This is a genomic window from Streptomyces sp. NPDC048018, from assembly GCF_043202995.1.
Lineage (GTDB): Bacteria > Actinomycetota > Actinomycetes > Streptomycetales > Streptomycetaceae > Streptomyces.
In genome coordinates this window covers 783950-839198 of the sequence record NZ_JBIDBK010000002.1, presented here as the reverse complement: position 1 = coordinate 839198, position 55249 = coordinate 783950, and the positions used below count along the sequence as shown (strand labels likewise).

The 55249-nt window shown below is 73.1% G+C and carries 54 protein-coding genes (2 of these 54 cut by a window edge); 39 read left to right on the top strand and 15 right to left on the bottom strand.

What is annotated here, in order from left to right:
- From leuS to ACGF1Z_RS09685, 8 genes are all read left to right on the top strand, one after another.
- Nucleotides 1-659, top strand: the end of a protein-coding gene (leuS, locus tag ACGF1Z_RS09720) for a leucine--tRNA ligase (RefSeq protein WP_393001789.1). It extends 2212 nt beyond the left edge of the window; only the last 659 of its 2871 coding nucleotides appear in the window; its start codon lies beyond the left edge, outside the window; its stop codon occupies nucleotides 657-659.
- Nucleotides 660-791: 132 nt separating this feature from the next.
- Complete coding sequence (locus ACGF1Z_RS09715; protein ID WP_393001787.1) at nucleotides 792-1517, top strand: hypothetical protein; 726 nt, start codon at nucleotides 792-794, stop codon at nucleotides 1515-1517.
- Between the two features lie 205 nt (nucleotides 1518-1722).
- Nucleotides 1723-2568: a DegV family protein gene (locus tag ACGF1Z_RS09710; RefSeq protein ID WP_393001785.1), complete on the top strand. Its 846-nt coding sequence runs from the start codon at nucleotides 1723-1725 to the stop codon at nucleotides 2566-2568.
- Nucleotides 2569-3013: 445 nt separating this feature from the next.
- Nucleotides 3014-3745 (top strand): helix-hairpin-helix domain-containing protein, encoded by a 732-nt coding sequence (locus ACGF1Z_RS09705; protein WP_393001783.1) that lies wholly within the window; start codon nucleotides 3014-3016, stop codon nucleotides 3743-3745.
- Nucleotides 3742-6201, top strand: a complete 2460-nt coding sequence (locus ACGF1Z_RS09700; RefSeq protein WP_393001781.1) for a ComEC/Rec2 family competence protein — start codon at nucleotides 3742-3744, stop codon at nucleotides 6199-6201. Before ACGF1Z_RS09705 ends, ACGF1Z_RS09700 begins: the two co-directional genes overlap by 4 nt.
- 83 nt (nucleotides 6202-6284) lie before the next feature.
- Nucleotides 6285-6956, top strand: coding sequence for a winged helix-turn-helix domain-containing protein (locus tag ACGF1Z_RS09695; RefSeq protein WP_393001779.1), 672 nt, complete (start codon nucleotides 6285-6287; stop codon nucleotides 6954-6956).
- Between the two features lie 3 nt (nucleotides 6957-6959).
- Nucleotides 6960-8219, top strand: coding sequence for an MFS transporter (locus tag ACGF1Z_RS09690; RefSeq protein WP_393001777.1), 1260 nt, complete (start codon nucleotides 6960-6962; stop codon nucleotides 8217-8219).
- Between the two features lie 121 nt (nucleotides 8220-8340).
- Nucleotides 8341-9225 carry a YceI family protein gene (locus tag ACGF1Z_RS09685; RefSeq protein WP_393001775.1) on the top strand — a complete coding sequence of 295 codons (885 nt, stop codon included), beginning with the start codon at nucleotides 8341-8343 and terminating at the stop codon, nucleotides 9223-9225.
- Nucleotides 9226-9277: 52 nt separating this feature from the next.
- Here the strand turns inward: ACGF1Z_RS09685 and ACGF1Z_RS09680 are convergent, their stop codons facing one another.
- Nucleotides 9278-9523: a hypothetical protein gene (locus ACGF1Z_RS09680; protein ID WP_393001773.1), complete on the bottom strand. Its 246-nt coding sequence runs from the start codon at nucleotides 9521-9523 to the stop codon at nucleotides 9278-9280.
- Nucleotides 9524-9594: 71 nt separating this feature from the next.
- Between ACGF1Z_RS09680 and holA the strand changes: the two genes are divergently transcribed.
- Entirely contained in the window at nucleotides 9595-10584 is a 990-nt protein-coding gene (holA, locus tag ACGF1Z_RS09675; protein ID WP_393001771.1) for a DNA polymerase III subunit delta, read from the top strand.
- 211 nt (nucleotides 10585-10795) lie between these two features.
- Here the strand turns inward: holA and ACGF1Z_RS09670 are convergent, their stop codons facing one another.
- Nucleotides 10796-11143: a hypothetical protein gene (locus ACGF1Z_RS09670; protein WP_393001769.1), complete on the bottom strand. Its 348-nt coding sequence runs from the start codon at nucleotides 11141-11143 to the stop codon at nucleotides 10796-10798.
- A gap of 195 nt (nucleotides 11144-11338) precedes the next feature.
- A complete protein-coding gene (rpsT, locus tag ACGF1Z_RS09665) occupies nucleotides 11339-11605 on the bottom strand; it encodes a 30S ribosomal protein S20 (protein ID WP_188270270.1) in 267 nt (88 codons plus the stop codon).
- Between the two features lie 184 nt (nucleotides 11606-11789).
- On the opposite strand from rpsT, the gene lepA reads away from it, so the two are divergent.
- From lepA to hemW, 3 genes are all read left to right on the top strand, one after another.
- Nucleotides 11790-13661: a translation elongation factor 4 gene (lepA, locus tag ACGF1Z_RS09660; RefSeq protein WP_393001766.1), complete on the top strand. Its 1872-nt coding sequence runs from the start codon at nucleotides 11790-11792 to the stop codon at nucleotides 13659-13661.
- A 214-nt stretch (nucleotides 13662-13875) separates the two neighbouring features.
- Nucleotides 13876-15753 (top strand): AMP-dependent synthetase/ligase, encoded by a 1878-nt coding sequence (locus ACGF1Z_RS09655; protein ID WP_393001764.1) that lies wholly within the window; start codon nucleotides 13876-13878, stop codon nucleotides 15751-15753.
- Nucleotides 15754-15916: 163 nt separating this feature from the next.
- On the top strand, nucleotides 15917-17149 hold the full coding sequence (gene hemW / locus ACGF1Z_RS09650) for a radical SAM family heme chaperone HemW (protein WP_393001762.1): 1233 nt from the start codon (nucleotides 15917-15919) through the stop codon (nucleotides 17147-17149).
- 924 nt (nucleotides 17150-18073) lie between these two features.
- On the opposite strand, the gene ACGF1Z_RS09645 is transcribed toward hemW, so the two are convergent.
- Together ACGF1Z_RS09645 and ACGF1Z_RS09640 are read right to left on the bottom strand one after the other, a co-directional pair.
- Nucleotides 18074-18877, bottom strand: coding sequence for a DUF3097 domain-containing protein (locus ACGF1Z_RS09645; protein WP_393001760.1), 804 nt, complete (start codon nucleotides 18875-18877; stop codon nucleotides 18074-18076).
- Between the two features lie 10 nt (nucleotides 18878-18887).
- Nucleotides 18888-19613, bottom strand: a complete 726-nt coding sequence (locus ACGF1Z_RS09640) for an MBL fold metallo-hydrolase (RefSeq protein ID WP_393001758.1) — start codon at nucleotides 19611-19613, stop codon at nucleotides 18888-18890.
- Between the two features lie 176 nt (nucleotides 19614-19789).
- Here ACGF1Z_RS09640 and hrcA point away from each other — a divergent pair, with 176 nt between their 5' ends.
- The 7 genes from hrcA to ACGF1Z_RS09605 all read left to right on the top strand — a co-directional run bounded on the left by hrcA (nucleotide 19790) and on the right by ACGF1Z_RS09605 (nucleotide 26892).
- Nucleotides 19790-20809, top strand: coding sequence for a heat-inducible transcriptional repressor HrcA (hrcA, locus tag ACGF1Z_RS09635; RefSeq protein ID WP_393001756.1), 1020 nt, complete (start codon nucleotides 19790-19792; stop codon nucleotides 20807-20809).
- A complete protein-coding gene (gene dnaJ / locus ACGF1Z_RS09630) occupies nucleotides 20810-21946 on the top strand; it encodes a molecular chaperone DnaJ (RefSeq protein ID WP_393001754.1) in 1137 nt (378 codons plus the stop codon).
- A 565-nt stretch (nucleotides 21947-22511) separates the two neighbouring features.
- Nucleotides 22512-23663: a nitronate monooxygenase gene (locus ACGF1Z_RS09625; RefSeq protein WP_393001752.1), complete on the top strand. Its 1152-nt coding sequence runs from the start codon at nucleotides 22512-22514 to the stop codon at nucleotides 23661-23663.
- Nucleotides 23660-24403 carry a 16S rRNA (uracil(1498)-N(3))-methyltransferase gene (locus tag ACGF1Z_RS09620; RefSeq protein ID WP_393001750.1) on the top strand — a complete coding sequence of 248 codons (744 nt, stop codon included), beginning with the start codon at nucleotides 23660-23662 and terminating at the stop codon, nucleotides 24401-24403. The genes ACGF1Z_RS09625 and ACGF1Z_RS09620 overlap by 4 nt, the downstream gene beginning before the upstream one ends.
- A 202-nt stretch (nucleotides 24404-24605) precedes the next feature.
- Nucleotides 24606-24965: a histidine triad nucleotide-binding protein gene (locus tag ACGF1Z_RS09615; protein ID WP_393001748.1), complete on the top strand. Its 360-nt coding sequence runs from the start codon at nucleotides 24606-24608 to the stop codon at nucleotides 24963-24965.
- A gap of 14 nt (nucleotides 24966-24979) precedes the next feature.
- On the top strand, nucleotides 24980-25894 hold the full coding sequence (locus tag ACGF1Z_RS09610) for a ribonuclease Z (protein ID WP_393001746.1): 915 nt from the start codon (nucleotides 24980-24982) through the stop codon (nucleotides 25892-25894).
- Nucleotides 25894-26892 carry an adenosine deaminase gene (locus ACGF1Z_RS09605; RefSeq protein WP_393001744.1) on the top strand — a complete coding sequence of 333 codons (999 nt, stop codon included), beginning with the start codon at nucleotides 25894-25896 and terminating at the stop codon, nucleotides 26890-26892. The genes ACGF1Z_RS09610 and ACGF1Z_RS09605 overlap by 1 nt, the downstream gene beginning before the upstream one ends.
- A 72-nt stretch (nucleotides 26893-26964) precedes the next feature.
- On the opposite strand, the gene ACGF1Z_RS09600 is transcribed toward ACGF1Z_RS09605, so the two are convergent.
- On the bottom strand, nucleotides 26965-28308 hold the full coding sequence (locus ACGF1Z_RS09600) for an MFS transporter (protein ID WP_393001742.1): 1344 nt from the start codon (nucleotides 28306-28308) through the stop codon (nucleotides 26965-26967).
- Between the two features lie 121 nt (nucleotides 28309-28429).
- Here ACGF1Z_RS09600 and ACGF1Z_RS09595 point away from each other — a divergent pair, with 121 nt between their 5' ends.
- The 5 genes from ACGF1Z_RS09595 to ACGF1Z_RS09575 all read left to right on the top strand — a co-directional run bounded on the left by ACGF1Z_RS09595 (nucleotide 28430) and on the right by ACGF1Z_RS09575 (nucleotide 33119).
- Nucleotides 28430-29680, top strand: a complete 1251-nt coding sequence (locus ACGF1Z_RS09595) for a carbohydrate kinase family protein (protein ID WP_393001740.1) — start codon at nucleotides 28430-28432, stop codon at nucleotides 29678-29680.
- Nucleotides 29681-29878: 198 nt separating this feature from the next.
- A complete protein-coding gene (locus ACGF1Z_RS09590; RefSeq protein ID WP_393001738.1) occupies nucleotides 29879-30940 on the top strand; it encodes a PhoH family protein in 1062 nt (353 codons plus the stop codon).
- Between the two features lie 12 nt (nucleotides 30941-30952).
- Nucleotides 30953-31450: an rRNA maturation RNase YbeY gene (gene ybeY / locus ACGF1Z_RS09585; RefSeq protein ID WP_382479829.1), complete on the top strand. Its 498-nt coding sequence runs from the start codon at nucleotides 30953-30955 to the stop codon at nucleotides 31448-31450.
- 11 nt (nucleotides 31451-31461) lie between these two features.
- Entirely contained in the window at nucleotides 31462-32769 is a 1308-nt protein-coding gene (locus tag ACGF1Z_RS09580) for a hemolysin family protein (protein WP_393001736.1), read from the top strand.
- A complete protein-coding gene (locus ACGF1Z_RS09575) occupies nucleotides 32766-33119 on the top strand; it encodes an MmcQ/YjbR family DNA-binding protein (RefSeq protein WP_393001734.1) in 354 nt (117 codons plus the stop codon). Before ACGF1Z_RS09580 ends, ACGF1Z_RS09575 begins: the two co-directional genes overlap by 4 nt.
- A 3-nt stretch (nucleotides 33120-33122) precedes the next feature.
- Here the strand turns inward: ACGF1Z_RS09575 and ACGF1Z_RS09570 are convergent, their stop codons facing one another.
- Entirely contained in the window at nucleotides 33123-34556 is a 1434-nt protein-coding gene (locus ACGF1Z_RS09570) for an MFS transporter (protein ID WP_393001732.1), read from the bottom strand.
- 178 nt (nucleotides 34557-34734) lie between these two features.
- On the opposite strand from ACGF1Z_RS09570, the gene ACGF1Z_RS09565 reads away from it, so the two are divergent.
- The 7 genes from ACGF1Z_RS09565 to era all read left to right on the top strand — a co-directional run bounded on the left by ACGF1Z_RS09565 (nucleotide 34735) and on the right by era (nucleotide 41070).
- Nucleotides 34735-35556, top strand: a complete 822-nt coding sequence (locus ACGF1Z_RS09565; protein WP_393002457.1) for a helix-turn-helix transcriptional regulator — start codon at nucleotides 34735-34737, stop codon at nucleotides 35554-35556.
- Nucleotides 35557-35719: 163 nt separating this feature from the next.
- Nucleotides 35720-36451: a hypothetical protein gene (locus tag ACGF1Z_RS09560; protein WP_393001730.1), complete on the top strand. Its 732-nt coding sequence runs from the start codon at nucleotides 35720-35722 to the stop codon at nucleotides 36449-36451.
- Nucleotides 36452-36477: 26 nt separating this feature from the next.
- Nucleotides 36478-36840 carry a cytidine deaminase gene (locus tag ACGF1Z_RS09555; RefSeq protein WP_393001728.1) on the top strand — a complete coding sequence of 121 codons (363 nt, stop codon included), beginning with the start codon at nucleotides 36478-36480 and terminating at the stop codon, nucleotides 36838-36840.
- A gap of 237 nt (nucleotides 36841-37077) precedes the next feature.
- Nucleotides 37078-37557 (top strand): hypothetical protein, encoded by a 480-nt coding sequence (locus ACGF1Z_RS09550; protein WP_393001726.1) that lies wholly within the window; start codon nucleotides 37078-37080, stop codon nucleotides 37555-37557.
- A 190-nt stretch (nucleotides 37558-37747) separates the two neighbouring features.
- Complete coding sequence (locus tag ACGF1Z_RS09545) at nucleotides 37748-39097, top strand: beta-xylosidase (protein ID WP_393001724.1); 1350 nt, start codon at nucleotides 37748-37750, stop codon at nucleotides 39095-39097.
- A gap of 38 nt (nucleotides 39098-39135) precedes the next feature.
- Nucleotides 39136-40098 carry a WxL protein peptidoglycan domain-containing protein gene (locus tag ACGF1Z_RS09540; protein WP_393001722.1) on the top strand — a complete coding sequence of 321 codons (963 nt, stop codon included), beginning with the start codon at nucleotides 39136-39138 and terminating at the stop codon, nucleotides 40096-40098.
- A gap of 21 nt (nucleotides 40099-40119) precedes the next feature.
- Nucleotides 40120-41070: a GTPase Era gene (gene era / locus ACGF1Z_RS09535; protein ID WP_393001720.1), complete on the top strand. Its 951-nt coding sequence runs from the start codon at nucleotides 40120-40122 to the stop codon at nucleotides 41068-41070.
- A gap of 93 nt (nucleotides 41071-41163) precedes the next feature.
- On the opposite strand, the gene ACGF1Z_RS09530 is transcribed toward era, so the two are convergent.
- Both ACGF1Z_RS09530 and ACGF1Z_RS09525 read right to left on the bottom strand, forming a co-directional pair.
- The gene (locus ACGF1Z_RS09530) at nucleotides 41164-41430 is read right to left on the bottom strand and encodes a protealysin inhibitor emfourin (protein WP_393001718.1); all 267 of its coding nucleotides are present in this window, start codon (nucleotides 41428-41430) and stop codon (nucleotides 41164-41166) included.
- Between the two features lie 20 nt (nucleotides 41431-41450).
- Nucleotides 41451-42518: a M4 family metallopeptidase gene (locus tag ACGF1Z_RS09525; protein WP_393001716.1), complete on the bottom strand. Its 1068-nt coding sequence runs from the start codon at nucleotides 42516-42518 to the stop codon at nucleotides 41451-41453.
- 295 nt (nucleotides 42519-42813) lie between these two features.
- On the opposite strand from ACGF1Z_RS09525, the gene leuA reads away from it, so the two are divergent.
- Together leuA and ACGF1Z_RS09515 are read left to right on the top strand one after the other, a co-directional pair.
- The gene (gene leuA / locus ACGF1Z_RS09520; protein WP_393001714.1) at nucleotides 42814-44577 is read left to right on the top strand and encodes a 2-isopropylmalate synthase; all 1764 of its coding nucleotides are present in this window, start codon (nucleotides 42814-42816) and stop codon (nucleotides 44575-44577) included.
- Nucleotides 44578-45215: 638 nt separating this feature from the next.
- Nucleotides 45216-45938, top strand: a complete 723-nt coding sequence (locus ACGF1Z_RS09515) for a TerB family tellurite resistance protein (RefSeq protein WP_393002455.1) — start codon at nucleotides 45216-45218, stop codon at nucleotides 45936-45938.
- Between the two features lie 234 nt (nucleotides 45939-46172).
- Here ACGF1Z_RS09515 and ACGF1Z_RS09510 read toward each other — a convergent pair whose 3' ends face one another.
- Nucleotides 46173-47693 (bottom strand): LuxR family transcriptional regulator, encoded by a 1521-nt coding sequence (locus ACGF1Z_RS09510; RefSeq protein WP_393001712.1) that lies wholly within the window; start codon nucleotides 47691-47693, stop codon nucleotides 46173-46175.
- A gap of 61 nt (nucleotides 47694-47754) precedes the next feature.
- Entirely contained in the window at nucleotides 47755-49128 is a 1374-nt protein-coding gene (locus ACGF1Z_RS09505; RefSeq protein ID WP_393001710.1) for an FAD-dependent oxidoreductase, read from the bottom strand.
- A 197-nt stretch (nucleotides 49129-49325) separates the two neighbouring features.
- On the opposite strand from ACGF1Z_RS09505, the gene ACGF1Z_RS09500 reads away from it, so the two are divergent.
- On the top strand, nucleotides 49326-49796 hold the full coding sequence (locus tag ACGF1Z_RS09500) for a hypothetical protein (RefSeq protein ID WP_393001708.1): 471 nt from the start codon (nucleotides 49326-49328) through the stop codon (nucleotides 49794-49796).
- Between the two features lie 46 nt (nucleotides 49797-49842).
- Here ACGF1Z_RS09500 and ACGF1Z_RS09495 read toward each other — a convergent pair whose 3' ends face one another.
- The gene (locus tag ACGF1Z_RS09495; RefSeq protein WP_393002453.1) at nucleotides 49843-50577 is read right to left on the bottom strand and encodes a helix-turn-helix domain-containing protein; all 735 of its coding nucleotides are present in this window, start codon (nucleotides 50575-50577) and stop codon (nucleotides 49843-49845) included.
- 248 nt (nucleotides 50578-50825) lie between these two features.
- On the opposite strand from ACGF1Z_RS09495, the gene ACGF1Z_RS09490 reads away from it, so the two are divergent.
- From ACGF1Z_RS09490 to ACGF1Z_RS09480, 3 genes are all read left to right on the top strand, one after another.
- A complete protein-coding gene (locus ACGF1Z_RS09490) occupies nucleotides 50826-51497 on the top strand; it encodes a DUF4097 family beta strand repeat-containing protein (RefSeq protein ID WP_393001706.1) in 672 nt (223 codons plus the stop codon).
- A 114-nt stretch (nucleotides 51498-51611) separates the two neighbouring features.
- Complete coding sequence (locus ACGF1Z_RS09485) at nucleotides 51612-52319, top strand: TOPRIM nucleotidyl transferase/hydrolase domain-containing protein (RefSeq protein ID WP_393001704.1); 708 nt, start codon at nucleotides 51612-51614, stop codon at nucleotides 52317-52319.
- 56 nt (nucleotides 52320-52375) lie between these two features.
- A complete protein-coding gene (locus ACGF1Z_RS09480; protein ID WP_393001702.1) occupies nucleotides 52376-52972 on the top strand; it encodes a ClpP family protease in 597 nt (198 codons plus the stop codon).
- Here the strand turns inward: ACGF1Z_RS09480 and ACGF1Z_RS09475 are convergent.
- Genes ACGF1Z_RS09475 through ACGF1Z_RS09465 form a run of 3 tightly spaced genes read right to left on the bottom strand, consistent with a single transcriptional unit; the run spans nucleotide 52953 to nucleotide 54867 of the window.
- Complete coding sequence (locus tag ACGF1Z_RS09475; protein WP_393001700.1) at nucleotides 52953-53786, bottom strand: hypothetical protein; 834 nt, start codon at nucleotides 53784-53786, stop codon at nucleotides 52953-52955. The genes ACGF1Z_RS09480 and ACGF1Z_RS09475 overlap by 20 nt on opposite strands.
- The gene (locus ACGF1Z_RS09470) at nucleotides 53783-54052 is read right to left on the bottom strand and encodes a DUF397 domain-containing protein (RefSeq protein ID WP_393001698.1); all 270 of its coding nucleotides are present in this window, start codon (nucleotides 54050-54052) and stop codon (nucleotides 53783-53785) included. Before ACGF1Z_RS09470 ends, ACGF1Z_RS09475 begins: the two co-directional genes overlap by 4 nt.
- Nucleotides 54034-54867: a Scr1 family TA system antitoxin-like transcriptional regulator gene (locus ACGF1Z_RS09465; RefSeq protein ID WP_393001696.1), complete on the bottom strand. Its 834-nt coding sequence runs from the start codon at nucleotides 54865-54867 to the stop codon at nucleotides 54034-54036. Before ACGF1Z_RS09465 ends, ACGF1Z_RS09470 begins: the two co-directional genes overlap by 19 nt.
- A 93-nt stretch (nucleotides 54868-54960) precedes the next feature.
- Between ACGF1Z_RS09465 and ACGF1Z_RS09460 the strand changes: the two genes are divergently transcribed.
- Entirely contained in the window at nucleotides 54961-55209 is a 249-nt protein-coding gene (locus ACGF1Z_RS09460; protein WP_393002451.1) for a hypothetical protein, read from the top strand.
- A protein-coding gene (locus ACGF1Z_RS09455; RefSeq protein WP_393001694.1) for a hypothetical protein crosses the window boundary here: on the top strand, nucleotides 55206-55249 show its 5' end (the start). It continues 172 nt past the right edge of the window; 44 of the gene's 216 nt are visible here — the first part of the coding sequence; its start codon is at nucleotides 55206-55208; the stop codon falls past the right edge of the window. The genes ACGF1Z_RS09460 and ACGF1Z_RS09455 overlap by 4 nt, the downstream gene beginning before the upstream one ends.

Below are 55249 nucleotides of genomic sequence, written 5' to 3'. Positions count from 1 at the left end.
CGGACGAGATCTGCTCGGAGTACGGCGCCGACACCCTGCGCCTGTACGAGATGGCCATGGGCCCGCTGGACGTCTCCCGCCCGTGGGACACCCGCGCGGTCGTCGGCCAGTACCGCCTGCTGCAGCGCCTGTGGCGCAACATCGTCGACGAGGCCACCGGTGAGGTCACCGTCGTCGACGAGCCGGCCGACGAGGACACCCTGCGGGCCCTGCACAAGGCCATCGACGGGGTCGGCCAGGACATGGTCGCGATGCGCTTCAACACCGCCATCGCCAAGATCACCGAGCTGAACAACCACCTGACCAAGTCGGGTGCCGCCCTCTCCCGCCCGGTCGCCGAGCAGCTGGTGCTGCTGATCGCCCCGCTGGCCCCGCACATCGCCGAGGAGCTGTGGCACCGCCTGGGCCACGCCGACTCGGTCGTCCACCAGGACTTCCCGGTCGCCGACCCGGCCTACGTCGTGGACGAGACCGTCACCTGCGTCGTGCAGATCAAGGGCAAGGTCAAGGCACGCCTGGAGGTCTCCCCGTCGATCACCGACGCCGACCTGGAGGCGCTGGCGCTGGGCGACGCGAACGTGGTCGCGGCGCTGGGCGGCGCGGAGATCCGCAAGGTGATCGTCCGTGCGCCGAAGCTGGTCAACATCGTCGCCGGCTGACGCCGTCGCCCGGTGATCCGGGCCGTCCCCTAGGGGAGCGGTGGGGGCAGGTTGGGGGTTCTCCTGGAACCGTCGGCCTGCCCTTTCCGTTTACGGTGGAAGAACCACAACCGAAGCCGGAGGGGCGAGCACATGGAAGCCGCGATCCTGATCATGGCCTTGCTCTTCGTCGCCTTCGTGGCACTCGGTGTCTACGCCACGGTGAAGGTGGCGAAGGCGGCCAAGCGCGGTGTGGACCGCACCATCGACCACGCCCGGCGCACGGTCGAGGACACCACCCTGAAGGCCAAGAGCTTCGGACAGGTCGGCGTCGGGGGTGAGCTGGCCCAGCTGCGCCTCTCGCTGCGCACCTCGATGCGCGCCACCCAGGACGCGCTGCACGCGGGCGTCGCCGAGGACGCCTCCCTGAAGGAGTCCGTGGACCTCTTCCACCGGCTGAGCACCCATGCGCGCGAGCTGGACGAGGACCTCAAGCGGCTGGAGCGCGAGCCGGACAAGGCACACGTCGCGGCGCAGCTGCCGGATCTGCGCCACCGCACCGAGCAGATCACCCACTCCGCCGACGCGCTGCGCTTCGCGGCCCGGGACCGGGCCCGCAAGTTCGCCGAGGACGAGCTCTCCTCGCTGAGCGCCCAGATCGACATGGAGGCGGGCGCGCTGCGGCACTGGACCGCTGCCGGGGCGGACGGCGCCGACGGCGCCGGCGCGGGTGCGGCGGGTGCCGCTGCGGGGCAGCCGCAGGGCCGGTCGGACGCGGGCGCCGGGACGGCCGGGCAGCCGCAGGCGATCACCGCGCCCGATCCTCGCGCGACGGCGTATCCGTGGGAGAAGACGAACCGGCCCGAGACGACGACCTGAGGGCATCCGGGTCGCGCCACCGTGCCCGGGCACGGCAAGGCCGGCTGCCGTCCGCCGTGGCGCGGGCGACGGGTGTTCGCGAGCCGAACGAGCGATGGACGCCCGCCGCCGACGAGGCCGGAGTCGGCCGCCGGAGGCGGTGGTCCGCGGCGCCTACCCGGGCCCGGGCTGCCGCCCGGCGGCCCCGGCGGGTAACCTCCCGCTCATGTCCCGGCATGTCGCGATCGTCACCGATTCCACGGCCTACCTGCCACCCCAGACGATGGAGCGGCACCGCATCACCGCCGTGCCGCTCACCGTCGTCATCGGCGACCGCGCACTGGAGGAGGGGACCGAGATCTCGGCGCGCTCGCTCGCCGAGGCGTTGCAGAAGCGGCGCTCGGTGACCACCTCACGGCCCGCGCCCGAGGTCTTCGCGGCGGCCTACCGCGCCGCCGCCGAAGCGGGCGCGGAAGGCATCGTCTCGGTCCACCTCTCCGGGGAGTTCTCCGGTACCTACGACGCCGCCGTGCTCGCAGCCAAGACCGCCCCCGTGCCCGTCCGGGTCGTCGACACCCGCATGGTGGGCATGGCCCTGGGCTTCTGCGCCCTCGCGGCGGCGGAGGTCGTCGAGGCGGGCGGCTCGCTCGACGAGGCCGTCGCGGCGGCCGAGAAGCGGGCGGCCGGCACCTCCGCCTTCTTCTACGTGGACACCCTCGACTATCTGCGCCGCGGCGGGCGCATCGGCGCGGCGCAGGCGCTCCTGGGATCCGCGCTGGCCGTGAAGCCGCTGCTCGAACTCGACGGCGGGCGGATCGAGCTGCGCGAGAAGGTCCGCACCGCCTCGAAGGCGATCGCCCGACTCGAGGAGATCGCGGTCGAGCGGGCCGGCGGCGGCCCCGTGGAGATCGCGGTGCACCACCTGTCCGCGCCGGAGCGGGCCGCGGCCCTGGCCGAGCGGCTGCGCGAGAGGCTGCCTGCCGTCGAGGACCTCCAGGTCACCGAGGTCGGCGCGGTCATCGGCGCGCACACCGGACCCGGGCTGCTCGCGGTCGTCGTCTCCCCGCGCTGACGGGCCGTCGAGGCTCGCGCGATCCCCCGCAGGGGTGACGGAGTTATCCACAACTGGGTAGTTGTCCACCGGATTTGCGTGGTCCCGGCAGGGTCGGGCGGAGGCGCCTACCGTCGGGTCCATGACTCTTCGTACACACATCGGAACGCGCCGCGGCGCACCCACCAGCGGACCCGGCCGGCCGCCGGGATCGGACGGCCGAGCCCCTGGCCGCCGTCCGCCGACGGCTCGCACGTCCCGCGCCGGCCGGTCCGGGCGCCATGCGGCGGGGCCGGCTTCGCATGCGGCCCGACGCCGGGGTGAGGCGCTGTTCCCGTCGGCGGCGCCACCGGAGCCGCGCGCTCCCGAGGCTCCTGAACCGCTCGAAGCCGCGGTGGGAGAGCGCGCGGGACCGGAACCACCCCTGCCCCGCGGGGAGCGCTTACGGCTGGCGCTGCGGGAGCGGATGCCATTGTGGGTCCAGGAGCGCTGCGGGCTCGAACGGCGATCGCTGGCGGCCCTCGCCGTCGTCCTGGCCGTGGCCGCGGGCGTCGCGGGCGCCTTCTTCTGGGTGGGACGCCCCCAGCAGGTCGGAGCGCCCGAGGTGGTGGCGGCGACCCGGCCGCTGCCGGAGAGCGCCCCACCGTTCCCCGAGGCCGCCGGCCCGCCGCCGACCGGACGGGCACCGGCGACCGGGGCGGGGGCGGCCGGGACCGGGGCGGGTGTGGGTGACGCGGGCGCGGCCGCGGTGATCGTCGTGGACGTCGGGGGCAAGGTGCTCCGTCCCGGGGTGTTCACGCTGCCCGCCGGATCCCGAGTGACCGACGCCCTGCGGGCGGCCGGCGGTGTGCGTCCCGGCACGGATCTGACGGGCCTCAACCGGGCCAGGGTCCTCCTGGACGGTGAACAGGTCGTGGTCGGGCCGGGCGCCCTCGCGAGCGGTGCCGGAGCGGGAGGAGCGCCGGGCGGAGGCGGCGGTGCCGCCCCGGGCGCGCCGGTGCCGGTCGCGCCGTTGAGCCTCAACACGGCGACCGTGGAGCAGCTCGACGGGCTGCCCGGGGTCGGACCGGTGCTCGCCCGGCACATCGTGGAACACCGCGTCGAGCACGGAGGGTTCCGGTCGGTCGCCGAGCTGCGGGACGTCAACGGTATCGGAGCACGCCGCTTCGCGGACCTCGCTCCGCTGGTCCGGCCGTGAGCGAGGACGCCGCCCGCCCGCTCGCGTGGGACGAGGGCCCGGCCGATCTGCGGCTCGTCCCGCCGGCTCTCGCCGCCTGGGGTGGTGCGGCACTCGCGGTGGGCGCCACAGGCTGGTGGACGGTCGCGGGAGTGTTGCTCTGCCTGGCCGGTGCGGCGCTGCTGCTGGTGCCGGCCGGCCGGCGCGGACTCCGGTCGACCGCCTGCGCCGGCGTGCTGCTCTGCGCCGGGGCGGGGGCCGCGTCGGGCGGCCTGCACGCGGCCGACCTGCGGCGCGGACCGGTGCCCGAGCTCGCACGCCTGGAAGCTCGGGTGGTCGTGGAGGTGACGGTCACCGCCGATCCCCGGCTCACCCGGCCCCGGGTGAGCGGCAGCCGGGCGGCCCCGGTGTTCGTGGTCGTCACGGGCCAGGCGATCAGGGTCGAGGGGCGGGACGGTGCCGTGCACCGGACCCGCGCACCGCTCCTGGTGCTCGTCCCCGCGCGGGAAGGGCGGGAGGAATGGCTGCGGTTGCTTCCCTCGACCCGGATCGAGGTGGCGGGTCGGCTCGCGCCGGCGCGGCCCGGCGACACGGTGGCCGCGGTGCTGCCGGCCGACGCCGACGGGCCGCCCCGGGTCGTGGGGCCGGCCGACGCGCTCCAGCGGGCGGCCGGGGACCTGCGGGCCGGACTGCGGCGGGCCACCGACGGGCTGGCCCCGGACGCACGGGCGCTGCTTCCCGGCCTCGTGGTGGGCGACACCTCACGCATCGAACCCGAGCTGAAGGAGGCCTTCGAGGCCACCGACCTGACCCACCTCCTCGCCGTCTCGGGGTCGAATCTCACCGTCGTGCTGCTGCTGCTCATCGGCAGACCCGGTGCGGCACAGCACGTCGAACGGGGTGGGCTGGCCCCCGCGCTCGGCATCCCGCTGCGAGCCACGGCCTTCGCCGGGGGCGGGCTGACCCTCGCCTTCGTGGTCGTGTGCCGCCCCGATCCGAGCGTGCTGCGGGCCGCCGCGTGCGGACTCGTCACCCTGCTCGCGATCGCGACCGGCCGACGGCGTTCGCTGATCCCGGCGCTCGCGGCGGTGGTGCTCGTCCTCGTGCTCTACGACCCCTGGCTGGCCCGGAGTTACGGGTTCCTGCTGTCCGTCCTGGCCACGGGGGCGCTGCTGACGGTGGCTCCGCGCTGGAGCGACGCGCTGCGGCGGCGCCGGGTGCCCGGCCGGATCGCCGAGGCGCTGGGCGCCACCCTCGCGGCCCAGGTGATCTGCGCGCCCGTCGTGGCGGTGTTCGCGGCCCGGGTGAGTCTGGTCGCCGTCCCGGCCAATCTGCTCGCGGAGCCCGCCGTGGCCCCGGCCACCGTGCTCGGATTCGCCACCCTGGCGCTCGCGGCCGTGTGGCCGGGAGCGGCGGAGACGGTGGCGGGGATCGCGGGCCTGCCCGCGGGATGGATCGCGAAGGTGGCCCGCACCGGGGCGGAACTGCCCGGCGCCGAGACGGCCTGGCCGGACGGGTGGTGGGGCGGCCTGCTGCTCGCGCTGCTGTCCGGGCTGCTGCTCCTCGCCGTGTGGCGCGCGCCGTACCGGCGGTGGATCGGGGCGGGCTGCGCCGGGCTGCTGTTCCTGGCCGTGGTGCGGCCGCCGCCGGTGGTCCGGCTGGTCACGGGGTGGCCGCCGCCGGGCTGGGTCTTCGCGATGTGCCAGGTCGGTCAGGGGGACGCGACCGTGCTCGCGGCGGGCGGGGACACCGCCGTGGTGGTGGACGCCGGGCCGGACCCGGAGCCGGTCGACCGGTGCCTGCGCGACCTCGGGGTGCGCCGGATCCCGCTCCTGGTGCTCACCCACTTCCACGCGGACCACGTGGCCGGCCTGCCGGGGGTGCTGCGCGGGCGGGCGGTGGGGGCGATCCAGGTGACCGGATCGGAGGAGCCGGCGGAGCAGGCGGAGTTCGTACGGCGGACGGCGCTGGCGGCCGGAGTGCCTTTGGTGCGGGCGGGGGCGGGGGAGCGGCGCAGGCTCGGGCCGCTGGAGTGGCGGGTGCTGTGGCCGAGGGCCGGACCCGGCGTCGCGGTAGGGGAGGGGGAGCCGCTGGAGTCGGGGGCGAACGACGCCAGTGTCACGTTGTTCGTCCGGGCCGCGGGCGGGGTGACGCTGCTGCTGCTCGGCGACCTCGAACCTCCGGCGCAGCAGGCCCTGCTGCGGGCGTATCCGGCGCTGCCCCCCGTCGACGTGCTGAAGGTCGCCCACCATGGCTCGGCCCATCAGGATCCCGGTCTCATACGGGCGGCGCGCCCGAGGCTCGCGCTGGTGTCGGCGGGCCGGGACAACCCGTACGGCCACCCCTCGCCGCGCACGGTGGGTGCGCTGAGGGCCGGCGGGGCCCGGGTGCTGAGCACCGACCGGGAGGGCGCGATCGCGGTGACGGGCGGGGGGCCGGGGCTCGCGGCCCACACCTCGGGCAGCGAGGCGGGCTGAGGCGGTCCGGGCGGATCTGCCGACGGCAGGCCTCGTATAAAGGAATGCTTGTAAAGGAGTCTTTCTAAAGATATGTTTTCATCATGAGCCAGCAACAGCCACGCAGCATCCGGCTGACCGACCCCCGGGCCCTGCGGGCCTACGCCCATCCCACGCGGATGACCCTCGTGGGGCTCCTGCGGCGCAGTGGGCCGTTCACCGCCACCAGGGCGGCCGAGCTGACCGGAGAGTCCGTCGCCAGCTGCTCGTACCACCTCCGGATACTCGCCAAGTACGGGCTGGTCGAGCAGGCCCCGGGCGGCAGGGGACGGGAGAAGCCCTGGCGGGCGACGGCCCAGTACACGGAGTGGCCCGACCACAGCGAGGACGCGGCCGTCGCCGAGGCGGCGGACGCGCTGAGCGGGGCCGCGATCGAGCTGTACTTCCAGCGGGTCCTGCGGGCGGTGGAGAACCGGCACACGCTGTCACCGGAGTGGCGGGAGGCCGAGCGGTACAGCGATGCGCTGTTCCATCTGACCCCCGAGGAGCTCGCCGGTCTCGGGGAGCGGATCGAGGAGCTGCTGCGGCCCTACGAGGAGCGCGAGCGGGACCCGGCGCTGCGGCCCGAGGGGGCCGAGCCGGTCGCCGTCGTGCAGCTCGCCTTCCGGGACCGCGACCTCCCCGGCGGCGCGGAGACGGACCCGACGAACGGCACCGAGGGTGCACACGGCACGGGTGGCGCGGCCGGCGCGGCCGACGGCGACGAGGGGGAATGAGTGATGGGGACCGGAGCGCGGATACCCGCGCTGCTGCGCGAGCGGTCGTTCCGGCGGTACTGGACCGGCCAGACGGTGTCCCTCGTCGGGGACCAGATCTCCCTCATGGCGCTCCCGCTGGCCGCGGTGCTCGTCCTGGGGGCCGACGCCGCCGAGATGGGCTGGCTGAAGACGGCTGAGCTGCTGCCCGCGCTGCTGCTCAACCTGCCCTTCGGCGCCTGGGCGGACCGGCAGGCCCGACGCCGGCGCGCCATGATCGCGGCCGACCTCGGGCGGGCGGTGCTGTTGCTGACCCTGCCGGTCGCCTACCTCCTGGACGCACTGACGCTCGGTCAGCTGTACGCGGTCGCCTTCGGGGTGGGTGCGCTCAGTGTGCTCTTCGAGGCGTGCAATGCCACCCTCTTCGTGGCGCTCGTCCCCACCGAGCGCTACGTGCAGGCGAACTCGCTGGTCAACGGCAGCCGCTCGATGGCCTGGCTGGCCGGTCCGGGAATCGGCGGCGTGCTGGTGCAGGTGCTCACCGCGCCCTTCGCGCTGGCGGCGGACGCGCTCACCTATGCGGTCTCGGCGGGATACCTGGCGCGGATCGATCCCGTCGAGCCCGCTCCGGCCCCGGTCGGCAAGGGGCACTTCACCGAGGGGCTGCGCTGGGTGGTGCAAAACCCCTCGATGCGTGCGCTGTTCGCGGCCTCCGGCACGGTGCAGTTCTTCAACTACGCCTTCCACACCCTCTTCGTGCTCTACGCGACGACCGAACTCGGCCTGGGCGCGGGCATGCTGGGCGCGGTACTCGCGGCGGGTGCGGTGGGCGGCGTGGTCGGGGCGCTGTGCAGCGGGGCGGTCGTACGGCGGATCGGCATCGGCCCGTCCCTCGTCGCCGGCTTCCTGGGCTTCACCCTGCCGCTGCTCCTGATTCCGGCCGCGAGCGGTCCGCTGCCGCTGGTCCTCGGACTGCTCTTCGGCGCCGAGTTCCTCTCCTGCCTGGGGGTGATGGTGGTCGACGTCGCCGCCGGGTCCTTCCAGATGGCGCTGATACCCGACGGCGTCCGCTCCCGGGTGATGGGCGCCTTCCGGACCCTCAACCACGGATTCCGCCCGCTCGGCGCGCTCGCCGGCGGCCTGCTCGGCGCGACGCTGGGCCTCCGGCCCACGCTGTGGCTCGCCACCGTGGGCGCGGTCTTCGCGGTGCTGTGGGTGTTGCCCTCGCCGCTGCCGCGGCTGCGTGAACTGCCGGAGCCGGCGCCGGTCGCGTCACGGGTCTGAGCGGACCGTCCAATTCGGACCTCAGGTAACACTTCCGCCGTTTGCCTCGAACAGTGCATGAGTGATCGAATGCGTCTTCGTCGGTGCGGAAACGCGAGCGGTTTGTCCGGGGGTACGTGAAGTGTTCGGTCTGTTCGGTAAGCGTCGTGCGGGAGCCTCCCGTGGCGGCCCGCTCGCGGGACTCCCGGTGCCGCCGTCGGCGGGCGTCCTGAGCTGCCGGGTCCTGGACCCGGTCAGCGAGCCGGTCCGCCAGGCCGGGTTCACGCTCAGCGACGCCGCGGGTCGCAAGGTCCTCGCCGGGGAGACCGACCCGTACGGCAGCGTGCTGGCGACCGTGCCCGCGGGGGAGTACCGGCTCGCGGTCACGTCCGAGGGCTACACGCCGTACCACGGCAACGCCGTCGTCGCGGAGAGCACGCACGCGAGCCTCGGCGACGTACTGCTCCAGGTCGCGCCCCCGCAGCAACTGCCCGAGCCGGGCGACTGGGAGATCGACCCGATGCACTCCCAGATCGGCTTCACCGCGCGGCACATCGGCCTCGCGCGGATCCACGGCCGGTTCAACAGATTCGCCGGAGCGGTCCGGATCGCCGAACGGATGGAGCAGTCGGCCATGCACGTCGTGATCGACGCGGCGTCCATCGACACCGGTGTGCAGATGCGCGACGACCACCTGCGGTCCGGCGACTTCCTCGACGTCGGCGCCTACCCCACGCTGGAGTTCTCCAGCGAGCGCTTCGTCCACAAGGGCGGCAGCCGCTGGGCCGTCACCGGAGCGCTCACCCTGCACGGCGTCAGCCGCACGGTCACCCTCGACACCCAGTACCTGGGCCTCGGCAACGGACTGCAGGGCGAGACCCGGGGCGCCTGCCGGGCGACCACCGAACTGCACCGCGAGGACTTCACGCTGACCTGGCAGACGCTGCTCGCGCGGGGGATCGCGGCGATCGGCTCCAGCATCACGATCGAGCTGGACATCCAGATCGTGCCCACGACGCCGGCGTAGCCGCACGCGGCGGACACCGCTCCCCGGTCCCGACCGGTCAGGAGGACCGGTCCTACGGGGCCTCCAGCCAGCCCTCGTACTCGGCGGCCAGGGCGTCCAGGGCCGTCGGGTCCAGACGGGCGCCGGGGTCCTCGACCACCACCAGCCACTGGGCGTCCTCGGCGTCGTCCTCGCCGGCCAGGGCGTCCCGGACGAGCTGGGGTTCCTCGGCGAGGCCGAAGCGGTCGGGGAGTTCCCCGGCGACCTCCTCGGCCGCGTCGCGGTCGGGCAGGACCAGTACGTGTCTCACATCGCTCACGTGCACATTCTCGACGACGGCCGGACCGGGGACGGACCCGCTGTCGGTGCCGCGTGGGATGCTGGAGCGCGATGGCCACCAAGAAGTCTTCCCCCGACGATCTCCTCGCCCCCGTCACGCTCGCCGTGGGCCAGGAGGACCTGCTGCTCGACCGCGCGGTCCGCGAGGTCGTGGCGGCGGCTCGTGCCGCCGACGCCGACACGGACGTGCGCGATCTCGCCCCGGAGCAGCTCCAGCCCGGTTCGATGGCGGAGCTGACCAGCCCCTCCCTCTTCGCCGAGCGCAAGGTCCTGGTCGTGCGGAACGCGCAGGACCTGCCGGCGGACACGGTCAAGGAGATCAAGGCCTACATCGACGCGCCGGTCGAGGAGATCAGCCTCGTCCTGCTGCACGCGGGCGGCGCCAAGGGCAAGGGGCTCCTCGACGCGGCCCGCAAGGCCGGGGCGCGGGAGGTGGCCTGTCCGAAGACGACGAAGCCGGCGGAGCGGCTGACGTTCGTGCGGCAGGAGTTCCGGACCCTCGGGCGTTCGGCCACCCCGGAGGCGTGCCAGGCGCTCGTCGACGCGATCGGCAGCGACCTGCGGGAGCTGGCCTCCGCGGCGGCGCAGCTGACGGCGGACGTCGACGGGACCATCGACGAGGCGGTCGTCGGGCGCTACTACACCGGCCGGGCCGAGGCGTCGTCCTTCACGGTCGCCGACCGCGCGGTCGAGGGGCGGGCGGCGGAGGCCCTGGAGGCGCTGCGCTGGTCCCTGTCGACCGGGGTCGCGCCCGTTCTGATCACCAGCGCGCTCGCGCAGGGTGTGCGGGCCATCGGGAAGCTCTCCTCTGCACGCGGGGGACGCCCGGCGGACCTGGCGCGGGAGCTCGGTATGCCGCCGTGGAAGATCGACCGGGTCCGCCAGCAGATGCGCGGCTGGACCCCCGACGGCGTGGCGGTCGCCCTCAGGGCGGTCGCGGAGGCGGACGCGGGCGTGAAGGGCGGGGGCGACGACCCCGAGTACGCCCTGGAGAAGGCTGTGGTCACCATCGCCCGCGCCGCCCGTATGCGCCGCGGCTGAGAACCGTCGGAACGCCGGGCTGCGCCCCGGCGAGGCTCCGGCCTGGTCGGCGTCGACCCGGCCGGGCGTCGGCCCCGTGCTCCGGACGGCCGGGCGCCAGCCCGGTGCTCCGAACCCGCCGGGCTCCGGCCGTCACCACGACGCCGACCGTCACACCACGACGCCGACCGGCACCACGACGCAGGGTGCCCGGCCACTGCGGGCCGGGCGGTCAGTCGCCGTGGGGTGTGCGGCCGCCGCGGCGGGCCTTGCGGCCCAGGCGTCCCGAGCGGCGCGCCACGCGGGCGAGGAGGCTCGGACGGTGCCGGGGCGGAAGCGGGGTGCGCTCGGCCCAGGGGGCGGGCGACAGCAGCGGGGCCTTGCGTCCGGCCTGCGCCTGGACCTCCACGTACGACTCGTGCGCCGTGATCCGGAACGCCTCGTCGTGCGCGGCCAGCGCCGCCGTGATCGCCGCACCCGCCGTGCCCCTGCGGCGCACCACGACGGCCAGGCGGGCCAGCAGTCCCAGCACCCCGGCGAGCGCCGCCGCGATCACGAGAAGCGGCAGGAAGTCGGTCATGGGGTGAGCCTACGCGCGGCCCCCGGTACGCCGAAGGCCCCGTCGCCTCCTGGGGAAGGAGGGCGGCGGGGCCTTCGGCGTCAAGCTGGTGGCTCGTACACGCGTGGCGAACGCGTCTCGCGTACGGAGCCGGGTGGCCGGGCGGGAGCGGTTAGAGGGCCCGCTGGTTCCCGTGCGGCCGTATCACATCAGAGCTCAGCCCTGGAGGGAGGCAACCTTGGTGGCCAGCGCCGACTTCTTGTTGGCGGCGGCGTTCTTGTGGATGACACCCTTCGAGACAGCCTTGTCGAGCTGACGCGAGGCGGCACGAGTGGCAACGGTGGCCTTCTCGAGGTCGCCGGCGGCGACAGCCTCACGGGCCTTGCGGATCGCGGTCTTGAGCGACGACTTGACGGCCTTGTTGCGCAGGCGCGCCTTCTCGTTGGTCTTGTTCCGCTTGATCTGGGACTTGATGTTCGCCACGAAAGAGCCTTTACAGGTTCGATGTTTCTTCAGGATGTACCGCGCAGCTGAGAGGGCACACGAGGCACAGCCGTCCACGTTATCAGCCGCTCCCCAGGCCGCCCAAACCGAGCACCGGCCCGCAGTCATGGGACCATGGAGCCTACGTGTCCGTTCTGAACATCGCCCGAGACGAGAACCCTGCGTGCCCGCGACTCCTACCAACGTGCCCGAGCCGAGCCGTACCGACCCGGCTCTGATCCGCAATTTCTGCATCATCGCGCACATCGACCACGGCAAGTCCACGCTCGCCGACCGGATGCTCCAGCTGACCGGTGTGGTCGACCAGCGGCAGATGCGCGCCCAGTATCTCGACCGGATGGACATCGAGCGTGAGCGCGGCATCACGATCAAGTCCCAGGCGGTCCGGCTGCCGTGGGCGCCGACCGACGGGCCGGCCCAGGGCGACACGCACATCCTGAACATGATCGACACCCCCGGGCACGTCGACTTCACGTACGAGGTCTCGCGTTCGCTCGCGGCCTGTGAGGGCACGATCCTCCTGGTCGACGCCGCGCAGGGCATCGAAGCGCAGACGCTGGCCAACCTGTACCTGGCGATGGAGAACGACCTCACCATCGTCCCGGTCCTGAACAAGATCGACCTCCCGGCCGCGCAGCCGGAGAAGTTCGCCGAGGAGCTGGCCAACCTCATCGGCTGCCAGCCGGAGGACGTCCTCAAGGTCTCGGCGAAGACCGGCATGGGCGTCGAGGCGCTGCTCGACCGCGTGGTCCGGGACATCCCGGCCCCCGTGGGTGTCGCGGACGCCCCCGCCCGCGCGATGATCTTCGACTCCGTGTACGACTCGTACCGCGGCGTGGTGACCTACGTCCGTGTCGTCGACGGGCAGCTCAACAAGCGCGAGCGCATCAAGATGATGTCGACCGGCGCCACCCACGAGCTCCTGGAGATCGGCGTCTCGTCGCCGGAGATGACGCCGTCGGACGGTCTCGGCGTCGGCGAGGTCGGCTACATCATCACGGGTGTGAAGGACGTCCGCCAGTCCAAGGTCGGTGACACGATCACCTCCCTGAACAAGGGCGCCACCGAGGCCCTCGGCGGTTACAAGGACCCGAAGCCGATGGTGTTCTCGGGCCTCTACCCGCTGGACGGCTCGGAGTACCCGGACCTCCGCGAGGCCCTCGACAAGCTGCAGCTGAACGACGCCGCGCTCGTCTACGAGCCGGAGACCTCCGCCGCGCTCGGCTTCGGCTTCCGCGTCGGCTTCCTCGGCCTGCTCCACCTCGACGTGATCCGCGAGCGCCTGGAGCGCGAGTTCGGTCTCGACCTGATCGCCACCGCCCCCAACGTGGTCTACCGCGTGGTCATGGAGGACGGCAGCGAGCACACGGTCACCAACCCGAGCGAGTTCCCCGAGGGCAAGATCAGCGACGTGTACGAGCCCGTCGTACGCGCCACGATCCTGGCCCCCAGCGAGTTCATCGGCGCGATCATGGAGCTGTGCCAGACCCGCCGCGGCACGCTGATCGGCATGGACTACCTCTCCGAGGACCGGGTGGAGATCCGCTACACCCTGCCCCTGGCCGAGATCGTCTTCGACTTCTTCGACCAGCTGAAGTCCAAGACCCGCGGTTACGCCTCGCTCGACTACGAGCCCACCGGCGAGCAGGCCTCCAGCCTGGTCAAGGTCGACATCCTGCTGCACGGCGACAAGGTGGACGCGTTCTCCGCCGTCACCCACAAGGACGCCGCGTACGCCTACGGTGTGCGGCTCGTCGCCAAGCTGCGTGAGCTCATCCCGCGGCAGGCCTTCGAGGTGCCCATCCAGGCGGCCATCGGCTCCCGGGTGATCGCCCGTGAGACCATCCGCGCCATCCGCAAGGACGTCCTCGCCAAGTGCTACGGCGGTGACATCTCCCGTAAGCGGAAGCTGCTGGAGAAGCAGAAGGAGGGCAAGAAGCGGATGAAGATGGTCGGCTCCGTGGAGGTCCCGCAGGAGGCGTTCATCGCGGTCCTGTCGAGCGACGACTCGGCCGGCGGCAAGGCCAAGAAGTAGTCGCCGCGGAGGCCGCGAAGTAGCTGCCTCATACACCGACATGTCCCTCGAACGGGTCTGTGCGCCGAGTGCGTGCAGACCCGTTCGTTATATGCAAGCCCTTACGCGCCAGTCCCCGGCGCTCTACTCTGAAGCCGCTCGAAGGTTACTCGCCAGTTAGTTACGCACTGTCCGACCCACCGCCTGACCGCACCGCCGCCGCCCGGAGGACGTCGTGAGCGACACACAGACCCTGATCGAGAACCGGCCGCCGTCCGTGGCGACCCTCTTCCTTGAGCGAGTCGAGCGGACGCCGGACGCTGAGGCCTACCGCTACCCGGTGCCCGCTGCCGCCGACCAGGGGCCGGACGACTGGAAGTCGCTCACCTGGGCGCAGGCCGCCGAGCGCGTCTACGGCATCGCGGCCGGCCTCATCGACCTCGGCGTCCAGCCGGAGGAGCGGGTGGCCCTCGCCTCCTCGACCCGGGTCGAGTGGATCCTCGCCGACCTCGGCGTCATGTGCGCCGGCGCCGCCGTCACCACGATCTACCCGCAGACCAACGCCGAGGAGTCGGCGTTCATCCTCTCCGACTCCGACTCGCGCGTCCTGATCGCGGAGAACGCCGCACAACTGGCCAAGGCCGTCGAGCGCCGTGCCGACCTGCCGAAACTCCACCACGTCGTCGTCATCGACGCCGAGGGCGCGGACACCTCCGACGAGTGGGTGCTCACCCTCGCCGACCTGGAGGCGCGCGGCAAGGCGTACCTGGAGAAGCACCCGGAGGTCGTGAAGGAGCGCGTCGGGGCCATCACCCCCGACCAGCTCGCCACGCTCATCTACACGTCGGGCACCACCGGCCGCCCCAAGGGCGTCCGCCTCCCGCACGACAACTGGTCGTACATGGCCAAGGCGATCGCGGCCACCGGACTGGTCACCCAGGACGACGTGCAGTACCTCTGGCTGCCGCTGGCCCACGTCTTCGGCAAGGTGCTCACCTCCGGCCAGATCGAGGTCGGGCACGTCACCGCCGTCGACGGCCGCATCGACAAGATCATCGTGAACCTGCCGGTCGTGCAGCCCACCTACATGGCCGCCGTCCCGCGCATCTTCGAGAAGGTCTACAACGGCGTCGCCGCCAAGGCCCGCGAGGGCGGCGCGGCCAAGTACAAGATCTTCCAGTGGGCGGCCGAGGTCGCCCGCGAGTACGCCAAGGTCACCCAGGACAACTTCCGCCGCACCGGCACCGCCTCCGCGCCCTTCGGCCTCGCCGCCAAGCACAAGGTTGCCGACGCGCTCGTCTACAAGAAGCTCCGCGAGGCCTTCGGCGGCCGGCTGCGCGCCGCCGTCTCCGGCTCGGTCGCGCTCGCCCCGGAGATCGGTTACTTCTTCTCCGGCGCCGGCATCCACATCCTGGAGGGCTACGGCCTCACGGAGTCCTCCGCCGCCTCCTTCGTCAACCCCGGCGAGGCCTACCGCACCGGTACCGTCGGCAAGCCGCTGCCCGGCACCGAGGTCCGCATCGCCGACGACGGCGAGATCCTGCTGCGCAGCCCCGGCGTCATGGAGGGCTACCACGGCCTGCCGGAGAAGACCGCGGAGGTCCTGGAGCCGGACGGCTGGTTCCACACCGGCGACATCGGCGAGCTGTCCGCCGACGGCTACCTGCGCATCACCGACCGCAAGAAGGACCTCTTCAAGACCTCCGGCGGCAAGTACATCGCCCCGACGGAGATCGAGGGCCAGTTCAAGGCCGTCTGCCCGTTCGTCTCCAACATCGTGGTGCTCGGCGCCGACCGGAACTACTGCAGTGCCCTCATCGCCCTCGACGAGCCCGCCATCCTCGGCTGGGCCGCCGAGCACGGCCTCGGCGGCAAGTCCTACGCGGAGGTCGTCGGCTCCCCGCAGGTCGAGCAGCTGATCGAGGGCTACGTCGGCCGCCTCAACGAGGGGCTGCAGCGCTGGCAGACGATCAAGAAGTTCCGGCTCCTGCCGCGGGACCTCGACGTCGAGCACGGCGAGCTCACGCCGAGCCTCAAGATGAAGCGACCGGTGGTCGAGCGGACCTACCAGCACCTGATCGACGAGATGTACGCCGGGGCGCGGGAGGCCTGACGGGCCCGGCCCGACGTCGCGCGCCGGGCCGGGCGGTCCGGCCGCACCGACCGGATCCGGTCGCACCCGACGGGTCCGGTCGGACCGCACCGGCCTGACCTGGGGCTTCCGGAGTTTTCCACAGGCGCGGGGCTTACCCCGGGCGGTACGGGACAATGGGCTCATGCCTTCCGTACTGCCCGATGGTGAGCCCATGCCCGAGGACGGTGCGCTGCCCGCGAGCGCCCTGCAGGGCGCCGGGGAGCGACCGCTCGGGTTCTATCTGCACGTGCCGTACTGCGCCACCCGGTGCGGCTACTGCGACTTCAACACCTACACCGCGAGCGAGCTGCGCGGTGCCGGCGGCGTGCTCGCCTCCCGGGACAACTACGCGGGGCAGGTGGCCGAGGAGATCCGGCTCGCGCGCAAGGTCCTCGGCGACGACCCGCGTCCGGTGCGGACGGTCTTCGTCGGCGGCGGCACCCCCACGCTGCTCGACGCGGCCGACCTCGTGTCCATGCTCGCGGTCATCCGGGACGAGTTCGGGCTCGCGGACGACGCCGAGGTGACGACGGAGGCGAACCCGGAGTCCGTCGACCCCGCGTATCTGGCGACGCTGCGCGAGGGCGGCTTCAACCGGATCTCCTTCGGGATGCAGAGCGCCCGGCAGCACGTGCTGAAGGTCCTCGACCGCAGCCACACGCCCGGACGCCCCGAGGCCTGTGTCGCCGAGGCGCGCGCGGCCGGCTTCGAGCACGTCAACCTCGACCTCATCTACGGCACGCCCGGGGAGTCCGACGACGACTGGCGGGCCTCGCTGGACGCGGCGATCGGGGCCGGCCCGGACCACGTCAGCGCCTACGCGCTGATCGTGGAGGAGGGCACCCAGCTGGCGCGGCGCATCCGGCGCGGCGAGATACCGATGACCGACGACGACGTGCACGCCGACCGCTACCTCATCGCCGAGGACGTGCTCTCCCGGGCGGGCTACGCCTGGTACGAGGTGTCCAACTGGGCCACCTCCGATGCCGGCCGCTGCCTCCACAACGAGCTCTACTGGCGCGGCGCCGACTGGTGGGGCGCGGGACCGGGCGCCCACAGCCACGTCGGCGGGGTCCGGTGGTGGAACGTCAAGCATCCGGGTGCGTACGCGGCGGCGCTGGGGGCCGGCAGGTCGCCGGGGGCCGGGCGCGAGCTCCTGACCGAGGAGGACCGCCGGGTGGAGCGGGTGCTCCTGGAGCTGCGGCTCCGGGAGGGCTGCCCGCTGACGCTGCTGCGCCCGGCCGGACTGGCGGCGGCCGAGCGGGCGCTCGCGGACGGCCTCCTCGACCCCGGGCCCTACGCCGACGGACTGGCCGTGCTGACGCTGCGGGGCCGGCTGCTCGCCGACGCCGTGGTCCGCGACCTGGTGGACTAGCCGCCCCCGCCCTCGGCCTTCAGGTGTCCGGAGCGCGCCCCCGCGCGGGCGTTCCGGCCCGGAGGACGACCCCGAGGCGGGCCCGGGCGCCGGGGTCCGGGACCCCCGGGGCGGCCCCGGTGCTCCGGGACGGGCCCTGGCCCTCCGGGGCGGGCCCCGGTCTCCCCCCACCGGGCCGCCCCCCCCGGGGACCGGCCCCGGCCCCCGGTACCGGCCCCGGCCCCTGGTACCGGCCCTGGCCCTTCGGGACGGGCCCTGGCCCTTCGGGACGGGCCCTGGCCCTTCGGGACGGGCCCTGGCCCTTCGGGACGGGCCCCGGTGCTCCCAGACCGGCCCCGGCCCCCGGTACCGGCCCCGGCGCTCCCAGACCGGCCCTGGCCCTCCGGGACGGGCCCTGGACCTACGAGACTGGCCCCGCTGCTCCCTAGACCAGCCCCGGTCCTACGAGACCGGTCCCGGCCCTCCCATCACGGGTCCCGGCCCTCCCGTGACGGGCCCCGGGCCTCCCGTGACCGGCACCGGCCCTCCCGGGACGGGCCCCGGGCCCCCGAGGACGGGCTTGCGGGCTTCCGGGATTGCCTGCGGGCCCTCCGCGGTTGGCTGCGGGGGCTCCCGGAGGGCTCGGCCTTCCCGGAGTGCCCGCCGTCAGGCTCTCCGGGAGCGCCTGCCGTCAGGCCTTCCCGGAGCGCTGCCGTCGGGCATTCACGGAGCGCTGGCGTCGGGCCTTCCGGGAGCACCCGCCGTCAGGCCCTCCCCCGGCGCCTGACGTCCGGCCTTCGTGGAGGGTGCGCCGTCGGCTCAGGGGCCTGTCTCCCGGCGGGCGCCGGTGTTCCGGAACGCCGGGCCCGTCTCCCGGGCCGGTCTCCGGGGGCTCCGTGTCCGCCGGGTCGGGCCGGGGAGCGGGGGAGGAGAGAGGTTCGGCGGTCACGGGGCCGTGACGAAGTCGATGAGTTCCTCGACCCGGCCCAGGAGGGCCGGTTCCAGGTCCTTGTACGAGTGCACCTTCGACAGGATGTGCTGCCAGGCCGCGCCCGTGTTCTCGGGCCAGCCCAGGGCGCGGCAGACGCCGGTCTTCCAGTCCTGGCCGCGGGGCACCGCCGGCCAGGCGCGGATGCCGACCGAGGAGGGCTTCACGGCCTCCCAGACGTCGATGTACGGGTGGCCGACGACCAGGACGTCGGGGGAGGTGACGCGGGCGGCGATGCGGGACTCCTTGGAGCCCTCCACCAGGTGGTCCACCAGAACACCCAGGCGGGCGTCCGGGGCCGGGGCGAAGTCGGCGACGATGGCCGGCAGGTCGTCGACGCCCTCCAGGTACTCCACGACCACGCCCTCGATGCGCAGGTCGTCGCCCCACACCCGCTCGACCAGCTCGGCGTCGTGGCGCCCCTCCACGTAGATGCGCCCGGCCCGGGCGACGCGCGCGCGGGCGCCCGGGACCGCGATCGAGCCGGAGGCCGTGCGGGTGGGGCGGGACGGGCCCGGCTGCGAGGGGCGGACGAGGGTGACGACCCGGCCCTCCAGGAGGAAGCCGCGCGGTTCCATCGGGAAGACCCGGTGCTTGCCGAAGCGGTCCTCCAGGGTGACCGTGCCCGCCTCGCAGCGGACCACCGCCCCGCAGAAGCCCGTCGAGACCTCCTCGACGACGAGTTCGTGGTCCGCCGGGACCTCCGGCACGGGGGCCGACTTCTTCCAAGGAGGCGTCAGATCCGGGTTGTAGCTGCGCATTCGGGCGACGCTACGACACCTCGAAGCGGTGTGCCAGCTCATCCCGCTGGCGTCGGACGAAGTCCGCGTCCACCAGCGCGCCGTGCCCCGGCACGTACACCGCGTCCTCGCCGGCCAGGGACAGCAGCCGGTCCAGGGCGGCAGGCCAGCGGGCCGGGATCGCGTCCGGGCCCGCCTGCGGCTCTCCCGACTCCTCCACCAGATCGCCGCAGAAGACGATCTCCCGCTCGCCCGGCACGAGGAGCGCCAGGTCGTGGCCCGAGTGGCCGGGGCCGACGTTGGCGAGCAGGACCTGGCGCCCGCCCAGGTCGAGCGTCCATTCGCCCGAGACGGTGTGACGCGGGGCGACCAGCACCTCGGCGGCCTCCGCCGCGGCGCGTTCGTCCACCCCCTGCCGCACCGCGTCCTTGCGCAGCTCCTCCGCCTCCCGGGGCAGCAGCGCGTCCATGCCCACCGCGCCGAAGACCTCGGCGCCCGCGAAGACCGCCGTGCCGAGGACGTGGTCGAAGTGGGGGTGGCTGAGTGCGACATGCGTCACCCTCCGGCCGCCTGTGATCGACGCCACCTGCGCGCGCAGTTCGGCGCCCTGCGCGAGGGTGGCGCCCGTGTCGTACAGCAGCACCGCGTCCCGGCCGACGACCAGGCCCACGGTGGCGTCCCAGCCCGGCAGCCGGCGGCGTCCCACGCCCTCGCCGAGCCGTTCCCAGCCCTGTTCTTCCCATCGCTCCGTCGGCATGTCTTCCCCTTCCATAGCCATCCGGCGACGCTATCCGCTCCGACCCCTCCGAGCCTGCCTCCTTGCCAGGAGCGACGTCCGCCGCCGTACACTGGCCGGGGATTGCTGGCACTCGGGCAGGGCGAGTGCCAAAAGCGGAGCAACCGGAACCGGATCGACAGCTGGAGGTGCGCGCGATGCTCAGCGAACGCAGACTCGAGGTGCTGCGCGCCATCGTCCAGGACTACGTCGGGACGGAGGAGCCGGTCGGCTCCAAGGCGTTGACCGAGCGCCACAGGCTCGGCGTGTCGCCCGCCACCGTGCGCAACGACATGGCGGTCCTGGAGGAGGAGGGCTACATCGCCCAGCCTCACACCAGCGCCGGCCGCATCCCCACCGACAAGGGCTACCGCCTCTTCGTGGACCGGCTCGCGGGCGTCAAGCCCCTGTCGACCCCGGAGCGGCGGGCGATCCACAACTTCCTCGACGGAGCCGTCGACCTCGACGACGTCGTCGGCCGCACGGTCCGGCTGCTCGCGCAGCTGACCCGCCAGGTCGCCGTCGTGCAGTACCCCTCGCTGACCCGCTCGACGGTCCGGCACGTGGAACTGCTGTCGCTGGCCCCCGCCCGGCTGATGCTGGTGCTCATCACCGACACCGGCCGGGTCGAGCAGCGCGTGATCGACTGCCCCGCGCCCTTCGGCGAGAACTCCCTCGCCGACCTGCGGGCCCGGCTCAACAGCCGGGTCGTCGGCCGCCGGTTCGCCGACGTTCCGCAGCTGGTGCAGGACCTGCCGGACTCCTTCGAGGAGATCGAGGACCGCGGCACGGTCTCGACCGTGCTCGCAACCCTCCTCGAAACCCTCGTGGAGGAGCAGGAGGAGCGGCTCATGATCGGCGGCACCGCCAATCTGACCCGCTTCGGACACGACTTCCCCCTGACGATCAGGCCCGTCCTGGAAGCCCTGGAGGAGCAGGTCGTGCTCCTCAAGCTGCTCGGCGAGGCCAAGGAATCGGGCATGACCGTACGCATCGGGCACGAGAACGCCCACGAGGGGCTGACGTCCACGTCGGTCGTCTCGGTCGGCTACGGTTCCGGCGGCGAGGCAGTCGCCAAACTCGGCGTGGTCGGACCGACCCGCATGGACTACCCCGGAACGATGGGAGCGGTACGCGCAGTGGCACGTTACGTCGGACAGATCCTGGCGGAGTCGTAAGTGGCCACCGACTACTACGCCGTACTCGGCGTACGCCGCGACGCGTCGCAGGACGAGATCAAGAAGGCCTTCCGCCGTCTTGCCCGCGAGCTTCACCCGGACGTGAACCCGGACCCGAAGACGCAGGAGCGGTTCAAGGAGATCAACGCCGCGTACGAGGTCCTCTCGGACCCGCAGAAGAAGCAGGTCTACGACCTCGGCGGGGACCCGCTGTCCGCCGCCGGCGGTGGCGGGGCCGGCGGCTTCGGAGCGGGCGGTTTCGGGAACTTCTCGGACATCATGGACGCCTTCTTCGGTACGGCGTCCCAGCGCGGCCCGCGCTCGCGCACCCGGCGCGGCCAGGACGCGATGATCCGTCTGGAGATCACCCTCGACGAGGCGGCCTTCGGCACCACCAAGGACATCCAGGTCGACACGGCCGTCGTCTGCACCACCTGCTCCGGTGAGGGCGCCGCGCCCGGCACCACCGCGCAGACCTGTGACATGTGCCGCGGCCGGGGCGAGGTCTCCCAGGTCACCCGGTCCTTCCTGGGCCAGGTCATGACCTCCCGCCCCTGCCCGCAGTGCCAGGGCTTCGGCACCGTGGTCCCCACCCCGTGCCCCGAGTGCGCGGGCGACGGGCGCGTGCGGTCCCGCCGTACGCTCACGGTCAAGATCCCGGCCGGTGTCGACAACGGCACCCGCATCCAGCTGGCGGGCGAGGGCGAGGTCGGCCCCGGCGGCGGCCCCGCCGGCGACCTGTACGTGGAGATCCACGAGCTCCCGCACGACGTCTTCCAGCGGCGCGGCGACGACCTGCACTGCACGGTCACCATTCCGATGACGGCGGCGGCGCTCGGCACGAAGGTGCAGCTGCAGACGCTGGACGGGCTGGAGGACGTCGACATCCGCCCGGGCACCCAGTCCGGCCAGTCGATCCCGCTGCACGGCCGCGGCGTCACGCACCTGCGGGGCAACGGCCGGGGCGACCTGATCGTCCACGTCGAGGTGCAGACCCCGACGAAGCTCGACCCCGAGCAGGAGCGCCTGCTGCGCGAGCTGTCCCAGCTGCGCGGCGAGGAGCGGCCGACGGGGCAGTTCCAGCCGGGACAGCAGGGTCTGTTCTCGCGCCTGAAGGACGCGTTCAACGGGCGCTGAGGCGCCGCGGCACGAGCGAAGGGCGGTCCCGCGTTCCCGCGGGGCCGCCCTTGCGCGTTGCCGCGAGGGCGGGTGGGCGCGGGTTCCGCCCGTCCGGTCCTGCCTCGCCCTTCCGCCCTTCGGCGGGGGCGTGAGCGTGCCGCCCGTCCGCGTGCCGCCCGTCCGCGTGGGCGCGCTCGCCTTCCGGCCCCCGGGTCCACTCGTCCGCGTCCGCGTCCGCGTTCCGCGTTGCCGCGCGGGTGCGCTCCGGCCTTCCGCCGCCGCCCGTCCGGCCCCGCCCGTCCGCGTTCTGCCCTTCAGCCCCCCCGCCACCCGCGCATGGGTCCGGGTCCCGCCCCTGACGCCTTCCGCGGGGAGGGTTTCGCGGTCGGGCCGGGCGCATGGGCCGCGTCGCACCCGACCGTGTCCACGGGCCCCGGGGGCAGGGGCCGTGACGGGGGCTTCCGGTGGGGCCGGCGTGGCCGCGCGCGGCGCTCGCGCACGGCTCCCGCAGCCTCCCCGTACCCCTCCCGCACCCCTCCCGTACCGATTCGGCCCGGTCGTTCCGTCATGGCACGATGCCTGCATGTCCACCGCGCTCAACGATCTCTCTCGTCATCCGATCGTGCAGGCCCCCATGGCGGGTGGCGCATCCTGTCCCGAGCTCGTCGGGGCCGTGTGCGAGGCGGGGGCGCTCGGGTTCCTGGCCGGGGGGTACAAGACCGCGGGCGGGCTCTACCAGGAGGTCAAGCAGGTACGCGCGCTCACCGCGCGGCCCTTCGGGGTCAACCTCCTCATGCCGCCGGGAGGCCAGCCCGCCGATTCCGCCGCCGTCGAGGTCTACCGGCACCAGCTCGCGGGCGAGGCCACCTGGTACGAGACGCCGCTCGGTGACGCCGAGCAGGGGCGGGACGACGCCTACGACGCGAAGCTGGCGATCCTCCTCGACGACCCGGTGCCGGTCGTCTCCTTCACCTTCGGCTGCCCCGACCGCGACGCCCTCGACGCGTTCGGCCGGGTCGGTACGTTCACGATCGTCACCGTCACCTCCGTCGAAGAGGCCCGGACCGCCGAGCGCGCCGGCGCCGGAGCGATCTGCGTGCAGGGCGCCGAGGCGGGCGGACACCGGGCCACCCACCGGGACGACCCGGCCGACGGGCCCGCCCCGGGCCGGGGCCGCGGGCTGCTGCCGCTGCTCACCGAGGTCCGTGAGGCCGTCCGGCTGCCGCTCGTCGCGACCGGCGGGATCATGCGCGGCCGCCAGATCGCCGCCGTGCTCGCCGCGGGCGCCGACGCCGCGCAGCTCGGCACCGCGTTCCTCCCCTGTCCCGAGTCGGGCGCGCATCCGCTGCACAAGCGGGCCCTCACGGATCCGCTGTTCACGCACACCGAGTTCACCCGGGCCTTCTCCGGGCGCCCGGCGCGGGGACTCGTCAACCGCTTCCTGCGCGAGCACGGGCCCTACGCCCCGGCCGCGTACCCCGAGGTGCACCACCTCACCGCCCCGCTGCGCAAGGCCGCCGCCACCGCAGGCGACCCGCAGGGGATGGCCCTGTGGGCCGGGCAGGGCCACCGGATGGCGCGGGAGCTCCCGGCCGGCCGGCTGGTCGAGGTCCTCGTCGAAGAACTCCAGTCCGCCCTCTCCGCCCTCTCCGGCCTCGCAAGCAGCGCCACCGCCGACGATGCAGGCGGTACCACCCGCACCACCGGCACCCCACGTACCAGGAGCACCTCGTGACCGCACCCGTCTTCGTCGTCGACACCGTTCCCGTGAGCGGCGGCTTCCTCCTCGACGGGCCCGAGGGCCGGCACGCCGTCTCCGTGAAGCGGCTGCGCGCGGGCGAGGAGCTCGTGCTGACCGACGGGCAGGGGCGCTGGGCCGAGTGCGTCGTGGTGTCCGCCGAGGGCAAGGACCAGCTGACCGTGCAGGTCTCGGCGGAGCACGAGGAGCCCGTGCCCGCGCCGCGCGTGACGGTCGTCCAGGCCCTGCCCAAGGGCGACCGCGGCGAACTGGCCGTCGAGATCATGACGGAGACCGGCGTGGACGCGATCGTGCCATGGGCCGCGTCCCGCTGCATCACGCAGTGGAAGGGCGACCGCGGTCTGAAGGCGCTCGCGAAGTGGCGGGCCACGGCCCGCGAGGCCGGCAAGCAGTCGCGTCGCACCCGTTTCCCCGAGGTGACCGACCTGATGTCGTCGAAGCAGGTCGCCGCGCTGCTCGCGGAGGCCGACTTCGCGGCCGTCCTGCACGAGGACCGCGACCACCCGAGCGGGGCGCTCGCCACCGCGGAGCTGCCGGACAGGGGATCGATCGTCCTCGTCGTGGGGCCCGAAGGCGGGGTTTCCCCCGAGGAGTTGGCGCTCTTCGAGAGTGCCGGCGCCCGGCCCTACCGCCTCGGGCACAGCGTCCTGCGCACCTCCACGGCGGGCACGGCGGCCGCGGCACTCGTCCTCGGCCGCACGGGACGCTGGTCGTAGGCCGCGGCGCTGATCCCAGAACGGGGCGCTGATCCGAGGACGCGGCGCTTCGCCCGACGGGCGGCCGTGCGGGGTTCGGGCGGTCCGCCGGCCGCGCGTGCGCTGCGGGGGCCGGGTGGGGGCCGGTTGTCGGTGGGGAGGTCGGGGTGTCCGGATAGCATGCGCGTGTACGGATGATCGACGGAGGCGAGGAGGCCCGGGCATGGCCGGAGAGCCGCAGAGCGACTGCCTGTTCTGCAAGATCGCGGAGGGGGAGGTCCCGGCGACGATCGTGCGCGAGACGGAGACGACTCTCGCGTTCCGCGACATCAACCCGCAGGCGCCGACCCACATCCTGGTCATCCCGCGGGTGCACTACCCCGACGCCGCCTCCCTCGCGGCCGCCGCGCCGACCGTCGCCGCCGACGTGCTGCGCGTGGCCGGCGAGGTCGCGGCCGAGGAGAAGGTGGACGGCAGCGGCTTCCGCATCGTCTTCAACACCGGCGCCGGCGCCGGCCAGACCGTCTTCCACGCGCACGCCCACGTCCTCGGCGGCCGCGGCCTCAACTGGCCGCCCGGATAGGCCGGGACGCTCTCTTGTCCGTACGCGAACTGGTCGTCCTCGGCACGGCCAGCCAGGTCCCGACCCGGCACCGCAACCACAACGGCTATCTGCTGCGCTGGGACGGGACCGGCATCCTCTTCGACCCCGGTGAGGGCACCCAGCGGCAGATGCTCCGGGCCGGGGTCGCGGCGCACGACCTGAACCGGATCTGCGTGACGCACTTCCACGGCGACCACTCGCTGGGCCTCGCCGGCGTGATCCAGCGGATCAACCTCGACCAGGTGCCCCACCCGGTCGCCGCGCACTACCCCGCGAGCGGGCAGCGGTACTTCGAGCGGCTGCGCCACGCGACGGCCTACCGCGAGACCGTGCGTCTGGTGGAGGAGCCGGTCGCCGCCGACGGACCGCTCGCCGTCACCGACGCGTACACGCTCGACGCGCGGCTGCTCTCGCACCCCGTGGAGTCGTACGGCTACCGGCTGACCGAGCCAGACGGGCGCAGGCTGCTGCCGGACCGTCTCGCCGCGCACGGCATCAAGGGCCCCGACGTCGGCCGGATCCGGCGTGAGGGGGTCCTCGGCGGCGTCACGCTGGAGGACGTGAGCGAGGTGCGGCGCGGACAGCGGTTCGCGTTCGTCATGGACACCCGGCTGTGCGACGGGGTGTACGCGCTCGCCGACGGCGCCGACATGCTCGTCATCGAGTCGACCTTCCTCGACGAGGACGTCCGGCTCGCCACCGACCACGGGCACCTGACGGCAGGTCAGGCGGCGACGGTCGCCCGGGAGGCGGGCGTCCGGCACCTCGTGCTGACGCACTTCTCGCAGCGGTACGCCGAGCCGGAGGAGTTCGAGCGGCAGGCGCGGGCCGCCGGGTTCGAGGGGGAGCTGAGTATTGCCCAGGACCTGATGAGGGTCCCCGTACCGAAGAGACAGAACGTTTCCTGATGCCCGTACCCAAGGCCGAACTGCACCTCCACATCGAAGGCACCCTCGAACCCGAGCTGGCGTTCGCGCTGGCCGCGCGCAACGGGGTGACGCTCCCGTACGCCGACACCGAGGCGCTGCGCGAGGCGTACCGCTTCAGCGACCTGCAGTCCTTCCTGGACCTGTACTACGCGCTGATGGCGGTCCTGCGCACCGCCGACGACTTCACCGAGCTCGCCGACGCGTACCTGGCTCGGGCCGCGCGGCAGGGCGTCCGGCACGCCGAGATCTTCTTCGACCCGCAGGCGCACACGGCGCGCGGCGTGCCCTTCGGGGTCGTGGTCGAGGGACTCTGCGCGGCCCTCGACCGCGCCGCGGAGCGGCACGGGATCTCCACCCGGCTCATCATGTGCTTCCTGCGCGACGAGTCGGCGGAGTCGGCGATGGCGACGCTGGAGGCCGCGGAGCCGTACCTGGACCGGATCACGGGCATCGGGCTCGACTCGGCCGAGGTCGGGCACCCGCCGGCCAAGTTCCGCGAGGTGTACGAGGCTGCCGCCCGCCTCGGCCTGCGGCGGGTCGCCCACGCGGGGGAGGAGGGCCCGCCGTCGTACATCCGGGAGGCCCTCGACGTCCTCGGCGTCGAGCGGGTCGACCACGGCCTGCGGTGCCTGGAGGACCCCGAGCTCGTGGAGCGCCTCGTCCGGGAGCGGATTCCGCTGACGCTGTGCCCGCTCTCCAACGTGCGGCTGCGGGCCGTCGACACGATCGAGGACCACCCGCTGCGGGCGATGCTGGGCGCGGGGCTCGTGGCGACGGTCAACTCCGACGATCCGGCGTACTTCGGCGGCTACGTCGACGACAACTTCACGGCCGCCCGCGAGGCGCTCGGGCTGTCCGCCGACCAGCTGCGGACGCTGGCCCGGAACTCCTTCCTGGCGTCCTTCCTGGAGGACGAGGAGGAGCGGCGGGCGGAGTACCTGGCGGAGGTCGAGGCGTACGACTTCGCAGGGGAGTAGGCCGCGAGCCGGCGGCCGCTCGCGCCGCCGTGCCCCTCCCGTCGCAGGGTGGGGCGGGGAACGGGCGAGCGCCTACGCGCGGTCCGACGGGCGGGCCAGGTCGTAGGTCGACCTGGTCGCGTGCCGGGCCGGGGCGTCCAGCTGGATCGGGGCGATCTCCTGCTCCGGGGCGCCGAGTTGGGGGACGAGGGCCGGGGTCGGGGTGGTGGTCGCGGCCAGGAGCGCCGCCGGTGCGCCGCCGCGGCGACGGACGGAGCCCGGGACCAGGGGACGGCCCGAGACGTGGCGGGCCACGGCCGTCATGGGGACGGCGATGAGCAGGAGCAGCGCGCACAGGGTCAGGCCCATGCCCGGGTACCCCGCCGCCTCCGACAGGACGCTGCCGGTGACCGGGCCGCACGCCACCCCCAGGGACGACGCCGAACCGACCAGCACCGCCCAGCGCCCCCGCGGGTCCAGCGAGGCGGCCAGACCGAGGAGGTAGGACAGGACGACGGGGTAGAAGGCGTTCCACGCGATCTCGCCCGTCGCGAAGCCCACCGGGGTCGCCGCGGCCGAACTCAGCAGGACACAGCCGGCGATGAGCGCCGTGCCCGCGCCGATCGGCACCGCACGGCCCAGCCGCGAGCCCAGCGCACCCGCCACCACCACGCCCGCCAGGCCCGCGCCGAGGGCGACGGCGAAGACGGCGCCGAGGGCGACCTCCGAGAGGCCGGCCTGGGTCAGGCCGATCCGGCCGCTGACGCCCCACAGCGCGTTCTGCGCCATCGACCAGAGCAGGATCGCGCCCGCGAGGACCGCGCCCGCCCGGCGGTGCGGGAGGGGCCCGGTGGCGGGCGTCCCGTGTCCGGCCTGCCGGCCGGCCCCGGTCGCGGGGGCCAGGGCCTTCGTGGCCGGCCATACGGCCATCGCGGTGGCGGCTATCGCCGCGAACGGCAGCGTGTGGCCACCGCCCAGCCGCGGCAGCGTCAGGTACAGCGCGCCCGCCGCCGCCGAGACCGACAGCAGGCCGAGCGCCGAGGCGCGGTGCGGGTCGGGGCGGCCCGCGATGCCGGCCGCGGCGACCGCCGTGCACGTGCCCGAGCCGAAGCCGCCCACGACGGCGCCCAGCACGACCAGCGGGAGCTCGTGCGTGGCGGCGGCGGTGCCGTAACCGACCGCCATGGCCGCGAGGCCCAGCCGTGCCGCCCGGCGCGGGCCGACGCGGTCCACGCGGGAGGCGAGCGTGAAGCCCGCCGAGGCCGAGCCGAGGAGGAGGATCGAGCCGACCAGGCCGGCTTGGGACGGGCCGAGACCCAGACCCGCGGAGAGCCGGCCGACGAGGGTCGGGAGGAGGTAGGGGGCCAGGTATCCGGCCGTGAAGAGGGCGACGAGAGCGGTGTGCGGTGCCAGGGCACGCGCAGGGCGCGACGACATGGGCGTTCCAGGAAATGAACAGGGAAATGAGATGGCGCCCGGGGAGTCACGGGGTCGCGGCACCATGTGTATCAAGCATCCGAGTGGGCGGAGAAGCCGGTATCCCCCGATTCGGTCTGTGATGTGGGTCACGATTGGTTTGGAGGGCGATCGAGTGGGTATCAAGGGCCGGAATCGTCGCGTCCACCCCGCCTCGCCGTCCCCTTCGGGCACACTGTCCGGATCGGCACCCCGCTGCCGATCCGCCGCACCCACGACCGGGGAGCCCGCCGTGACCGAACGCGACAACGACGTCGACCCGCTGGTGTGCCTCCGCGAGCCCACCGACCCCCAGTGCGACGTCTTCCTCACCGGCACGGTGTTCCTCGACATCATCTTCACCGGGCTCGACTCCGCCCCCGTCCGCGGCACCGAGTCCTGGGCCCGCGGCATGGGATCCAGCCCCGGCGGCGTCGCCAACATGGCGACCGCGCTCGCCCGGCTCGGGCTGCGGACCTCGCTGGCCGCCGCGTTCGGCGACGACCACTACGGCGAGTACTGCTGGGACGCGCTGGAGCAGGGCGAGGGCATCGACCTCTCGCTGTCGCGCACCGTGCCCGGCTGGCATTCGCCCGTCACCGTCTCCATGGCCTACGAGGGCGAGCGCACCATGGTGTCGCACGGCCACGCCGCCCCGCCCCTGGACGGCGCCCTGCCCGCCTACCCGCCGCACGCCCGCGCCGCCGTGGCCTCCCTGGTCCCGGGCCGCAGCGAGGAGTGGGTGGCCCGCGCGGCCGGCTCGGGCGCCAAGGTCTTCGCCGACGTGGGCTGGGACGACACCGGACGCTGGGACCTCGCCGGGCTCACGGACCTGGAACACTGCGAGGCCTTCCTGCCCAACGCCGCCGAGGCGATGCGCTACACCCGCACCGACTGCCCGCGCGCCGCCGCCCGGGCGCTCGCCGACAAGGTGCGGTACGCGGTCGTCACGCTCGGTTCCGAGGGTGCCTACGCCGTCGACGGGGCCACCGGCGAGACCGCCGAGGTGCCCGCCATCCAGGTCTCGGCGCTCGACCCCACCGGCGCCGGGGACGTCTTCGTCGCCGGCTTCGTGACCGGGACCCTCGCCGGCTGGCCGCTCGCCGACCGGCTCGCCTTCGCGGGGCTGACCGCGGCCCTCTCCGTGCAGGAGTTCGGCGGGTCGCTCTCCGCGCCGACCTGGGGCGAGATCGCCGCCTGGTGGCAGCACGTCCAGGGGCACGAGTGCCAGGACCCGGTCGCCCTGCGCGAGCGCTACGCCTTCCTGGAGCGCCTGCTGCCCGCCCCGGGCCGCCCGTGGCCCCTGCGCCGGGCCGTACCCACCATCGGCTTCCGCGCCGCCCCGGCCTCCTGAGGGCCGCTTCCCCCGGAGGCCCGGCCGGGGGAGGGCCGGGCGTGCCCGCCGCCCGGCGCGTCGCCTCCCGGCCGCGCGGGGCGTCCCCGAAATTCCGTTCTGGGTTGTCCGATGCGAGTCGTAGGCTTGGTATCCGAGAGGTTGTCGAGCAGCGAGAACCCTGCAACAGGAGGTATGTGCAGGCCCCAGTGCCGGCCCATGACTCAGACACCCACAGCCCACGCCCCCGCCCCCGGGCCCGGGCAGGCACGCGCCCGCTTCACCGTCCCCGCGAAGCACCCCATGGTGATGATGCTGGGTTCCGGTGACTCCCTGCTTCGCGTGATCGAGGAAGCGTTCCCGGCGACGGACATCCACGTCCGGGGAAACGAGATCAGCGCGACCGGTGAGGCTCAGGAAGTCGCGCTGATCCAGCGCCTGTTCGACGAGATGATGCTGGTGCTCCGCACCGGTCAGCCGATGACGGAGGATGCCGTGGAACGTTCGATCGCGATGCTGCGCGAGGAGAACGGGGAGGGCGGGGAGGCGGCCGAGACCCCCTCCGAGGTGCTCACCCAGAACATCCTGTCCAGCCGCGGCCGGACCATCCGCCCCAAGACCCTCAACCAGAAGCGCTACGTCGACGCCATCGACAAGCACACCATCGTCTTCGGCATCGGCCCCGCCGGCACCGGCAAGACGTATCTGGCCATGGCCAAGGCCGTCCAGGCCCTGCAGTCCAAGCAGGTCACCCGGATCATCCTGACCCGGCCGGCGGTCGAGGCGGGCGAGCGGCTCGGCTTCCTGCCCGGCACGCTCTACGAGAAGATCGACCCCTACCTGCGGCCGCTCTACGACGCGCTGCACGACATGCTCGACCCCGACTCGATCCCCAAGCTGATGGCCAACGGAACGATCGAGGTCGCGCCGCTGGCGTACATGCGCGGTAGAACCCTCAATGACGCGTTCATCATCCTGGACGAGGCGCAGAACACGAGCCCCGAGCAGATGAAGATGTTCCTCACCCGCCTCGGCTTCGACTCGAAGATCGTCATCACCGGTGACATCACCCAGGTCGACCTGCCGGGCGGCACGAAGAGCGGTCTGCGGCAGGTCCGGGACATCCTCGAAGGCGTCCCCGACGTGCACTTCTCGACGCTCACGTCGCAGGATGTCGTACGGCACAAGCTCGTCGGCCGTATCGTCGACGCGTACGAGAAGTACGACAGCCGCAACGACAGCCGCACCGGCGGCCGTCAGGACGGCCGTAACGGGAAGTAGAAGCAACCGCACATGTCGATCGACGTCAACAACGAGTCCGGCACCGAGGTCGACGAGCAGTCGATCCTCGACATCGCCCGCTACGCGCTCGCGCGCATGCGCATCCACCCGCTCTCCGAGCTCTCGGTGATCGTGGTGGACGCCGAGGCGATGGAGCAGCTCCACATCCAGTGGATGGACCTGCCGGGTCCGACGGACGTCATGTCCTTCCCCATGGACGAGCTGCGCCCGCCGTCGAAGGACGACGAGGAGCCCCCGCAGGGGCTCCTCGGCGACATCGTGCTCTGTCCCGAGGTCGCCACGAAGCAGGGCGAGGACGCGCCGACGCGGCACTCCATGGACGAGGAGCTCCAGCTCCTGACCGTCCACGGGGTGCTGCACCTGCTGGGCTACGACCACGAGGAGCCGGACGAGAAGGCCGAGATGTTCGGCCTTCAGGCCGCCATCGTGGACGGCTGGCGCGCGGAGAAGGGCCTGACCGGCCCGTCGCCGGCGCCGACCGTCTCCTGAACGGGGCGGTCATGAGTGCTCAGCTGATCCTGGGCGCCGTCGCCCTGGTCATCGTCGCCTGGCTGGCCGCGTGCGCCGAGGCCGGCATCGCCCGGGTCTCCAGCTTCCGCGCCGCCGAGGCCGTACGGTCCGGGCGACGGGGCGCCGAGCGGCTCGCCCAGGTCGCCTCCGACCCGACCCGCTATCTCAACGTGGCGCTGCTCGTGCGCGTCGCCTGCGAGATGGCGGCCGGGGTGCTCGTCACGTACGCGTGTCTGGAGGAGTTCGCGGAGACCTGGCAGGCGCTGCTCGTCGCGATCGTCGTGATGGTGCTCGTGTCGTACGTCGCCGTGGGCGTGTCGCCGCGCACCATCGGCCGTCAGCACCCGCTGAACACGGCGACCGCCGCCGCGTACGTGCTGCTGCCGCTGGCGCGCGTCATGGGCCCGATCCCGCAGCTGCTCATCCTCATCGGCAACGCGCTCACGCCCGGCAAGGGCTTCCGCAAGGGACCGTTCGCCTCCGAGGCCGAGCTGCGCGCGATGGTCGACCTGGCCGAGCAGGAGTCGCTGATCGAGGACGAGGAGCGCCGCATGGTGCACTCGGTCTTCGAGCTCGGCGACACGCTGGTGCGCGAGGTGATGGTGCCGCGCACCGACCTCGTCTGCATAGAGCGGTACAAGACCGTCCGTCAGGCCCTCACCCTCGCACTGCGCTCCGGTTTCTCCCGGATTCCGGTGACGGGCGAGAACGAGGACGACATCGTCGGCGTCGTGTACCTGAAGGACCTGGTCCGCAAGACGCACATCAACCGGGAGGCCGAGGCCGATCTGGTGTCCACGGCGATGCGCCCGGCGGCCTTCGTGCCCGACACCAAGAACGCGGGCGACCTGCTGCGCGAGATGCAGCAGGAGCGCAACCACGTCGCCGTCGTCATCGACGAGTACGGCGGCACGGCCGGGATCGTCACCATCGAGGACATCCTGGAGGAGATCGTCGGTGAGATCACCGACGAGTACGACCGGGAGCTGCCGCCCGTCGAGGAGCTCGGCGGGGACCGCTACCGGGTCACCGCCCGTCTGGACATCGGCGACCTCGGCGAGCTCTACGGCTTCGGGCCGGACGAGTACGACGACGAGGACGTGGAGACGGTCGGCGGACTGCTCGCCAAGGCCCTCGGCCGGGTGCCGATCGCCGGCGCCAACTCGGTCGTGGAGCTGCCGGACGGGCGGACGCTGCGGCTCACCGCGGAGTCCCCGGCCGGCCGCCGGAACAAGATCGTGACCGTGCTCGTCGAACCGGTCGGCACCGCCGGCCCCGAGGAGGGAACCGACTCGTGACGCCCGACCAGCTGCGCGCCTTCTGCCTGGACTTCAACGACGCGAGCGAGGAGTTCCCCTTCGGTCCCGGCGTCTCCGTCTTCAAGGTGGCCGGGAAGATGTTCGCGCTGTCCTGGTTGGACGCCGACCCGCTGACGGTCAATCTGAAGTGCGATCCGGACGACGCGGTGCGGCTCCGTGAGGAGTATCCGGCGATCGCCCCGGGCTATCACATGAACAAGCGGCACTGGAACACCGTGAGTGTGGGAGAGCTCCCGGACCGGATGGTCCGGGAGCTCGTCGAGGACTCGTACGACCTCGTCGTCGCCGGTCTGCCGAAGGCGGTACGGCTCCGCCTCGACCGGCCCTGAGCGTCAGGCACGGTTCCGCAGGCCGATCGCGACCAGGACCGCCGTCGCCAGGACGATCGCCGCGTCCAGGGCGAGGACCGTGCGCACGCCCCCGTACAGGCTGTCGCCGGTGGTGGCGAGGACGCCGAGCAGCGGGATGCCGACGGTGAGGCCGACCTGCTGGGTCGTGGTCACCAGACCGGTGGCCAGGCCCTGCTCCTCGTCCGGGACGCCGGAGGTGGCGGTCACGCCGTACGCGATGATCGCGCCCAGGTGGCACATGGAGGCCAGCGAGACTGCGACGGTCGCCAGGATCGCGCCCGATCCGGTGCCGACGGCGAGCAGTCCGGCGGTCAGCACGCCCTGGCCGGCGAGCCCGGCGACCAGGGTGCGGCGGGCGCCGAACCGGCCGATCACCCGGGCGGCGAAGGAGCCGGCGAGGACCGACATGACGCCCTGGACGCCGAAGACCAGGCCGGTCTGGAAGCCCGTCAGGCCGAGCGTCTCCTGCAGGTAGAGGGTCAGGACGAAGATGACGGTGGACATCATGGCGAAGGTGACGAGTCCGCCCAGGTTCCCGAAGGCGACCGTGCCGCGCCTCAGCATCGGCAGGGACACCAGCGGGGCCTCGTGCCGGGACTCGACGACCACGAAGGCGACCAGCAGGGCCACGCCCGCCACGAGGGTGATCAGGACGTCGGCGCCGCCGAAGCCGCGCTGGGCCGCGGTCGACAGGGCGTAGATCAGGGAGAGCAGGCCGCCGGTGACGGTCACCGCGCCGGGCACGTCGAGGCGGGGCCGCTCGGGGGTGCGGGACTCGGGCAGCAGGCCGGGGACGAAGGGCAGCACCAGGGCGCTGAACAGGGCGAGCAGGCCCATGGTGGAGCGCCAGCCGAGGGTGTCGGTCATGACGCCGCCGAGGACCATGCCGACGGTGAAGCCCAGCGACAGGATGGTGCCGGAGATGCCGAGCGCCCGGTCACGCTGCGGGCCCTCGGGGAAGGTGGTGGTCAGCAGGGCCATGCCGGTCGGCACGATGGCCGCCGCGCCCAGGCCCTGCAGGGCGCGGCCGGTGAGGAAGGCGGCCGGGCTCCAGGCGAAGGTGGCGAGCAGCGAGGCGGTGCCGAAGAGCGCGAGGCCCGTGAGGAAGAGCTTCTTGCGTCCGTAGAGGTCGCCGATCCGGCCGGAGAGCAGCAGGAAGCCGCCGGACGGCAGGGCGAAGGCGGTGACCGCCCACTGCAGGGCGGAGGTGCTCAGTCCGAGGTCGGCGCCGAGTACGGGCAGGGCCACGTTCAGGACGGAGAAGTCCAGCGACACCATGAACTGGGCGGCGCACAGCACGATCAGGATGAGCCGGGCGCGGCCGGTGAGTGCCGGTGCCGCGCCGGCGGCGGGGGGAGCGGGAGGGGTCGGGGCGGTTGCGGTCGGGGAGGCCTCGGTGGAGGTGACGGTTGCCATGGCGACGACTCTCGTGGTCCGGGAATGCCCGTGGGGAGCGGGAACTTATCCTGTTGGTCGCACCACCAGGCACCACCAGGCACCACCACGCGTCCAGGGGGAGGAAGCACACGTGGCCACGGCAGTGGAGAACGCGGACGGCAAGGCCCACCGGCTCGCCGAACTGCGCGAGTTCCTGATGAGCCGACGGGCCCGGGTGAGCCCGGCCGAGGCGGGCCTGCCGGACGGCGGCGCCCGGCGTCGCACGCCGGGGCTGCGCCGTGAGGAGGTGGCCGTCCTCGCCGGGGTCGGGGTCTCCTGGTACCAGTGGCTGGAGCAGGGCCGCGACATCACGGTGTCGCCGCAGGTGGTCGATTCCGTGGCCCGGGTGCTGCGGCTCAGCCCGGTGGAGCGACGCCACCTGTACGTCCTGGCGGGGCTCAACCCGCCGGCGCCGGAGGCGGCGCCCGAGGACCGGGACATGTGCCACGGGCTGCGGCGCCTGATCGACACGTGGATGCCCTTCCCGGCGCACATCATGGACGTGTACTGGAACACGGTCATGTACAACGAGGCGGCGGCGATCGTGCTCGGCATGCGCCCGGAGATCGTGCAGAACTGCCTGGTCGCGTTCTTCACCGACCCGCTCTACCGGGCGCGCTCGAACTGCTGGGAGGAGCTGGCTCCGCAGGTCGTCGCCCAGTTCCGTGCCGCCTGCTCGGAGCATCCCGGGGACGACGGCTTCCGCTCCGTGGTCGAGGAGGCCAGGGCGGCGAGCCCGGAGTTCGCGGAGCTGTGGGAGCGGCGGGACATCCGGCCCGGCGGTCTCAACCGCAAGGAGATGGAACACCCGCTGGTCGGCCCGCTCTTCGTCGAGGCCACCCAGCTGCGGGTGCCGGCCCGGCCGGACCTGGTGATCGTGCTGCACACCCCGCTGCCGGAGGCGGACACCGCCGCGAAGCTGGAGTGGCTGGTGTCGCCGGAGGGGCGGCGCGGGGCGATGTACCCGGTGGCGGGCTGAGGGGCGTTCCCGGCCCGGTCGGGTCTTCGTCGCACATACGTGTCACCGACGCCGTATATGCTCCCGCCGTCCGGTCCGTTCGTGATCATGTCGAGGCCGGTGTCCGCGGTCCTCGTGGCCGGCGGCCTCCGCTCGACTCCGCACCCCCAAGAGGCACTTCACCATGCGCACTCGCATCAGCCGCGGCCTGGCCGCCGCCCTCGCCGTATCCGCGCTCTCGCTGACCGCCGCCTGCGGTGGCGGGGAGAAGGACGACGCGGCGAAGAGCGGTGCCGACAAGTCGGCCGCCGGCGCGACGACGTCCGCCGCCCCCACGTCCGCGGCGCCGGCCGCGCCGCTGACGGACGCCCGGATGAAGGCCGCGCTGCTGGAGCTGAAGGACCTGCCGTCGGGTTGGAAGGCCACGAAGCACCCGGACACCCCGAGCGCCTACACGACCGACAAGCCCGCCTGCAAGGCCTTCGCCGACATGATGGGCAGCGGCGACATCCCCGGTGCCACGAAGGGCCCGAGTGCCGACTTCGCCCTCGGCAACAACGACTCGGAGATCACCGAGCGGGTCGCGGGCTTCACCGGCACCGGTGCCGCCGACTATCTGGAGCAGCTCAGCACCTCGCTGGACACCTGCGGCGCGATGACCGTCGAGGCCGACGGACAGAAGATGAAGCTGTCGGCGAAGAAGCGCACGGCTCCCCAGGGGACGGAGGAGGCGATCGCCTTCACGCTGGGCCTCGAGGTCGCCCCCGGGATGACGATCGAGCCGGACTTCGTCTTCGCCCGCCAGGGCAACGGGGTGGTCCGCTTCATGCTGCTCGCGAACGCCGCGGGCAAGAAGGACTTCGACCAGCTCGCCAAGAAGGCCACCGACAAGTTCGCCAAGGCCGCTCAGGGCTGAGCCGGGCCCCGCCCTATCCTCGGATCATGACACTCAACCGCGAGCACGACGACCTCGGCGCCGAGGACCTCAAGATCATCACGCTGGCACGCAGCGCCCGCGCCCGCAACGGGGTGCCGGAGGGCGCGGCGGTACGGGACGAGACGGGGCGCACGTATGTCGCGGGGACCGTCGAGCTGGAGTCGCTCAAGCTGAGCGCGCTGCAGACCGCGGTCGCGATGGCCGTGGCCAGTGGCGCTCAGTCGCTGGAGGCCGCGGCGCTCGTCTCGGCCGCCGAGGCCGCGTCCGACGAGGACCGCGCGGCGGTCCGGGACCTGGGCGGGCCGGAGACCCCGGTGCTGCTGGCGGGGCCCGACGGGCGGCTGCGCGTGGCGGTCACCGCGGGCTGAGGCCCGGAGCCGTACGAGCGGGGCCCGGCGCGGGCGGGATGCGCCGGGCCCCGCGCGCGTGCCGGGACGGGGCCTCGTGGTACCGCTCCCGCACGGGCCTTGTGCTCTTGTGAGGAATGCGCGTCAATGGCGGCGAACGGTCCGACGGGCCGTCAGATCTCCGCCCTTCTCGCGGAGTCTCCTCGACGCAGTGCCCGCACCCCCTGCGTTCGTCATCGGAAGGGGTACGACCTCGCCATGAGAACCAGAAGCAGCTTAGGGATCGTCGCGGTGCTCTCGGGGGCGCTCGCCTCCTCGGCCCTCGTCTTCGCGCCGGGGGCCGCCGCCGTGTCGCCGGGGACGGCCACGGCCACGTACGACTGTGGCTCGTGGGGCGGCGGCGGTGCCACGCTCACCGCCACGCAGAGCGGCACCGCCGCGACGATCACCCTCACCTCCGCCGTGAAGACGCCGATCGCGGTCGGCGCCGACCAGATCAACGCCACGCTCACGCTGGCCAAGGGCGGCGGCGGCACCCGGGTGTTCACCGGCAAGAAGAACCCGCCGCTCGCCGCGAACCAGTCCGTCACGATCGGCCCGCTCGCCGGGACCGTCGCCTCCGGCGACAGCCTCAACTCCCACTTCGCGGGCACCGCGCTCAAGATGGTGATCTTCGGTGTCACCGTGAACTGCGACGCGCTCACCTCGCAGTCGCCCGGGCCCTTCGTGTTCAGCTGATCTCCGTCCCGCACGGCCGACCGGTACCGCCGAGGGCGGTACCGGTCCCTGCTGTGGCCAGGGGAAATGTGCTGGATGTGCTGATCTTGCCATGATCTGATGGCCCATCAGTCGGTGCATTTCGATTCCATTGACTTCTCTCGGCCCGCAGCCGTCAATGGCGCCCTCTCATCCCTCAGGAGGGGCCCACATGGCACTCGACAGAAGCCGCGCGGCGGCCCGAAGACGGCGTCGCTGGTCCGCCGCCCTCGGCGCCACCGCGCTCGCCCTCACCGCCGGCGGAGCGCTCGCCGCCCCGGCCGGCGCGGTCACCGCGGCCTCCGCGCCCGTGGAGTTCGCGACCCACTGCGTCCCGCCGCCGATCGCCGGCATCCCGCCCATCGACGGGACCACCACGGCGCAGATCACCGTCGACAACGCGGCGCCGAAGGTCGGCGACACGGTCACCGTCACCTACACGGTCACCAAACCCGCCGCCTCGAACCCGGTGGACCTGGCGCTCCCGGAGAACATCATGACGCCGAGCGGCAAGGTCAGCCTCGGCGGTGCCCAGGCCGGCTCCGTCACGGTCACCGGCGAGAAGAAGAACCCGCCCGTCCCCGGCAAGGGCACCTTCCCGCCCTTCTCGATGAAGGGCACCTTCACCGTCACCGCGCCCGGCGCGATCACCCTCTCGCCCGGCGACTACAACATCCACACCAGCTACATCATGGAGCTGGACACGCCCTGCACCGTCACCAACCCGCCCGCGCCCGTCTCCGAGACGGTCACGGCGGCCCCGCAGCCCGGGGCCAACGAGCGCGCCCTCCAGCTCGACAACGCCTCCGGGGCGCCCGGTGTCCGCGTCACCGTCACCGGGAGCGGGTTCACCCCGCTCGCCGAGGTCACCGTCGTCGGCCGGGCCGGTGCGGCCGAGACCGCCGACCGGATGACCGTCACCACGGACGGTGCGGGCGGCTTCGCCGCGCGGCTGAGGGTCTCCGACCTGGCGACCACCGGGATCGTGGCGTACGAGGGGGCGGCCTGGGACCCCGACAAGGGCGCGGGCCCCGTCGCGTACCAGGTCATCGACGACACCCCGGCGCCGCCGAACAGCCAGAAGATCACGGCCACGGTCAGGGCCGGCACCCTGTCGATGACCCAGGCCGGTGACGCCGTCCAGCTGTCGGCCGTCGACTTCGGCCAGGGCGGCGCGGCCACCGGCGCCCTGCAGACGGTCACGGTCAAGGACTTCCGCGGCGGCCCCGCGGGCTGGTCCCTGACCGGCAGGGTCAGCGACTTCGCCGGTCCCGGCGGAGCCTCCGTCGGTGCCGGGAAGCTCAGCTGGAGCCCGGCCTGCGCCACCAGGCCCGGCAGCCCCAGCACCTGTGCCGCGGGCAGCGCCGGCGTCGTCGGCAGCACCGGCGCGACCCTCGCGTCCACGCCCAACGGCACCCTCACGGGCGGCGAGTTCACCGTCGACGCCGGGCTCTCGCTCGACGTCCCGGCGTACACCGCACCCGGCACCTACGCGGGCGTGCTCACGCTGACGCTGTCCTGACCGTTCCGAGAGAACCGAGCCAGAAGGGGTCCGCACCCGTGCGCAAGCCGTACGTCCTCCTGTTGAACGTTCTCGGCCTCCTGGGCGCCGCGCTGCTGCTCGGCGTCCAGGGGGCACCCCCCGCCTCCGCCGCCGAGAACGGCGAGTGGGCCGTCTACCCGGCCGCCTCGCGGCTCGGCAGCCGCCCGTACTTCTACCTCTCCGCCGAGCCGGGCACCACCGTCACCGACAGGGTCACCGTCGCCAACAAGACCGCCGCCCCGCTCACCTTCGTCCTCTACGGCGCCGACGCCTACAACACCGAACGCGACGGCGGCTTCGCCGTGCGCACCCGGCAGGAGAAGCAGACCGGCGCGGGCGCCTGGATCAGGCCGGACCGCGACCGGGTCACCGTCCCGCCCCGGGCCGCCGTCACCGTGCCGTACACCCTCACCGTGCCCGCCGACGCCGAGCCCGGCGACCACCCCGGCGCCCTCGTCGCCCTCGACGAGCGGATCGCCCGGGGCGGCGGCTCCATGGCCCTCGGGGTGCAGCGTGCCGTCGCCGCCCGGGTCTATCTGCGGGTCGGCGGCCCCACCGTCCCCGCCCTCTCCGTCGAGGACGTCACCCTCGACCAGGACCGGCCGCTCGTGCCCGGCACCGGCACCAGCAGCGCCGTCGTCTCCTACACCCTGTACAACCGCGGCAACGTCACCCTCAGTCCCCAGGTCGCGCTCAGGGCCCGGGGGCTCTTCGGCCGCACCCTGCTCTCCCGCGACCTGGACCGGCTGCCGGCCGAGCTGCTGCCCCGGCAGCGGATCCGGCTCTCCGTGCGCTGGACGGGCTCGCCGCAGTTCGACCGGGGCGAGGTGACCCTGACCGCCACCGCCAGGGACGTCCGCGAGACCGGGCGGGTGTCCTTCCTCGCCGTGCCCTGGCTGCCCGTCGCGGTGCTCGCCGCGGGGGGTCTGGGCGGGCTGTCCGGCCTGTGGATACGCCGCCGCCGGGCACTGGGTACGTGAGGGGGGCGCTCATCGGGGACAATGGCCCCCATGAGCGTTCGTACAGATGAGAACACCGCCCCCCACCGGGCCGGCTTCGCGTGCTTCGTCGGCCGCCCCAACGCGGGCAAGTCCACCCTGACGAACGCTCTTGTCGGGCAGAAGGTGGCCATCACCTCCAACCGGCCGCAGACCACCCGGCACACCGTGCGCGGCATCGTGCACCGCGCCGAAGCGCAGCTGATCCTGGTCGACACCCCCGGCCTCCACAAGCCGCGCACCCTGCTCGGCGAGCGCCTCAACGACATCGTCCGCACCACCTGGGCCGAGGTCGACGTGATCGGCTTCTGCCTGCCCGCCGACCAGAAGCTCGGCCCCGGCGACCGCTTCATCGCCAAGGAGCTCGCCGAGATCAAGAAGACCCCGAAGGTCGCGATCGTCACCAAGACCGACCTGGTCGACTCCAAGACCCTCGCCGAGCAGCTGATCGCCATCGACCAGCTCGGCAAGGAGCTGGGCATCGAGTGGGCCCAGATCGTGCCGGTCTCCGCCGTCGGCGACAAGCAGGTCCAGCTCGTCGCCGACCTGCTCATCCCGCTCCTGCCGGAGTCCCCGCCGCTCTACCCCGAGGGCGACCTCACCGACGAGCCCGAGATGGTCATGGTCGCCGAGCTGATCCGCGAGGCCGCGCTCGAAGGCGTCCGCGACGAGCTGCCGCACTCCATCGCCGTGGTCGTCGAGGAGATGATCCCGCGCGAGAACCGCCCGGCGGACCGCCCGCTGCTCGACATCCACGCCAACGTGTACATCGAGCGTCCCAGCCAGAAGGGCATCATCATCGGCCCGAAGGGCAGCCGCCTCAAGGAGGTCGGCATGAAGTCCCGCAAGCACATCGAGGCGCTGCTCGGGACCCCGGTCTTCCTCGACCTGCACGTGAAGGTCGCGAAGGACTGGCAGCGGGATCCCAAGCAGCTCAGGAAGCTGGGGTTCTAGGCCTTCCGCCCTCGCCCCCGGCCGTTCCCCTTCGCAGGGCACGCCGGGGCGCCGGCAGTCCCGTGCGGACTGCCGGCGCCGTCGCGGGGTGCGTCACGCGCCTTCTTTGAGGACCCTCTGGATGAGCGCCCGTTGCGCGTCCGTCAGGTCCGGGTCGTCGCAGCGGACGGTCCGCCCGTCGACGGTGATCTCGTAGGAGAAGCCGTCGGGCACGCCGCGCCGCCCCTCCTGCTCGCCCTCGGAGAGCACCGTCTCGGCCAGGGAGGTCAGCTCGCCGTCGGCCCCGTGACCGGAGGTGTCGATCTCGGCCGACCGCTCCCTGCCCGCGAAACCGCCCGTGCGTCGCACTCGAATCCGCATGGGACCTGTGTACCAGCGGCTCAGGACGTCGGCACGCCGACCAGGGACCAGGCCTTCAGGACGGCCCGCAGCTCCTCTCCCTCGCCGAACAGCTTCCGCGCCGAGGCGGCCGTCGCCCGCGCGAACTCGGAGAAGCGGGCCTCCTCGGCGAGGGTGCCGCCGGTCATCACGTCGTACCAGATCCTGCCGGCCCGCTCCCAGGCGTAGCCGCCGAGCTCCGTGGCCACCTGGTAGAAGGCGTGGTTGGGGATGCCCGAGTTGATGTGCACGCCGCCGTTGTCCGAGCTGGTGCGGACGTAGCCGTCCATCGTCGCGGGCTGCGGGTCCTTGCCGAGGACGTCGTCGTCGTAGGCCGTGCCCGGTTCCTTCATGGAGCGCAGCGCCACCCCGCGGTCGATGGCGGGACCGAGCAGCCCCTCGCCGATCAGCCAGTCGGCGGCGTCGGCCGTCTGGCCCAGGGCGTGCTGCTTCACCAGCGAGCCGAAGACGTCCGAGACGGACTCGTTGAGCGCGCCCGACTGCCCGAAGTAGGCGAGGTTGGCCGTGTACTGGGTGAAGCCGTGGGTCAGCTCGTGGCCCATGACGTCCACGGGGATCGTGAAGTCCAGGAAGAGCTCGCCGTCGCCGTCGCCGAACACCATCTGCTCGCCGTTCCAGAAGGCGTTGTCGTACTTCTCGTCGAAGTGGACGGAGGCGAGGAGCGGCATCCCCGCGCCGTCGATCGAGCTGCGGCCGAAGGCCTGCTCGAACAGCTCGAAGGTGGCGCCCAGCCCGGCGTACGCCCGGTTGACGGTGAGGTCCTGCACGGCGGCCCCGCCCTCGGCGCGCACCTGCCTGCCGGGCAGCGAGGTGCCGCTGCCGGCGTCGTAGATGGTGCGCCGGGGCTTGTCGGACGGCTCGCCGTCCGCCGCGCGCGCCCCGCGCACCTCGGGCGCCTCGGCGCGGAGCCTGCGCTCGGTGCGATGCGTCGCGTCCACCGTGAGGGTGCGCCGCGCGGCCGCGGCGTAGGCCGGGTTGTCCGACTCGGCGAGCCGCTCCAGGAGGTGCGGCGGGACGATCGAGCAGAAGACAGACGTGTGGGGAGTCATAGGGGCAATGTGGCACTGTGTGGTCCCGGTGTCACGGGCTGCGACGATGATTGGTGAAATGGAGTGATGAGTCACCTTTCACCGTTGACGTGGAGCCCGTCCCGCATACTGAAACGGGACGTCCGCCTCCGCCGCACCTGGGCTACAGTGACGCGCATCATGCGTTTCGGGCTGCTTCTCCTTAGCTGCCGCGGCGAGGGCCTGTAGTCGTAGGCCGACCCCCTCCCCGCGGGATTCGGTGTTGCGTTCGACAGTCGGCCGTCCCTCTCCCAGGACCTCCGAGGAGCCCTACGCAATGTCTCAGTCGCCGTTCATCAGCCGCCCCACGCCCGTCACCTCCGCGACGCACCTGCAGAAGCCGTCCGGGATGCCCGTCCACAAGTACGGGCGGTACGAGGCCGTCGACATCCCGGACCGCACCTGGCCCGAGCGCCGCATCACCAAGGCGCCCCGCTGGCTGTCGACCGACCTGCGCGACGGCAACCAGGCCCTGATCGACCCGATGAGCCCGGCCCGCAAGCGCGAGATGTTCGACCTGCTGGTCCGGATGGGCTACAAGGAGATCGAGGTCGGCTTCCCGTCCTCCGGCGAGACCGACTTCGCCTTCGTGCGCTCGATCATCGAAGACGGCGCGATCCCGGACGACGTCACGATCTCCGTACTGACCCAGGCCCGCGAGGACCTGATCGAGCGGACCGTGGAGTCCCTGCAGGGCGCCAGGCGCGCCACCGTGCACCTGTACAACGCGACCGCGCCCACCTTCCGCCGGGTGGTCTTCCGCGGCTCGAAGGACGACATCAAGCAGATCGCGGTCGACGGTACCCGCCTGGTGATGGAGTACGCGGAGAAGCTGCTGGGCCCGGAGACCACCTTCGGCTACCAGTACAGCCCGGAGATCTTCACCGACACCGAGCTGGACTTCGCCCTGGAGGTCTGCGAGGCGGTCTGTGACGTCTGGCAGCCCGGCCCGGGCCGCGAGATCATCCTCAACCTGCCCGCCACCGTGGAGCGTTCGACGCCGTCCACGCACGCGGACCGCTTCGAGTGGATGTCCCGCAACCTGACCCGCCGCGAGTACGTCTGCCTGTCCGCCCACCCGCACAACGACCGCGGTACGGCCGTGGCCGCGGCCGAGCTGGCCGTCATGGCCGGCGCCGACCGCATCGAGGGCTGCCTGTTCGGCCAGGGCGAGCGCACCGGCAACGTCGACCTGGTGACCCTGGGCATGAACCTGTTCAGCCAGGGCGTCGACCCGCAGATCGACTTCTCGCAGATCGACGAGATCCGCCGGACCTCCGAGTACTGCAACCAGATGGAGGTCCACCCGCGCCACCCGTACGCGGGCGACCTGGTCTACACGGCCTTCTCCGGCTCCCACCAGGACGCCATCAAGAAGGGCTTCGACGCCATGGAGGCCGACGCGGCCGCCCAGGGCAAGACCGTCGACGACATCGAGTGGGCCGTCCCGTACCTGCCGATCGACCCGAAGGACGTGGGCCGCTCCTACGAGGCCGTCATCCGCGTCAACTCGCAGTCGGGCAAGGGCGGCATCGCGTACGTCCTGAAGAACGACCACAAGCTGGACCTGCCCCGCCGGATGCAGATCGAGTTCTCGCGGATCATCCAGGCGAAGACCGACGCCGAGGGCGGCGAGGTCACGCCGAAGGAGATCTGGTCCGTCTTCCAGGACGAGTACCTGCCCAACCCGGACAACGCCTGGGGCCGCATCCAGCTGCGTTCCGGCCAGTCGACCTCCGACACGGACGGCACCGACACCCTGAAGGTCGAGGCCGTCGTGGACGGTGTCGAGACCGTCCTGACCGGCTCCGGCAACGGCCCGATCTCCGCCTTCTTCGCCGCCCTGCAGGCGATCGGCGTGGACGCCCGCCTGCTGGACTACCAGGAGCACACGATGAGCGAGGGCGCCTCCGCGCAGGCCGCCTCGTACATCGAGTGCGCCATCGACGGCAAGGTCCTGTGGGGCATCGGCATCGACGCCAACACCACCCGCGCCTCCCTGAAGGCGGTCGTCTCGGCGGTCAACCGCTCGGCCCGCTGATCTCGCGTCTTCCCGGCCGCCCCGCACCCCTCCGAGGGTGCGGGGCGGCTTCTTTCGCGACCTGCGTCACAGTTGCCGGATGACCTTCACCGGCTGCCTTCCCGGCGGAAACCGGCCCGGTCGTCCCGGCGGAAACCGGCCCGGTCGTCCCGCCGGATAAGCCCCAGCCGACCGGACCCCCGGTCCCGCCGGATGAGCCGCAGCCGACCGGACCCCCGGTCCCGCCGGATGAGCCGCAGCCGACCGGGACCCCCGGTCGCGCCGGAGACGGCGCAGCCGAGACCGGGCCCCCGTCCCACCCCTCCCCGCCGGGACCTCCTCCCCGAAGCCCTCCTCTCCGGCCACTTCCGCCCCGTCCCCCTCGCGGTCCCCGTCGGCCGCGGTGCCGGTGCCCGCGCCGTCGTCCACTCCGGAGGGTGATCTCGCCGAGCCCGGTCCGGCCTCCGGACCTGGCGCGATGGGGGCCGCCGGGGCGGCCGTCCCCTTCGGCGGCGGCTTCCTGGCCTTCGCGAAGCCGCGCGGGCGCCCTTCCTGAGGCTCCTCCGGCTCCGGCGTGTCTCGGCCATCTCCATGGCGTTCTGCTGACGAGGTGCTGACGCCGCATCATCGATGTGGCTAACATCACGCCACGGCCGGCAGTGTTGCCGGGACGTCAAGGGAGGTGCGGCGTGCGGTCAGCGCGGAAGTCACGGGACCGGAGCAGGGTTCTCTGCGGAATTCGCACTTCCTGGAACACGGTCGGCGACGGCGAGTTCTTCTGCGAGGAGTGCGGCGGCGACCGCAACTACCGCCGGCGCACCGGCCGCCGCCGGTTCGCCGTCCTGGGCGTGCCGCTGCTGCCCAGGGGCGACGCGGGCCCGGTCGTCGAGTGCGCCGCCTGCCACACCCACTTCGGTACGGACGTGCTGACGCACCCGACCACCAGCAGGTTCTCCGGGATGCTCCGGGACGCGGTGCACACCGTGGCGCTCGCCGTCCTCGCGGCGGGCGGCACCTCGTCGCGCACCGCCGTCGACACCGCCGCCGTCGCGGTGCGGGCGGCCGGCTTCGCCGACTGCACGGGGCTCCAGCTCGTCGAACTGGTCGAGGCGCTCGCCGCCGACACCGGTCGCTTCCTGCCGGACGTCAGCAGCGGGGGAGCGGCCCTCGCCATCGAGCTCCACGAGGCCCTCGAACCGCTCTCCCCGCACCTGGCCCCGGCGGGGCGCGAGTCGATCCTGCTGCAGGCGGCCAGGATCGCCCTCGCGGACGGCCCCTACACCCCGGCCGAGCGGGAGGTCCTCGGCACCGTCGGCAACGCGCTGGCGCTGTGCGCGGACGACACGGCCCGGCTGCTCGCCACGGCCCGCACGGTCAGCTGAGGCGCGGGTCCTCCCGGAGGGTGTGCACGGCGAGCCGCCGGGGCTTCGGTCACGGCTCAGGACGTGGTGCCGTCGGGCGGCGGGCGCCGGGGCGTCCGTGGCTGGCGGGCCCTGATGGCATGGCGCGGCGCGGTGGGCCCTGGGCTGCTGTACGACTCAGGGGCCTGACGGCGTGGCGCGCTGCGGTGACGCCCCGGGCCCCCGGCCCCCGGGCCCCCGGGCCGTCGGTACGGCTCAGGGCGTGGTGCCGTCGGGCGGCGGGACCGGCGGCCTCGTGAGCAGGGTGGCGGCGCGGCGGGCGTCCGGGGTGGCGCCCAGGCGCTCGAAGGCCGCGCGGGCGGTGGTCAGGGCGAGCCGGGCGGCCGCTTCGTCGCCCGCCGCGCGGTGGGCCGCCGCGAGCAGCATCCGCGTCCGCGCGGCCTCGTAGGGCACCCGCAGCTCCGTCCACAGCGCGAGGGCCCGCCGCAGGGGCGGGTGGGCCGGCTCGCCCCGGGCGAGGGCCAGCGCACCGCGCGCGGTGCCGGCGAAGGCCGCGAGCAGCGGCGCCTCCGGGGCGCTCGCCAGTCCCTCCAAGGCCAGGACCGCCTGCTCGGCGGCGCCGGTCGCGCCGAGCGCGAGGGTCACGTCCGTGAGCGCGGCGAGCAGCCGGGCCCGGCCGAGGAGGTCGTGCAGCGGGTCGCTCTGGCAGTCCAGGGCCAGGCGCAGCCCGGCGAGGGCGGTGTCCGCACGGCCCTCGGCGAGCCGGAGCAGCGCGAGCCCCGGCTGGGGGACGCGCCCGAGTGCGTGGGCGCGGGCGTACGAGCGGGCCGCCTCGGCGCTCCTGCCCTGGCGCCGCTGGATGTCGCCGGCCGCGTACGAGGCCGCGGCGGCGGCGTCGAGCGCGTCCTCCAGGACCTCCTGGTGGACCAGGTGCGCCTCCTCCTCGGCGCGCCGCCACGCGCCGAGGAGGTCGAGCACCTCGACGTGGTGGAGGCGGCACGGTCCGCGGAAGGGGTTGTCGGCGACGGGCGCGGCGGGCGTCCCGGGCGGTGCTCCGGGAGCGGGCGCGACGCGCTGCGTCCGGGGCACCGAGCACCACGCCATCGCCGCGTCCGTCCACTCGACCGCCCGCCGCAGGTCGGCGGCGCCCAGGCACCGGCCGACGGCCAGGGCGAACATCCGGCCCGTGTCCAGGGAGCCGAGCTCGCCCGCCGTCACCGCGCGCATCGCGTCGTCGAGGAGCGCGAGCCCCTCGGCCCGTCGGCCCTGCGCGAGCAGGACGGAGGCCTCGGCGTGGCGGCCGAGGGCGACGAGGCCGGGGCTGCCGGAGCGCTCGGCGAGCCGGGTCATGCGCCGGGCGGCGGCGAGGGCCGCGGCGGGGTCGTGGTGCTGCTCGGCCTCCTCGGCGTCCGCGAGGGCGAGGAGGCACCGCTCGGCACCGGCGGCCCGGCCCTCCAGGTGGTGCCGGGCCCGGCGCAGCCAGCCCGCGGCGGCCGCGGGCCGGCCGAGCCGGCGGTACTCGAAGGCCAGCCACCACGCGGTGACTCCGGCCCCGCGCAGGTCGCCCGCCGCCACATGGGCGGCGTGGGCCCGCAGCCGGGCGGTGACGGACTCCTCGATCCGGCCGGACCACCAGGCGGAGTCGGCGAGGGCGTCCAGGTCGCCGGGCGCGAGGGGCGCGGTGGGGTGGCGGTCCGCCTCGTGCAGGAGGGCGTACGCGCCGGCCCAGTCCTCGCGGGCCGCCGCGTCCCTGGCCCGTGTGAGCGTGACGGCCATGACGGGCTCCTTCCCGGCCCTTTCAGGGTAGGGCCGGGAAGGGGGCGCGGCAGGCGGGGCGTCAGCCCTGCTCGACGCCGCTGGCGCGGAGCATGTCCTCGCGCTCGACGATCTTCACGCGCTCGCGGCCCTCGGGCTCGCCGAGCGCCTTCTCGGCGGCGTCGAGCCGGTACCAGCCCTCCCACGTGGTGTACGTGACGCCCTTGCCCTCCAGGAAGGCCACGACCGCGTCCTCCTCCGGCGAGGCGGGGGTGAGCAGCCGTCCGTTGGCGTGGTCGTCGAGCAGGTTGGCCACGGTCTCGTTGGCGTCGCCCTTGGTGTGGCCGATGAGGCCGACGGGGCCGCGCCGGATCCAGCCGGTGACGTAGGTGGAGGCCATGTGCGCGCCGCCCTCCTCGATGACCCGGCCGCCCTGGTCGGGGACGGTGCCGCTGACGGTGTCCCAGGGGAGCTTGGGCAGCTCGTCGGAGAGGTAGCCGACGGCGCGGTAGACGGACTGGACGTCCCAGTCGGTCATCGTGCCGGTGCCCGTGACGTTGCCGGTGCCGTCGAGTTCGGTGCGCTCGGTGCGCAGGCCGACGACCTTGCCGTCCTCGCCGAGGATCTCGACGGGGGATTCGAAGAAGTGCAGGAAGAGCTTGTGCGGGCGGTCGCCGACGTCGCGGATCGCCCAGTTCTCCAGGGTCTTGGCGACCATGTCGGTCTGCTTGTTCTTGCGCCGCTCGGCGATGGAGCCCTCGTCGTAGTCGATGTCCTCGGGGTTGACGATGACCTCGATGGTGGGGGAGTGGTCCAGCTCGCGCAGCTCCATGGGGCTGAACTTGGCCTGGGCCGGGCCGCGGCGCCCGAAGACGTGGATCTCGACGGCCTTGTTGGCCTTGAGGCCCTCGTGGACGTTCGGCGGGATCTCGGTGGGCAGCAGTTCCTCGGCGGTCTTGGCGAGGATGCGCGCGACGTCGAGGGCCACGTTGCCGACGCCGAGGACGGCGACCTTCTCGGCGGAGAGGTCCCAGGTGCGCGGGACGTCCGGGTGGCCGTCGTACCAGGAGGCGAAGTCGGCGGCGCCGAAGGAGCCGTCGAGCTCGACGCCGGGGATGCGCAGCTCGCGGTCGTACATGGCGCCGGTGGAGAAGACCACCGCGTCGTAGAAGGAGCGCAGGTCGTCCAGGTGCACGTCGGTGCCGTAGTTCACGTTGCCGAAGAGGCGGACCTGCGGCTTGTCGAGGACCTGGTGGAGGGCGGTGATGATGCCCTTGATGCGGGGGTGGTCGGGCGCGACGCCGTAGCGGATGAGGCCGAAGGGCGCGGGCATCCGCTCGAAGAGGTCGATGGACACACCCGGTTCGGCGGCGGCCTCGGACTTCAGCAGCGCATCAGCGGCGTAGATCCCGGCGGGGCCGGCGCCGACGATCGCGACCCGGAGGGGGCGGGGCATGACGTTTCCCTTCGCAAGCGGGTGACGGCGAGGGATCGCCGCGCTTAGGTCACCCTAAATAACACCGGAAATGATCCGGTACCCACCCCCGGTCTATGGCCTCATAAGGCGGGCTTATGAGATCCCAAAGAAAGGCCTGGGTGTGCGGCGGCCCCACCCGGCAGGGCGGGTCTTTTCGTCCCTTAGGGTGGGTTTTCATGCGAAATTGGCTTTTCGGGGGCATCTACGGCACGGTCCTGGCGAGCGCGCTGCTGGCCGCCCTGCAGAGCGAGGGGGAGCCGTTCACGCCCGTCTACGACGCGCTCTGGATCCTGGTCACGGCGATCGCGGCGGGTCTCGTCCACGGCTACGCGCACCACATGGCGACCCATCACACCGGGAGCGCCGCGGTGCGCTGGCGACGGCTCGGCACCGCGCTCGGGGAGGAGTGGCCCCTGGTGGTCGCCGCCCTCCCTACCGTCGTGCTGCTGCTCCTGGCGGGTGCGGCGGACTGGAGTGAGGGTCCGGTCACCACGGCCGGCCTGACGCTCAACACCCTGCTGCTCGGGGCCTGGGGCACGTTCGCCGCGCTGAAGTCCGGCTACCGGCGCGGCTCGGCCGTGCTGGTGGGCCTCGCGGACGCGACGATCGGTCTGGCGATCGCGGTCGCCAACGCGCTCATCAAGTAGGACCCGGCGGGCCTCACCGCGCGTCCGCGTGAGGCCCGCCGGCGGGTCACTCGCCGGACGGGGTGTCCGGCTCGCTCCGCGAGGAGAGGATGTCCCGGGCCTGCTCGGCGGAGCGCATGATGCTCTCCGCGACGAAGTCGACGAAACGGGCGATGTTCTCCAGCCGGACGGCGGCCGGGGTGTCGGGGCCGAGGACGCCCACGCCCTGGCGGGCGGTCCGGGCGAGCTGCAGGTTGGACTCGGCCGCGGCGACCATCGACTGGTACCAGACCTCGTCGTCGACGATGTAGCGCTCGCGCCGGCCCTCGCCCTGCTCGCGCCGGACCAGGCCCTGCTGTTCGAGGAACGCGACGGCCTTGGAGACGGACGCGGGGCTGACCTCCAGGCGCTGGACGAGCTGCGCGGCGGTCAGGCTGCCCTCGTCCGTGGTGAAGAGGCAGGTCAGCACCCGGGACATCATCTTGGGCAGGCCCTGCTGCATCAGGAGGGTGGTGAACACCTCCTCGTACTCGCGTACGGCCTCGGCGTCGCGGCCGGGTGTCAGCTCCGGCGCCTGCGCCGCGCGCGAGGCCGCGGGCTTGCGCCGGTGGGCGCGCCGTTCGGTCGCGCGGTGGGCCAGGTCGGCGCGGTAGGCGGTCGGGCCGCCGTTGCGCATGACCTCGCGCGTGATCGTCGAGGTGGGGCGGTCGAGGCGCCTGGCGATCTCCGCGTAGGCGAGCCCGTCGGCCACTCCCAGCGCGATCTGCTGGCGTTCCTGCTGGGTGAGTCGGCCTCCCGGCATCGCGATCTCCCTCTCGTCGGTCCGTGATGCGGTCACCATAGCGTTCACACCTCGTCCAATGCAACGATCCGATGCGCCTTTGTTGCATTAGAGTCGCATTCGTTGCAACGATATTCACGCGATGAACTGTGCAAACGTTGTTTATGCGCAACGTGGTTGTTGCCGGAAAGTGGAAAGCAACGTAGCGTTTCTGGTGTCAGAAACGGCGGGTGGAAGCCGTCGGACGCAGGATTCCCGAGGAGTGCACCATGCAGAAGTTCGCCACCACCGCCCCGATCTCCGCCGTCGTCGACTTCCCCGCCGGACGCGTGCAGTGCATCGCCGCCGACCGGGCCGACGCCACCGTCGAGGTGCTGCCGGCCAACGCCTCCAAGGGGCGCGACGTGAAGGCGGCCGAGCAGACCGAGGTCGCGTACGCCGACGGCGTCCTGCGGATCGCGGCCCCCTCGGGCAGGAACCAGTTCTTCGGCCCCTCCGGCTCCGTCGAGGTCACGGTCCAGCTGCCGGCCGGCTCGCAGGTCGGGATCACGTCCTCCTGCGCCGAGTTCCGGGGCGTCGGGCGCTTCGGCGAGGTCGCCTTCAAGGGAGCGCAGGGCGCCATCAAGATCGACGAGGCCGCGGGGCTCAGCGTCGCCACCTCCGGCGGCGACGTGACCGTCGGCCGCCTCACCGGCCCCGCCGAGATCAGCACCGGAAAGGGCGACATCAGGATCACCGAGGCCCGCCGCGGCGCGGTCGTCCTGCGCACCCAGATGGGCGACATCTCGGTCGGCGCCGCCGCCGGTGTCTCCGCCTCCCTGGACGCCGGCACCGGCTACGGCCGCATCCGCAACGCCCTGAAGAACACCGAGGGCGCCGCCGCCGGTCTGAACATCGAGGCCACCACCGGCTACGGCAACGTCGAGGCCCGCAGCCTCTGATGAGGCGGTCGCCGACCCCGGTGACCCGCGGGGCTGCGGCACGGAGGTCGCCCGCCCGGGCCGCACGCACAAATCCGATGGCACGCGGGCCGGGTGACGGCGGAGACTCGCCTCATGGATGACATGGGGGCGTTCCGGGAAGCGGTCCTCGCGTGGGCGGCGTTCGACGCCGCGACGGGGGACCGGGCCGCTGCGGGGCGCGCGGCGGGAGATGCGGCCGCGGACGACCCCGGGGTTCCCGCGCGGGAGCTCGCCGCGCGCCTGCCGGTACGCACCGTGGTCCTGCTCGAAGGACTGAGCGACGTCGCCGCGGTCGACGCGCTGGCCGAGCGCCGCGGCCGCGACCTGGCCGCGGAGGGGGTCTGCGTCCTGCCGATCGGCGGCGCGATGAGCATCGGGCGCTTCGCCCGCCTGCTCGGGCCGTCGGGCCTGGATCTCCGGCTGCTCGGCCTGTGCGACGAGCGCGAGCGCGACTACTACGCCCGCGCCCTGGCCGGAGCGGGGGAGCGGGACCGCACGGGTGGGCCGTCCGGGGCGGGGGAGCAGGGCTTCTTCGTCTGCGCGGCCGATCTGGAGGACGAGCTGATCCGCGCGCTGGGCGTGACCCGGGTGACGGAACTCGTCCGGGCCGAGGGCGAGGAGCGCCCGCTGCGGACCTTCCTGCGCCAGCCCGCGCAGCAGGGCCGCGCGCCGCACCTGCAGCTCCGCCGCTTCTTCGGCACGAAGAAGGGACGCAAGATCCGCTACGGCCGGGTCCTCGTGGAGGCCCTCGACCTCGACCGCGTGCCCGCGCCGCTCGAAAGGCTCTTCGCCGGCCTGTGAGCCGATCGGCGGCACCGTCCGTGAGGACCGGGACCCCCGATGGAAGGCATGTCCGCATGCCCGCCGACTTCCAGGACCCCCACGCCCCCGACGCCGACCCCGAGGCGGACGCCGCAGCCGTCGTCATCGAGCGGCTGCTGCGGCACCGCATCCTCCACATCGCCGCGCCGATCACCCGCGAGACCGCGGACCGCGTCACGGCGCAACTGCTGCTCCTGGCCGCCGAGAGCGACCGTCCGGTCACCCTCTACGTCAACAGCACGGGCGGATCGGTGCCGGCCGGTCTGGCGATCTACGACACGATGCAGCACGTCAGGAACGACGTGGTCACGATCGGCCTCGGCTACTGCGCCTCGATGGCCCAGTTCCTGGTCGCCGCCGGCACCCCGGGCAAGCGGTACGCGCTGCCGAACACCCGCATGATGCTGCACCTGCCGTCCTTCGCCGACGCCGCCGCGTCCGACACCGACGGCCTCGGCATCACCGAACTGCACCACACCCGCGTCCGGGTCACCGAGCTCATCGCCCGGCACACCGGCCGGGAGGCCGCCCGGGTCGCCGCCGACTTCGCCGACGACCGCTGGCTCACGCCGGAGGAGGCGGAGGAGTACGGCCTGATCGACGGCGTGCTGGTCACACGTTCCGGCCCATGAGGATCATCAGCCAGACGAGGCCGGCCGTCGCCGCCCACAGGACCAGGCTCGACAGCGCGACCAGCACGCGCACGAAGACCGGGTACACGCCGACCTTGGTCACGGGATCGTCCGGGTGGTAGGCGACCTCGACCTCGCTCGCGTACGCCTGCCGGAAGTAGTGGTGGGTTATGCCGTCCCGGTCCGTGAAGGCATACGTCCCCGACTTGCCGTACGGCCTGGTGCGCACCGCCATCACCGTGATGCCCCGCCGGGGCAGCAGCGCCATCTGGAGGGCCCGGTCCGCGGTGTAGCCGCTCAGGAGGTTGAGGACGATCACCACGAGCCCCAGCAAGAACGAGACGACGAGCGCCTCCGGCTCGCCGTTGACGACGACCAGCACGCTCGTCGCGAGGAACGCCGCGAGACCGGGGCCGAGCGACAGCGCCACCCAGCCCAGGCCCCTGACCTGCCGCCCCGCGCCGACCGTGGCCTGCGGGCCGTCCGGCGTGCGCAGGGACCGGGTCGTCACGAGCGCGGCGCCGTCGAGGGACGGATCCGGCTCCGGCAGCCCGGCCAGGGCCGTGCCCAACGCCGAGACGAAGAGCGCGGCCGCGGCCTCGCCGACGCCCTCGACCCGGTGGACCACCGGCGCCGCCCCGTGCGGCGCCCGCAACTCGACGGCCACGGCCCGCTCGTCCCGCACGACCTCCCGGACGGCCCTCAGCGGTATGTGCGTCTCCTCGTCCCCGATCCGCAGCGTCAGCGCGTCGTCCTCCTGCCGCAGGACGGTGCCGCCGCTGCCGCGCAGGACGGGGGTCGAGGCGGTCGTCACCCCTTCACGCCCGCCACGAACGCGGCCCAGGCGGCGGCCGGGACGACGAGCGCGGGCCCGTCGGGGACCTTGCTGTCACGGACGGGCACGACACCGGGGACTCCGTCGAGGACTTCGAGGCAGTCGCCGCCCTGGCTGTTGCTGTACGAGCTCTTGCGCCAGGCCGCGCCGACGAAGTCGTACGAGACCTCGACGCAGTTGCCGCCCTCGCCGTTGCTGTAAGAGCTCTTGAACCAGTGGGCGTTGCTCAGGTCGTACTCGCGCATCGTCTGAAGTCCTCCGCCGCCGACTCGATCAGGGCCAGGGACGCCTCTGGCGACAGCGCGGCGACCCTGAGCAGATCGTAGGCGCGCTGGGCGCGCTTCACCACGGTCGGATCGTCGAGGAGTGTTCCTGAAAATGCCGTCTCCGTATAGGCCGTTGGCGGCTGGTCCTCGAACTCCATCAGTCGTAGTGACCCATCCATAGATGCGTGTGCTCCAGCGGCACACGGCAGCACCGTCACCAGCACCCAACGCTGCCGCGTCAGCGTCAGGATGTGGTCCAGCTGTGCCCCCATGGCGGCGGCGCCGCCCACGGGAGTGCGCACCGCGTTCTCATGCAGGACGACCCAATACTCCGGCCGTGTGGCGTCCTTGAGGATCGCCGCTCGGTCGATGCGGGCGGTGACCTTCTCCTCGACGTACGCCTCCGTCGCGAACGGGTTGGCCGCGATCGTCACCGCCCGCGCGTACTCCGGCGTCTGCAGCAGCCCCGGGATCACCGTCGGCGCGAACTCGCAGATCTTTGTCGCGACCCCTTCGAGCTCGGCCACCTGGTGGAAATATTCCGCGTACGGCGACTTGTCGATGAGTTTCCGCCACGTTCGTTCGAAAATACCGCCGGTTTGTAGTACCTCGTCGAATCTCTTCGCCACGTCCGGCTGCGGCTTCCGTACCCCCTGCTCGAAGAGGCCGATGTAGGCCCCCGAGACGAACACCCGCGCGCCCAGGTCGTTCTGGGAGAGCCCGGCCGCCTCCCGGCGTTCCTTCAGCAGCTCTCCGAAGAACTCCCACGCGGCCTGTTGTCTGCCCTTGGCCATGGATTGACTCCCGAATCCCACACCGCAGTTGTTGTGCCGAAGCGGCTGTCGATTCTACGGATTCGCCGCCAGGGTGGATGGGGAATGCAGGAAATGGATTCGGGAAGGGACACGTTGGTGAAAGAAGAAGACAGCATGCGGTCGGCGGAAGAGGCGCGAGAGGTGGTGAGGGAATTGCGGGACGCGCTCGGACGGGCCGGAATCACCCTGCCCTCGCTCGGGCTCGACGCCGTGACCCTCGCGTCCGATCCTCCTCGGCCGCTGATCGAACTGGGGCGCTGCACGGCGGCGACCGCCCGCCTGCTCGCTGCGGCGCTCAGGAACGAAGGGGGACACGGATGAAGCCACCCATCGGTGCGTACGTCGTCGACATCGGTACGGG

What these genes read in the sequence shown, in the direction of transcription:
- leuA (WP_393001714.1), top strand. Translation starts at nt 42,814, where the DNA reads ATGTCTCAGTCGCCGTTCATCAGCCGCCCCACGCCCGTCACCTCCGCG.
- ACGF1Z_RS09645 (WP_393001760.1), bottom strand. Translation starts at nt 18,877, where the DNA reads ATGCGCAGCTACAACCCGGATCTGACGCCTCCTTGGAAGAAGTCGGCC.
- ACGF1Z_RS09590 (WP_393001738.1), top strand. Translation starts at nt 29,879, where the DNA reads ATGACTCAGACACCCACAGCCCACGCCCCCGCCCCCGGGCCCGGGCAG.
- ACGF1Z_RS09560 (WP_393001730.1), top strand. Translation starts at nt 35,720, where the DNA reads ATGCGCACTCGCATCAGCCGCGGCCTGGCCGCCGCCCTCGCCGTATCC.
- ACGF1Z_RS09490 (WP_393001706.1), top strand. Translation starts at nt 50,826, where the DNA reads ATGCAGAAGTTCGCCACCACCGCCCCGATCTCCGCCGTCGTCGACTTC.
- ACGF1Z_RS09555 (WP_393001728.1), top strand. Translation starts at nt 36,478, where the DNA reads ATGACACTCAACCGCGAGCACGACGACCTCGGCGCCGAGGACCTCAAG.
- ACGF1Z_RS09465 (WP_393001696.1), bottom strand. Translation starts at nt 54,867, where the DNA reads ATGGCCAAGGGCAGACAACAGGCCGCGTGGGAGTTCTTCGGAGAGCTG.
- ACGF1Z_RS09485 (WP_393001704.1), top strand. Translation starts at nt 51,612, where the DNA reads ATGGATGACATGGGGGCGTTCCGGGAAGCGGTCCTCGCGTGGGCGGCG.
- ACGF1Z_RS09705 (WP_393001783.1), top strand. Translation starts at nt 3,014, where the DNA reads ATGCCATTGTGGGTCCAGGAGCGCTGCGGGCTCGAACGGCGATCGCTG.
- ACGF1Z_RS09460 (WP_393002451.1), top strand. Translation starts at nt 54,961, where the DNA reads ATGGATTCGGGAAGGGACACGTTGGTGAAAGAAGAAGACAGCATGCGG.
- ACGF1Z_RS09695 (WP_393001779.1), top strand. Translation starts at nt 6,285, where the DNA reads ATGAGCCAGCAACAGCCACGCAGCATCCGGCTGACCGACCCCCGGGCC.
- ACGF1Z_RS09550 (WP_393001726.1), top strand. Translation starts at nt 37,078, where the DNA reads ATGAGAACCAGAAGCAGCTTAGGGATCGTCGCGGTGCTCTCGGGGGCG.
- ACGF1Z_RS09600 (WP_393001742.1), bottom strand. Translation starts at nt 28,308, where the DNA reads ATGTCGTCGCGCCCTGCGCGTGCCCTGGCACCGCACACCGCTCTCGTC.
- ACGF1Z_RS09505 (WP_393001710.1), bottom strand. Translation starts at nt 49,128, where the DNA reads ATGCCCCGCCCCCTCCGGGTCGCGATCGTCGGCGCCGGCCCCGCCGGG.
- ACGF1Z_RS09510 (WP_393001712.1), bottom strand. Translation starts at nt 47,693, where the DNA reads ATGGCCGTCACGCTCACACGGGCCAGGGACGCGGCGGCCCGCGAGGAC.
- ACGF1Z_RS09640 (WP_393001758.1), bottom strand. Translation starts at nt 19,613, where the DNA reads ATGCCGACGGAGCGATGGGAAGAACAGGGCTGGGAACGGCTCGGCGAG.
- hemW (WP_393001762.1), top strand. Translation starts at nt 15,917, where the DNA reads ATGCCTTCCGTACTGCCCGATGGTGAGCCCATGCCCGAGGACGGTGCG.
- ACGF1Z_RS09480 (WP_393001702.1), top strand. Translation starts at nt 52,376, where the DNA reads ATGCCCGCCGACTTCCAGGACCCCCACGCCCCCGACGCCGACCCCGAG.
- ACGF1Z_RS09580 (WP_393001736.1), top strand. Translation starts at nt 31,462, where the DNA reads ATGAGTGCTCAGCTGATCCTGGGCGCCGTCGCCCTGGTCATCGTCGCC.
- ybeY (WP_382479829.1), top strand. Translation starts at nt 30,953, where the DNA reads ATGTCGATCGACGTCAACAACGAGTCCGGCACCGAGGTCGACGAGCAG.
- holA (WP_393001771.1), top strand. Translation starts at nt 9,595, where the DNA reads ATGGCCACCAAGAAGTCTTCCCCCGACGATCTCCTCGCCCCCGTCACG.
- ACGF1Z_RS09565 (WP_393002457.1), top strand. Translation starts at nt 34,735, where the DNA reads ATGAGCCGACGGGCCCGGGTGAGCCCGGCCGAGGCGGGCCTGCCGGAC.
- ACGF1Z_RS09670 (WP_393001769.1), bottom strand. Translation starts at nt 11,143, where the DNA reads ATGACCGACTTCCTGCCGCTTCTCGTGATCGCGGCGGCGCTCGCCGGG.
- ACGF1Z_RS09495 (WP_393002453.1), bottom strand. Translation starts at nt 50,577, where the DNA reads ATGCCGGGAGGCCGACTCACCCAGCAGGAACGCCAGCAGATCGCGCTG.
- ACGF1Z_RS09605 (WP_393001744.1), top strand. Translation starts at nt 25,894, where the DNA reads ATGCCCGTACCCAAGGCCGAACTGCACCTCCACATCGAAGGCACCCTC.
- ACGF1Z_RS09595 (WP_393001740.1), top strand. Translation starts at nt 28,430, where the DNA reads ATGTGGGTCACGATTGGTTTGGAGGGCGATCGAGTGGGTATCAAGGGC.
- ACGF1Z_RS09615 (WP_393001748.1), top strand. Translation starts at nt 24,606, where the DNA reads ATGGCCGGAGAGCCGCAGAGCGACTGCCTGTTCTGCAAGATCGCGGAG.
- ACGF1Z_RS09690 (WP_393001777.1), top strand. Translation starts at nt 6,960, where the DNA reads ATGGGGACCGGAGCGCGGATACCCGCGCTGCTGCGCGAGCGGTCGTTC.
- ACGF1Z_RS09710 (WP_393001785.1), top strand. Translation starts at nt 1,723, where the DNA reads ATGTCCCGGCATGTCGCGATCGTCACCGATTCCACGGCCTACCTGCCA.
- era (WP_393001720.1), top strand. Translation starts at nt 40,120, where the DNA reads ATGGCCCCCATGAGCGTTCGTACAGATGAGAACACCGCCCCCCACCGG.
- ACGF1Z_RS09545 (WP_393001724.1), top strand. Translation starts at nt 37,748, where the DNA reads ATGGCACTCGACAGAAGCCGCGCGGCGGCCCGAAGACGGCGTCGCTGG.
- ACGF1Z_RS09570 (WP_393001732.1), bottom strand. Translation starts at nt 34,556, where the DNA reads ATGGCAACCGTCACCTCCACCGAGGCCTCCCCGACCGCAACCGCCCCG.
- hrcA (WP_393001756.1), top strand. Translation starts at nt 19,790, where the DNA reads ATGCTCAGCGAACGCAGACTCGAGGTGCTGCGCGCCATCGTCCAGGAC.
- ACGF1Z_RS09525 (WP_393001716.1), bottom strand. Translation starts at nt 42,518, where the DNA reads ATGACTCCCCACACGTCTGTCTTCTGCTCGATCGTCCCGCCGCACCTC.
- ACGF1Z_RS09625 (WP_393001752.1), top strand. Translation starts at nt 22,512, where the DNA reads ATGTCCACCGCGCTCAACGATCTCTCTCGTCATCCGATCGTGCAGGCC.
- ACGF1Z_RS09530 (WP_393001718.1), bottom strand. Translation starts at nt 41,430, where the DNA reads ATGCGGATTCGAGTGCGACGCACGGGCGGTTTCGCGGGCAGGGAGCGG.
- ACGF1Z_RS09470 (WP_393001698.1), bottom strand. Translation starts at nt 54,052, where the DNA reads ATGCGCGAGTACGACCTGAGCAACGCCCACTGGTTCAAGAGCTCTTAC.
- ACGF1Z_RS09715 (WP_393001787.1), top strand. Translation starts at nt 792, where the DNA reads ATGGAAGCCGCGATCCTGATCATGGCCTTGCTCTTCGTCGCCTTCGTG.
- ACGF1Z_RS09500 (WP_393001708.1), top strand. Translation starts at nt 49,326, where the DNA reads ATGCGAAATTGGCTTTTCGGGGGCATCTACGGCACGGTCCTGGCGAGC.